This window comes from uncultured Marinobacter sp. (genome assembly GCF_947259545.1).
Lineage (GTDB): Bacteria > Pseudomonadota > Gammaproteobacteria > Pseudomonadales > Oleiphilaceae > Marinobacter.
On sequence record NZ_CAMYMK010000002.1, the window covers coordinates 515,582 to 571,902 of the forward strand.

Annotated in this window: 56 protein-coding genes (1 of these 56 cut by a window edge); 34 read left to right on the top strand and 22 right to left on the bottom strand. The window is 57.0% G+C overall.

Annotated features, from left to right (window positions below; genetic code table 11):
• Positions 1-14: 14 nt before the first annotated feature.
• Positions 15-1,022: a Tat pathway signal protein gene (locus tag Q0Y21_RS02500; RefSeq protein ID WP_297791215.1), complete on the top strand. Its 1,008-nt coding sequence runs from the start codon at positions 15-17 to the stop codon at positions 1,020-1,022.
• Positions 1,023-1,123: 101 nt separating this feature from the next.
• On the opposite strand, the gene Q0Y21_RS02505 is transcribed toward Q0Y21_RS02500, so the two are convergent.
• Positions 1,124-1,558, bottom strand: a complete 435-nt coding sequence (locus Q0Y21_RS02505; RefSeq protein ID WP_297792484.1) for a DUF3010 family protein — start codon at positions 1,556-1,558, stop codon at positions 1,124-1,126.
• A gap of 29 nt (positions 1,559-1,587) precedes the next feature.
• A complete protein-coding gene (locus tag Q0Y21_RS02510; RefSeq protein WP_297791217.1) occupies positions 1,588-1,932 on the bottom strand; it encodes a PBPRA1643 family SWIM/SEC-C metal-binding motif protein in 345 nt (114 codons plus the stop codon).
• Positions 1,933-2,416: 484 nt separating this feature from the next.
• Here Q0Y21_RS02510 and Q0Y21_RS02515 point away from each other — a divergent pair, with 484 nt between their 5' ends.
• Positions 2,417-2,743 carry a glycine zipper domain-containing protein gene (locus Q0Y21_RS02515; RefSeq protein ID WP_297791219.1) on the top strand — a complete coding sequence of 109 codons (327 nt, stop codon included), beginning with the start codon at positions 2,417-2,419 and terminating at the stop codon, positions 2,741-2,743.
• Between the two features lie 190 nt (positions 2,744-2,933).
• On the opposite strand, the gene Q0Y21_RS02520 is transcribed toward Q0Y21_RS02515, so the two are convergent.
• Entirely contained in the window at positions 2,934-3,260 is a 327-nt protein-coding gene (locus tag Q0Y21_RS02520) for a hypothetical protein (RefSeq protein ID WP_297791221.1), read from the bottom strand.
• Between the two features lie 231 nt (positions 3,261-3,491).
• Entirely contained in the window at positions 3,492-4,451 is a 960-nt protein-coding gene (gene rlmF / locus Q0Y21_RS02525; protein ID WP_297791223.1) for a 23S rRNA (adenine(1618)-N(6))-methyltransferase RlmF, read from the bottom strand.
• A 457-nt stretch (positions 4,452-4,908) separates the two neighbouring features.
• On the opposite strand from rlmF, the gene Q0Y21_RS02530 reads away from it, so the two are divergent.
• Positions 4,909-5,238, top strand: coding sequence for a thioredoxin family protein (locus tag Q0Y21_RS02530; protein ID WP_297791224.1), 330 nt, complete (start codon positions 4,909-4,911; stop codon positions 5,236-5,238).
• A 62-nt stretch (positions 5,239-5,300) separates the two neighbouring features.
• Here the strand turns inward: Q0Y21_RS02530 and Q0Y21_RS02535 are convergent, their stop codons facing one another.
• On the bottom strand, positions 5,301-10,115 hold the full coding sequence (locus Q0Y21_RS02535) for a M15 family metallopeptidase (protein ID WP_297791226.1): 4,815 nt from the start codon (positions 10,113-10,115) through the stop codon (positions 5,301-5,303).
• 392 nt (positions 10,116-10,507) lie between these two features.
• On the opposite strand from Q0Y21_RS02535, the gene Q0Y21_RS02540 reads away from it, so the two are divergent.
• Both Q0Y21_RS02540 and Q0Y21_RS02545 read left to right on the top strand, forming a co-directional pair.
• Positions 10,508-10,987, top strand: coding sequence for a peptidylprolyl isomerase (locus tag Q0Y21_RS02540; protein ID WP_297791227.1), 480 nt, complete (start codon positions 10,508-10,510; stop codon positions 10,985-10,987).
• Between the two features lie 107 nt (positions 10,988-11,094).
• Positions 11,095-11,997: a methylated-DNA--[protein]-cysteine S-methyltransferase gene (locus Q0Y21_RS02545; protein ID WP_297791229.1), complete on the top strand. Its 903-nt coding sequence runs from the start codon at positions 11,095-11,097 to the stop codon at positions 11,995-11,997.
• 83 nt (positions 11,998-12,080) lie between these two features.
• Here Q0Y21_RS02545 and Q0Y21_RS02550 read toward each other — a convergent pair whose 3' ends face one another.
• A complete protein-coding gene (locus Q0Y21_RS02550; RefSeq protein WP_012136625.1) occupies positions 12,081-12,287 on the bottom strand; it encodes a cold-shock protein in 207 nt (68 codons plus the stop codon).
• 436 nt (positions 12,288-12,723) lie between these two features.
• Between Q0Y21_RS02550 and Q0Y21_RS02555 the strand changes: the two genes are divergently transcribed.
• From Q0Y21_RS02555 to Q0Y21_RS02565, 3 genes are all read left to right on the top strand, one after another.
• Positions 12,724-13,710, top strand: a complete 987-nt coding sequence (locus Q0Y21_RS02555; protein WP_297791232.1) for a fatty acid desaturase — start codon at positions 12,724-12,726, stop codon at positions 13,708-13,710.
• Between the two features lie 77 nt (positions 13,711-13,787).
• Positions 13,788-14,276, top strand: a complete 489-nt coding sequence (locus Q0Y21_RS02560) for a DUF2141 domain-containing protein (RefSeq protein ID WP_297791234.1) — start codon at positions 13,788-13,790, stop codon at positions 14,274-14,276.
• Between the two features lie 88 nt (positions 14,277-14,364).
• Positions 14,365-16,134, top strand: a complete 1,770-nt coding sequence (locus Q0Y21_RS02565; RefSeq protein WP_297791236.1) for a DEAD/DEAH box helicase — start codon at positions 14,365-14,367, stop codon at positions 16,132-16,134.
• Between the two features lie 37 nt (positions 16,135-16,171).
• On the opposite strand, the gene Q0Y21_RS02570 is transcribed toward Q0Y21_RS02565, so the two are convergent.
• From Q0Y21_RS02570 to Q0Y21_RS02580, 3 genes are all read right to left on the bottom strand, one after another.
• Positions 16,172-17,053 carry a helix-turn-helix domain-containing protein gene (locus Q0Y21_RS02570; RefSeq protein ID WP_297791238.1) on the bottom strand — a complete coding sequence of 294 codons (882 nt, stop codon included), beginning with the start codon at positions 17,051-17,053 and terminating at the stop codon, positions 16,172-16,174.
• Positions 17,031-18,482, bottom strand: coding sequence for a hypothetical protein (locus Q0Y21_RS02575; RefSeq protein ID WP_297791240.1), 1,452 nt, complete (start codon positions 18,480-18,482; stop codon positions 17,031-17,033). Before Q0Y21_RS02575 ends, Q0Y21_RS02570 begins: the two co-directional genes overlap by 23 nt.
• An 87-nt stretch (positions 18,483-18,569) precedes the next feature.
• On the bottom strand, positions 18,570-20,867 hold the full coding sequence (locus Q0Y21_RS02580; RefSeq protein ID WP_297791242.1) for a hypothetical protein: 2,298 nt from the start codon (positions 20,865-20,867) through the stop codon (positions 18,570-18,572).
• A gap of 364 nt (positions 20,868-21,231) precedes the next feature.
• On the opposite strand from Q0Y21_RS02580, the gene Q0Y21_RS02585 reads away from it, so the two are divergent.
• Positions 21,232-22,125 carry a metal-dependent hydrolase gene (locus Q0Y21_RS02585; protein WP_297791244.1) on the top strand — a complete coding sequence of 298 codons (894 nt, stop codon included), beginning with the start codon at positions 21,232-21,234 and terminating at the stop codon, positions 22,123-22,125.
• A 140-nt stretch (positions 22,126-22,265) separates the two neighbouring features.
• Positions 22,266-22,934, top strand: coding sequence for an HAD family hydrolase (locus Q0Y21_RS02590; RefSeq protein ID WP_297791246.1), 669 nt, complete (start codon positions 22,266-22,268; stop codon positions 22,932-22,934).
• Positions 22,935-22,978: 44 nt separating this feature from the next.
• On the opposite strand, the gene Q0Y21_RS02595 is transcribed toward Q0Y21_RS02590, so the two are convergent.
• On the bottom strand, positions 22,979-25,690 hold the full coding sequence (locus tag Q0Y21_RS02595) for an HAD-IC family P-type ATPase (protein WP_297791247.1): 2,712 nt from the start codon (positions 25,688-25,690) through the stop codon (positions 22,979-22,981).
• A 217-nt stretch (positions 25,691-25,907) separates the two neighbouring features.
• On the opposite strand from Q0Y21_RS02595, the gene Q0Y21_RS02600 reads away from it, so the two are divergent.
• Positions 25,908-26,255, top strand: a complete 348-nt coding sequence (locus Q0Y21_RS02600) for a c-type cytochrome (RefSeq protein ID WP_297791249.1) — start codon at positions 25,908-25,910, stop codon at positions 26,253-26,255.
• Positions 26,256-26,361: 106 nt separating this feature from the next.
• Here Q0Y21_RS02600 and Q0Y21_RS02605 read toward each other — a convergent pair whose 3' ends face one another.
• Positions 26,362-26,652, bottom strand: coding sequence for a DUF3175 domain-containing protein (locus tag Q0Y21_RS02605; RefSeq protein ID WP_297791251.1), 291 nt, complete (start codon positions 26,650-26,652; stop codon positions 26,362-26,364).
• A 116-nt stretch (positions 26,653-26,768) separates the two neighbouring features.
• On the opposite strand from Q0Y21_RS02605, the gene Q0Y21_RS02610 reads away from it, so the two are divergent.
• The 4 genes from Q0Y21_RS02610 to Q0Y21_RS02625 all read left to right on the top strand — a co-directional run bounded on the left by Q0Y21_RS02610 (position 26,769) and on the right by Q0Y21_RS02625 (position 29,219).
• Positions 26,769-27,527 carry a TIGR01458 family HAD-type hydrolase gene (locus tag Q0Y21_RS02610; protein WP_297791253.1) on the top strand — a complete coding sequence of 253 codons (759 nt, stop codon included), beginning with the start codon at positions 26,769-26,771 and terminating at the stop codon, positions 27,525-27,527.
• A 53-nt stretch (positions 27,528-27,580) separates the two neighbouring features.
• A complete protein-coding gene (locus tag Q0Y21_RS02615; protein ID WP_297791255.1) occupies positions 27,581-28,036 on the top strand; it encodes a CopD family protein in 456 nt (151 codons plus the stop codon).
• Between the two features lie 49 nt (positions 28,037-28,085).
• Positions 28,086-28,943 carry an ion transporter gene (locus tag Q0Y21_RS02620; RefSeq protein WP_297791257.1) on the top strand — a complete coding sequence of 286 codons (858 nt, stop codon included), beginning with the start codon at positions 28,086-28,088 and terminating at the stop codon, positions 28,941-28,943.
• A gap of 114 nt (positions 28,944-29,057) precedes the next feature.
• Positions 29,058-29,219 carry a hypothetical protein gene (locus tag Q0Y21_RS02625; protein ID WP_297791259.1) on the top strand — a complete coding sequence of 54 codons (162 nt, stop codon included), beginning with the start codon at positions 29,058-29,060 and terminating at the stop codon, positions 29,217-29,219.
• A gap of 62 nt (positions 29,220-29,281) precedes the next feature.
• On the opposite strand, the gene Q0Y21_RS02630 is transcribed toward Q0Y21_RS02625, so the two are convergent.
• Together Q0Y21_RS02630 and Q0Y21_RS02635 are read right to left on the bottom strand one after the other, a co-directional pair.
• Positions 29,282-30,244: a DUF6635 family protein gene (locus Q0Y21_RS02630; RefSeq protein ID WP_297791260.1), complete on the bottom strand. Its 963-nt coding sequence runs from the start codon at positions 30,242-30,244 to the stop codon at positions 29,282-29,284.
• On the bottom strand, positions 30,241-30,732 hold the full coding sequence (locus Q0Y21_RS02635) for an MOSC domain-containing protein (RefSeq protein ID WP_297791262.1): 492 nt from the start codon (positions 30,730-30,732) through the stop codon (positions 30,241-30,243). The genes Q0Y21_RS02630 and Q0Y21_RS02635 overlap by 4 nt, the downstream gene beginning before the upstream one ends.
• A gap of 344 nt (positions 30,733-31,076) precedes the next feature.
• Between Q0Y21_RS02635 and Q0Y21_RS02640 the strand changes: the two genes are divergently transcribed.
• From Q0Y21_RS02640 to Q0Y21_RS02655, 4 genes are read left to right on the top strand one after another with little or no spacing between them, the layout of a single operon-like run.
• Positions 31,077-32,042, top strand: coding sequence for a CsgG/HfaB family protein (locus Q0Y21_RS02640; protein ID WP_297791264.1), 966 nt, complete (start codon positions 31,077-31,079; stop codon positions 32,040-32,042).
• Entirely contained in the window at positions 32,042-32,362 is a 321-nt protein-coding gene (locus Q0Y21_RS02645) for a hypothetical protein (protein WP_297791265.1), read from the top strand. The genes Q0Y21_RS02640 and Q0Y21_RS02645 overlap by 1 nt, the downstream gene beginning before the upstream one ends.
• Positions 32,355-32,702: a DUF4810 domain-containing protein gene (locus tag Q0Y21_RS02650; protein ID WP_297791266.1), complete on the top strand. Its 348-nt coding sequence runs from the start codon at positions 32,355-32,357 to the stop codon at positions 32,700-32,702. The genes Q0Y21_RS02645 and Q0Y21_RS02650 overlap by 8 nt, the downstream gene beginning before the upstream one ends.
• The gene (locus Q0Y21_RS02655; protein WP_297791267.1) at positions 32,699-33,367 is read left to right on the top strand and encodes a GNA1162 family protein; all 669 of its coding nucleotides are present in this window, start codon (positions 32,699-32,701) and stop codon (positions 33,365-33,367) included. Before Q0Y21_RS02650 ends, Q0Y21_RS02655 begins: the two co-directional genes overlap by 4 nt.
• A 95-nt stretch (positions 33,368-33,462) precedes the next feature.
• Here the strand turns inward: Q0Y21_RS02655 and tenA are convergent, their stop codons facing one another.
• Positions 33,463-34,131, bottom strand: a complete 669-nt coding sequence (tenA, locus tag Q0Y21_RS02660) for a thiaminase II (RefSeq protein ID WP_297791268.1) — start codon at positions 34,129-34,131, stop codon at positions 33,463-33,465.
• 169 nt (positions 34,132-34,300) lie between these two features.
• On the opposite strand from tenA, the gene Q0Y21_RS02665 reads away from it, so the two are divergent.
• Both Q0Y21_RS02665 and Q0Y21_RS02670 read left to right on the top strand, forming a co-directional pair.
• Positions 34,301-35,035, top strand: coding sequence for a divalent cation transporter (locus Q0Y21_RS02665; RefSeq protein WP_297791269.1), 735 nt, complete (start codon positions 34,301-34,303; stop codon positions 35,033-35,035).
• A 90-nt stretch (positions 35,036-35,125) separates the two neighbouring features.
• Positions 35,126-36,229: an enolase C-terminal domain-like protein gene (locus tag Q0Y21_RS02670; RefSeq protein ID WP_297791271.1), complete on the top strand. Its 1,104-nt coding sequence runs from the start codon at positions 35,126-35,128 to the stop codon at positions 36,227-36,229.
• A 25-nt stretch (positions 36,230-36,254) separates the two neighbouring features.
• Here Q0Y21_RS02670 and Q0Y21_RS02675 read toward each other — a convergent pair whose 3' ends face one another.
• Both Q0Y21_RS02675 and Q0Y21_RS02680 read right to left on the bottom strand, forming a co-directional pair.
• Positions 36,255-36,833 (bottom strand): CoA pyrophosphatase, encoded by a 579-nt coding sequence (locus tag Q0Y21_RS02675; protein ID WP_297791272.1) that lies wholly within the window; start codon positions 36,831-36,833, stop codon positions 36,255-36,257.
• A gap of 35 nt (positions 36,834-36,868) precedes the next feature.
• A complete protein-coding gene (locus Q0Y21_RS02680) occupies positions 36,869-37,537 on the bottom strand; it encodes a glutathione S-transferase (RefSeq protein ID WP_297791274.1) in 669 nt (222 codons plus the stop codon).
• 186 nt (positions 37,538-37,723) lie between these two features.
• Between Q0Y21_RS02680 and Q0Y21_RS02685 the strand changes: the two genes are divergently transcribed.
• Both Q0Y21_RS02685 and Q0Y21_RS02690 read left to right on the top strand, forming a co-directional pair.
• A complete protein-coding gene (locus Q0Y21_RS02685; RefSeq protein WP_297791276.1) occupies positions 37,724-38,179 on the top strand; it encodes a GatB/YqeY domain-containing protein in 456 nt (151 codons plus the stop codon).
• Between the two features lie 93 nt (positions 38,180-38,272).
• Entirely contained in the window at positions 38,273-38,911 is a 639-nt protein-coding gene (locus Q0Y21_RS02690) for an SDR family oxidoreductase (protein WP_297791278.1), read from the top strand.
• Between the two features lie 3 nt (positions 38,912-38,914).
• On the opposite strand, the gene Q0Y21_RS02695 is transcribed toward Q0Y21_RS02690, so the two are convergent.
• Complete coding sequence (locus Q0Y21_RS02695; RefSeq protein ID WP_297791280.1) at positions 38,915-39,739, bottom strand: hypothetical protein; 825 nt, start codon at positions 39,737-39,739, stop codon at positions 38,915-38,917.
• Positions 39,740-39,878: 139 nt separating this feature from the next.
• On the opposite strand from Q0Y21_RS02695, the gene Q0Y21_RS02700 reads away from it, so the two are divergent.
• Entirely contained in the window at positions 39,879-40,574 is a 696-nt protein-coding gene (locus Q0Y21_RS02700) for a VWA domain-containing protein (protein ID WP_297791282.1), read from the top strand.
• Positions 40,575-40,631: 57 nt separating this feature from the next.
• Positions 40,632-41,354 carry a DnaJ domain-containing protein gene (locus Q0Y21_RS02705; RefSeq protein WP_297791284.1) on the top strand — a complete coding sequence of 241 codons (723 nt, stop codon included), beginning with the start codon at positions 40,632-40,634 and terminating at the stop codon, positions 41,352-41,354.
• A gap of 21 nt (positions 41,355-41,375) precedes the next feature.
• On the opposite strand, the gene Q0Y21_RS02710 is transcribed toward Q0Y21_RS02705, so the two are convergent.
• From Q0Y21_RS02710 to Q0Y21_RS02730, 5 genes are all read right to left on the bottom strand, one after another.
• A complete protein-coding gene (locus Q0Y21_RS02710; RefSeq protein ID WP_297791286.1) occupies positions 41,376-41,753 on the bottom strand; it encodes a hypothetical protein in 378 nt (125 codons plus the stop codon).
• A 169-nt stretch (positions 41,754-41,922) separates the two neighbouring features.
• Positions 41,923-43,065, bottom strand: a complete 1,143-nt coding sequence (locus Q0Y21_RS02715) for a hypothetical protein (RefSeq protein ID WP_297791288.1) — start codon at positions 43,063-43,065, stop codon at positions 41,923-41,925.
• 157 nt (positions 43,066-43,222) lie between these two features.
• Complete coding sequence (locus Q0Y21_RS02720; RefSeq protein WP_297791289.1) at positions 43,223-45,817, bottom strand: EAL domain-containing protein; 2,595 nt, start codon at positions 45,815-45,817, stop codon at positions 43,223-43,225.
• Positions 45,818-45,828: 11 nt separating this feature from the next.
• Positions 45,829-47,157 carry a PilZ domain-containing protein gene (locus tag Q0Y21_RS02725; protein ID WP_297791292.1) on the bottom strand — a complete coding sequence of 443 codons (1,329 nt, stop codon included), beginning with the start codon at positions 47,155-47,157 and terminating at the stop codon, positions 45,829-45,831.
• A gap of 99 nt (positions 47,158-47,256) precedes the next feature.
• The gene (locus Q0Y21_RS02730) at positions 47,257-48,240 is read right to left on the bottom strand and encodes a ribonuclease Z (protein WP_297791294.1); all 984 of its coding nucleotides are present in this window, start codon (positions 48,238-48,240) and stop codon (positions 47,257-47,259) included.
• 105 nt (positions 48,241-48,345) lie between these two features.
• On the opposite strand from Q0Y21_RS02730, the gene Q0Y21_RS02735 reads away from it, so the two are divergent.
• The 9 genes from Q0Y21_RS02735 to hypF all read left to right on the top strand — a co-directional run.
• Positions 48,346-49,251: an alpha/beta hydrolase gene (locus Q0Y21_RS02735; protein WP_297791296.1), complete on the top strand. Its 906-nt coding sequence runs from the start codon at positions 48,346-48,348 to the stop codon at positions 49,249-49,251.
• Between the two features lie 132 nt (positions 49,252-49,383).
• Complete coding sequence (locus Q0Y21_RS02740) at positions 49,384-50,520, top strand: 4Fe-4S dicluster domain-containing protein (RefSeq protein ID WP_297791297.1); 1,137 nt, start codon at positions 49,384-49,386, stop codon at positions 50,518-50,520.
• Positions 50,517-50,987, top strand: a complete 471-nt coding sequence (locus tag Q0Y21_RS02745; RefSeq protein WP_297791299.1) for a cyclic nucleotide-binding domain-containing protein — start codon at positions 50,517-50,519, stop codon at positions 50,985-50,987. Before Q0Y21_RS02740 ends, Q0Y21_RS02745 begins: the two co-directional genes overlap by 4 nt.
• Positions 50,987-51,814: an FAD/NAD(P)-binding protein gene (locus Q0Y21_RS02750; protein ID WP_297792486.1), complete on the top strand. Its 828-nt coding sequence runs from the start codon at positions 50,987-50,989 to the stop codon at positions 51,812-51,814. Before Q0Y21_RS02745 ends, Q0Y21_RS02750 begins: the two co-directional genes overlap by 1 nt.
• Position 51,815: 1 nt before the next feature.
• The gene (locus Q0Y21_RS02755) at positions 51,816-52,598 is read left to right on the top strand and encodes an oxidoreductase (RefSeq protein WP_297791301.1); all 783 of its coding nucleotides are present in this window, start codon (positions 51,816-51,818) and stop codon (positions 52,596-52,598) included.
• Positions 52,588-53,877, top strand: coding sequence for a Ni/Fe hydrogenase subunit alpha (locus Q0Y21_RS02760; RefSeq protein WP_297791303.1), 1,290 nt, complete (start codon positions 52,588-52,590; stop codon positions 53,875-53,877). The genes Q0Y21_RS02755 and Q0Y21_RS02760 overlap by 11 nt, the downstream gene beginning before the upstream one ends.
• Positions 53,870-54,349 (top strand): hydrogenase maturation protease, encoded by a 480-nt coding sequence (locus Q0Y21_RS02765; RefSeq protein ID WP_297791305.1) that lies wholly within the window; start codon positions 53,870-53,872, stop codon positions 54,347-54,349. Before Q0Y21_RS02760 ends, Q0Y21_RS02765 begins: the two co-directional genes overlap by 8 nt.
• Positions 54,342-54,623, top strand: a complete 282-nt coding sequence (locus Q0Y21_RS02770; RefSeq protein WP_297791307.1) for a hydrogenase/urease maturation nickel metallochaperone HypA — start codon at positions 54,342-54,344, stop codon at positions 54,621-54,623. Before Q0Y21_RS02765 ends, Q0Y21_RS02770 begins: the two co-directional genes overlap by 8 nt.
• Positions 54,620-56,321 carry the 5' portion of a carbamoyltransferase HypF gene (hypF, locus tag Q0Y21_RS02775; protein WP_297791309.1) on the top strand. The gene runs 644 nt beyond the window's last position, so the window shows 1,702 of its 2,346 coding nt (coding positions 1-1,702); it begins with the start codon at positions 54,620-54,622; its stop codon lies beyond the right edge, outside the window. The genes Q0Y21_RS02770 and hypF overlap by 4 nt, the downstream gene beginning before the upstream one ends.

Sequence of the window (56,321 nt, forward strand, 5' to 3'; positions counted from 1 at the left end):
AGTCTGGAGGCACTATGAACTACTCGGACAGGGTCAGTGAAACCTGGCGCCATGGTGAACCAGGCGCCTCACCACACGATTACAGAGAACTGGTGCGGTACGCTACTCTGGCGGCGTCCAGTCATAATACGCAGCCCTGGATATTCAAGCTTGAATCCAACCGGATACAGGTTCTTCCAGATATGTCCAGGCGCTGCCCTGCCGTCGATCCGGATGATCACCACCTTTATGCCAGCCTGGGGTGTGCCACCGAGAATTTGTTGCTTGCAGCGCAGGCGTTCGGGCTGAAGAGCCACTGTCGATTCGATGCATCGACATCGGGGTTGATGATTGACTTTGAAGAGGCGGCGGCCGAGCGGTCTGCGCTTTTCGAGGCGATCCCCCTGCGCCAGTGCAGCCGTTCGGAGTATGACGGTGTGCCGCTCACCACAGAAGAACTGGACCTCTTTCAGGGGGCTGGCGTTGGTGACGGCGTGTCGGTGCTTCTGATGACCCGGGCCGATCAGAAAGATCTGGTTGCAGATTACGTTGCCAGGGGCAACGACGCCCAGTTTGCGGACGCTGCATGGGCTGGTGAACTCAAATCCTGGATTCGGTTCAACGGCAAAGAGGCGGTACGTTCCGGCGATGGCCTGTATGGGCCCGCCATGGGCAACCCGGCCGTGCCCCGTTGGCTGGGATTGCTGGCGATGAAGGGCTCGTTCTCTGCGAAAAACCAGAACAAGAAAGATCATCGGCATATCCACAGTTCATCCGCGATTGCCGTTATCTATTCAGAGGCAGACAACATTCCCCACTGGATTGAGGCTGGGCGGTGTTACCAGCGCCTGGCCCTTCAGGCTGCCGCCCTGGGCCTGCGCACGGCGTTTATTAACCAGCCGGTGGAGGTTGCGACACTGCGCTCGGAATTTGCCCGCGCCATTGGCATCGACGGCCGGCGCCCGGACCTTATTTTGCGGATTGGCCATGGCCCGCAGATGCCGCGCTCTCTCAGGCGGCCGATTGAGGACGTTATCCGGTGACTGTGATTGCCTTTGTGCTTGGCCTGCTTGTTTTGACCGGGGTGGCATTGCCGAGACGCGGGAGGCGCGTAATCTCTAATTGCCAGTGCACACTTTCAGGCTCAACGCCCTTGCAGCTGTCCCACATAGGCGGTGATAAAGGCCGCTTCCTGAAAGGCCTTCAAACCCGTGTCGGAAAACGCAATGGGCAGCGGGTTGGAGGCCAGGGTGGATTTGATCAGTGCCGGGGGCAGCAAGGTCACCGTCAACTCAACACTGGTGATCAGTTGAATGGCCGCTTCCATTTTAAAGCTGATGGCACCACCGGCAAATTTGCCTTTGGGCATCCGTTCTTTGATCGCGACACGGGTGACCCCGTACTCGGCCATTAACTCCGCAAAGGCCGCCTGGAACCGCTGAAGATCTTCACGGCTATGGTTTTTCGGCAGTGACAGTTTGCGGACCTTGCACTCCGGCAGGTTGAACTGCCCCCTGTCCATATTCAGCAAACACACCACCGCATCGCTGCCAGTCAGCTCAACTCCGCAAACAATCATAGCCATTGCCCTCTATGCCCCGGTTGCCGTCAGCCGCAGCACTTCTTGAATTTGATTCCACTACCGCAGGTGCAGACGTCGTTGCGGGAGGGCGATTTTACCGTGGTGACCGTCCCGCCTTTATTTAGGAGAGCAGTGAGCTCGTTGATGGATTCAACGGCGCCCTCGCGGGTATCAACCGTTATATTCGCGTGCAGTTTCGCGCTGGCCACCTGTGCCTCAACCTCCTGCTTGCGTGCTTCACTGGTCACCATCAGCGTTAGCGGATACTTCCTGCTGCCACTCTTCTGGCTGGCGTTGGTCTGAAAGCCGCCGTAAGCGGTGTGGTGCTGGCGTGCGTCCTGCCGGCCCTTGAAGAAAAATTTATCTGACATACTGAGATCCTGATGGAGAGAATACCCAAGCTTCCGCTGGGAGGAGTCTTTTAGCACGCTTGCGGGATTGGTGATATAGGGGAAACCGGGACAGATTGATTAATTGACCCGGATTTTCAGTAGCGGCGTGTTTATGGCGTTCCAAAAAAGGGCCATTACCCAGATTAGCAACAACGCGCTTTGCGATCAGATCGGATGTGGGTGCTTACCCTGGGCTTTCAGGTTCCGGATGATCCGGATAACGGTTGAGTCGGAGGTAGAGTGCGAGCGTCTTGTTCAGGTCCGATTCATAAGGAATGCGCATCTCTTAAACTTTTGTAAACTATTGAAATATAAATAAAAGGTAAGGGTGGTATCACGTGTACTTCTGATATTCTCGAATGGTTCACAAAACTGACACGTACCTGATGGGACGATGGAGAAAATGGTCTCCTTCCCGTCATACTGGGCAGATCAGACCACCTGAACAATGGGATTTACATCAATGAAAATGAAATCACTGCTCGTTTTTTTATCTCTGAGTGCCACCTCATTGGGTGCCGTTGCGGATGATACGGCCGACGCCGCGCTAGGTGGCGGTATTGGCGGAGCAATTGGGGCTGCCATCGGCAACGAGGTAGGTGGAAGAGACGGTGCTATTCTCGGCGGTGCCGTCGGTGCGGCAACCGGAACAGCCATTTCAACCAAAGATCATAGAGAATACGATCGCAACCATGATCGCCGTCGTCATGACTACGACGATCGCCGGTCTTACCGGAAGTCTGGTGGCCATTTCTGCCCACCGGGCCAGGCAAAAAAGGGCAACTGCTGAAACGCGACAAGCCTGTAATTTGATCTGTGCGCTTCAAAAAGCCTTTCTCCAGCGGAAAGGCTTTTTTCGACCCTGTGTCCCGTCCTGAAATACCCTCTTCTGGAAAATAGATCTGTCCCGGCTTTCCTGTAACGCTCTCGCCAAGGCCGGAGCCCTGGCGATTCGCTCCCAGGGGATTAAAAGTCGTGCCTTAGAATGTGCCGCGTTCCAGTTGCCTCCGACGGTTGGTCTCTACCTCCAACCAATCAACCCCCATGTCGCGGCTTTCCTGCGGTCCGGCGGCCGTAGGTGGCAGGCTATTGATATCAAATTCTGTTTCCTGATATTCACCTCGCTCAAGTTGCGTCCGACGGTTGGCTTTCACTTCTGACCAATCATAGCTGACGGTGCTTGCGGTGCCCGATACGTTCTGGGCTACCCCCTCGTAGTTCAGCTGCCGTTCCCACTGATCACCGTATGAAGGAGAAACGGCCAGCAGTAGTGACAGGGATGCGGAATAAATTAACGTATGTTTCATGGTTTGCCCTCCTATGACGTACCCGATGGCTTGCATCGGAGCTTTCGCAAGGAGATAGGCATGTTATTTTTGATAGAGCCCACCACCTCCGAGGTGCATACCCTGACGAGCGATAATCAAAGGTTAGAGGCTCAAAGCGCGTAAAAGTTACAAGGGATTTGTAACAAAATCAGGAAAACCAGGGCAGATCTGTTTTCTAGGCTCATACTCATGCGCCATCTCGGCAGCGGCTCAGATGAATGTCCAGGCCAATACCCTGGTAATCTTGTTTCCCTGCTTCATCTCTATTTCCCGACTATCAACGGCACCGAGCTTACGGATCAACTTCTTTGCAGGCTTAACATTGTCGGCTTTTGACACCAGGCTGGTAAACCAGCGGCATTGAGTGGAATACCTCTGGCTTTCTCTGATCAGCTTCTTCAGAAACAGCTGTTCACCCCCCTTACACCAGAGCTCTGCGCCCAGCCCGCCAAAGTTCAGAGTGGGGGAGTCGGTTTTTGCTTTCTGTTCACCGCGCTGTTCACCGCGGTTACGAGCAAGGTTATTGCGTTTAAGCTGGTTACCTTTAACAGCTTCGTCGAGCGAGGCGTGGAAGGGTGGGTTGCATACGCTGACGTCAAAGAACTCCCCGGCTTGAATAATCCCTTCAAAGATGTGGTTTCTATCGGGCTGCGTACGCAGCGTGAAGCGGTCTTTGAGAGTGGGGTTGTGGGCGATAATCGTGACTACGTTCTCGAGCGACTGGGTGTTAATGTCACTACCGACACACTGCCAGCCGTAAATCTGGCAGGCCAGTAGCGGGTAGATTCCGTTCGCTCCAGTGCCTATGTCGAGCAGCTTGATGTTGGGCTGTTCCGGACCGGGCCCACCAGACCCAAGCAGGTCCGCCATGTAATGGATATAGTCGGCTCTGCCGGGGATGGGAGGGCAAAGCGCGCCCTCCGGAATATCCCAATCGACAATGTTGTAGTATCGCTTTAATAACGCGGCGTTGAGCGTTTTTACCGCCAATGGGTCTGCGAAATCGATGGAAAGGTCGCCATGAGCGTTCGGTTTAACATGGGGGCGCAGTGCCGGGTGGCTTTTTACGAGAGCAGGGAAGTCATAGCCCTGGTTGTGTAGATTCCTCGGGTGCAGACCTTTGCGAACAGGCTTGGTTTGGCTTTTTTGACGTCGATGGAGGGTGCTCACAGAAATAGGCCCGAGGCTTGGAGTTCAAAAGTAGAGTGGGTCTGGCTTGGTCCGTGATTATAATCTTAATGTATGTGGTGCATGAAAACATGATGCGCTGTTGTTTTGCCCGGAGCCCGAAATGATTAAGCCAAGTTGTTACAGCTGTCGGAAAAGGTTTGAGCCATCAGCGCTCAGGGTTCATTACTCAAAGAACTACTGTGAGGACTGCGGCGTTGGGCTGTTTGGTGAGGATTACTTCAGTTTCGCTAGAAAGCCCGCCCCAACCACCCAGAAGAACCTGGCTATCCATGTTGCAGTGCTTCTTGGGGTTGCTGGCCTGTTGTTATGGTTTTGGACTGGCAGGTCGTGATGGCTCAGATAACCGAACCAGATAAATGGGACAGATCTATTTGCTTTCTGAGTTTGCCCGCCAGGCGCTGGAGATCAAACCGGTCATGCTTATCAGGATGTAACTGTGCAAACCATCTGCTCAGAAGAGGCCTTATCGGAATTGCTCCAGTCCAGCCCTGCGGTGCTGCTCCTGTATGGGGGCGCAAGTTGTGGCGTCTGCCAGGCCATCAGGCCCCGGCTGGAGAAGCTTGCCAGCGAGGAATTCCCCAAACTGGTCACCGCTTACATCGATTGCCAGGAAGCTGCCGGCCCGTTATGTGCGGCTCGCGGTATCTTTTCTCTGCCTGTTGTCCAGCTGTGGTTTGATGGGCAACGATTCGCGGAATTCGCCAGGGTGTTCTCCATCGGAGATGTACGTGCCGCGCTGGAGCGGCCTTATGGACTTTTGACTTAACGCTGGCTCCGACAGCCCAACACCCGCCGACCTTTCAGGTCAGCGGGTGTCAGTGCCTGGAATCAGGCTATCTCGAAGTGATGAAGGTCCGGCGTGCTTGAGAAAGTCACGCCCCATATCAGGTCCTGTTGCGCAAAAAGGACCACCAGGTCTTTAGGCAGATTGAAGAAGCCTCCATGAATTTCGGCCGCCCGCAGAAGTCTGCTGTGGCCGCTGAGAATGTCGCTCAGCTGCTCGCCGCCGTCAACGCGCTCTTCCAGCTTTGCTTTATAGGCGTCGTTGAGAGCTTTGACATCATCCCAAAGCTTGCCGGGCTCCCGAAGCCAACGAGCGCGTGAACGGTCAACCGTCTTCTGCGCAAGTGTTTCAATCAGGGTCCAGGAATCCGAGCGGATCTGCGGGTTGGCATCCTGTGGCGTGATATCCACAGCGGTGCCGGTTGCATGATTACTCAATGTTCCCAACCGGTATCGGCCGTGCTTTTTCTTGGGCCTGACAACCAGAACCTGTGACACCGAGAATGTCTCTGGCGCGTAGGCGTCACGAATTGCATCCAGCTTATCGCGCATGTCCTGAGTCAATCCGTTGCGGATGACGTCCAGTGGATCGCTGATGCCTTGGCGGTGAAAGGCTTCCCGCAGCCAACGGTAGAGAATCCTTCTGGACTCATTGTTGTCATTGGCAGTGCCGATGACCAGGCGTTCCCCGGAGGTAAGCTGATCGTATTCGGCATCCGCAAGTGTCTGCTTTTCCAGATAGGTATCAAGAGAGCCGAAGTAGTCGTTCCGATAGGCAATGTAATCGATGTAATCGCGGAAGGATTCGCTGTCTCGGTTGCTGACCCGATCCGCGATGGCGTCGAATTCCTGCTCATCGCCGTGACCAAGTTGCACAAGGTTACTGAACTTCGTCCACCCCAGAGAGCTGGCATCTTCCGGATCAACGGCTTCGACAACCCGGCCCACCTGCGCTATTTCCCTGTCACGGGCCAACAGAACCTCCCTTGCCCTGGGCAGAACCACATTCTCATTCGCGTCATTGAGGATAGGGTCGAAATCGTCTTCAGGATCCCGCAGATAGGCGTGATCGTCGGCCACGATAAATCGGTCGGAAAGCGGTTCATAGTCCCGCTCCTCTGCGGGAACGGCTGGGGCTGCCCCACCGCTGGCATCGGCAACACCGTATCGCATCAGCTGACTTGGTTCGCTGACATTGACTGAACGGACACCGTCCGGCGTTTGTTCTGTAACTGACACATTTCGATCGGATCCAAAGCGCTCGACCAGATCCTGTGATTCCCGGGAAAGTCCTGTTGATGGCTGGCGTCCCATCTCATTAGCCTGTGACCGCAACGCCCGTTCACCATCCTCCTGTGACATCGATCCTTTGGCGACGGCCCGGTCAATGGCCGCCCGGTTACGATCAAAGTTTTTGCCGGCATCCCGTTCTGCCTGGATGTCGGCCAGGCGGGCCTGAAGCGCAAAATTGCCGAACTGGCCGGCAAGATTCGAGGCCGACTGCATGGCACCCAGCGCGTTTTTCTGAGTGCCTGCCAGGCCAGCCATATCGCGGAACGCGTTGTTGCTGCCCAGCGTATTAAGAATATCGCTGAATCCCTGGGGGGCAGGCGCTGCGGGAGCGTTATGCAGGTTAATGATGGAATCCGGCATCTGCGATGGCGTCATGTTCTGAGGCTGGCTGCGGCGTGAATCAAAGAAGTCGCTGGGGAAATCCGCCAGTGCCGGATCTTTGTCATTCAGCACCCAGTCGGTGGAGCCTTCGTGCTCCTCGCAGGCCTCGCATTGATCCATGATGGCCTGGGCGTATAGCCCGTCAGTCGGCAGGCTTACACGCATGGGTGTCGCCGGCGCGCCTTCACCTTTGTAGTAGTCAAATGCCTCCTGATAGCTTTCATGGCCATTGATGCCCAGGAAGGCGCCAGCAGCCACTTTGAACACCAGTGAATTACCCAGTATGGCAATGGGCTCCCGCTCCACCACCGAGGCAATCGAGCGCCGGTCGCTGGAGGAGATGGCAAACCCGTCAAGGAGCATATAAAGCTCGTCTCGGTCCATCGTCCACCAGAGCACCTTGTGGTAATAGTGCAGATTATCGTTGATGTGCCCCAGAACCTTTTCGATGGCCTTCTCCGCGTCCTCTCTGGGGTTCTGTTTCTCCCAGTTTGTCGGCTTGAAAGACAGCGTTGCACTCTCAGAGGCCGCCGGGCGGGATGAGTCGTCGTCGTAGGCGGGCGGGGAGATCAGGTCATGGGTGCCCCGCGCGGCGCTGACACGGCGATGGTAATGTGCAGTATGGAATTCCACAGTGGCACTGGTCACATTGGCAACCGACCCCTTGGGCAGGTCCTCGGCTGCCGAGAAAATCAGTCTGGTAATGTCCTCCCTGGAAGTATCCTCCAGGGCATCAGCAGGAACCGTGAAGTCCACTCGAACCGTCCGGTTGAACCGGTATTCCCCAACCAGGGTAAAGTCGGCGCCTGCCAGCGCGCCGTTGTCACTCTCAATTTCCAGCCGGTCACACCAGCGCCGGGCCATGCCGGGCGCAATTTCCCGCTGGAAGTAGGCGTCACGTTGGGCGGCGCTGTAATCCCGGATGCGGGCGACGATCTGGCCCACGGGGAAGGGCAGAATGCCGGCATAGGCCTGCCAGACCTTTGTGGTCACTTTTTCACCGACGGCTCCTTCTTCTTTAAGCTGGTCATCAATATCTTCGGATACCACTTCGTCTCTTGGCCGCTCGATACCCAGTTTGATGTAGATCGATCCGGACAGGCTTTCCAGCTTCTGGGACATCCGGGAACCATCGGGCGGTTCGTCCACGCCGTTCCAGTTGTTGGCAATATCGTCGGCGTATTTCAGGGCCCAGCGAAGTTCCGGTTTTTTCAGGTAGTCTTCGAACACATCCCGCCACCGGGCAAGACGGTGCAGGGTGAATGGCCTGATCGAAAAAGGTACGAACAGGCATTCCCGAACCCCCGCCAGAACCGTATCGACCCGCATATGGCGAAGAATTTCGTGGTAGATCACCGTCAGGGAATGGCAGTAGTTAGGGTTGCGTACCACTTCTGATACACCCTCGACCGTTTCCTCCTGGCTGACCTCATTCACCACGGTGCTCTCGAACTGTCGAAGGGAATCCCCGTACTGGCGAACCGCATCCCGCAGGCTCTGTTCTTCCGCGGCGGCTACGCTGCGCCCGCCTTTCTGCCAACTGCCAGAGCTGGCACGACCATGTGCGGCGCCACCTCCTATCACCACTGGTCCCATGGCAAAGCCGATGCCCCCGGCCACGCCGGTGGCTTGCGACTTGCTGCCGCCTTTGCTCCATTCGTTCATGTTGGAGCGCACCGCGTCGCTGTAATCACGCTCCCGAAAGGTGCTTTGCGCGACCTCCTCACTGAACGCGCTGCGCTCGCGACGGCTGCTTTCCTCCCGACGGCGCCAGTCCATCTTGACGATACGGCGGGTTTGGCGGGGGGCAAGGGTCAGAGTGTGTGCCACATCTCCTAATGAATATCCGTTTGAACGCCACTGCACCCGCCATTCCATGATATGGCCGCCGGCGACCGACAGCGCCTGGTATTGGGTGGAGTCGCCGTCCCAGTCAATGGGGTTGTCTGGGCCCACCGGTTGACGGCGATTCAGCCAGGAGATCTTTGGCAGTGGCAGGAAGTCGATCGCTTTTACCGGCGGTATCAACGCTGCGCCGTTCTGAGGAAGGAAGCGACTGATGCTGCCGGCAAAGTTGCGGAGTCTCGGCAGGTCGGACTCCATATTGCGCGTTTCAGCGCCGGTTTCAGCCACCATGGCATTCATCAGCACCATTGGCTGACCGGCATCTTTGGGATGCATCAGCCCTTTATAATCCGGTTTTGTGTTGGAGGTAGATTCAATTTCGGGCTGCTCGACCCGGAAAACCGTATGAAAACGCCGTTCCCCCAGAATTCGGGCCGGATTGCTGAACGGTTTGCAGAAAGAGCCGGGGTCATCACTGAACATGTCCGGCTCATTCAGAAGGCTGTCCTCATCCACGTCAAGGGGAGGATTCTTGTCGCCTTTTGCCGGGTCAGGTCCGCTGCCTTCCGCACCGTCTTTTTTCGTCTCACTCCACGGTAGTATTAGCCGAAGGTCGCTTTGTGGCTGGCGAAGGGAACTGTCTTCTCTGTAGCCAATGATCAGTTCAGGGCCATTCAGCATCCAGGCCCAACCCGCTGCCTCGCTGCCGGGACTGAACGGGCGTTTGATATGAAAGCTACCGTCGAACTTCAGGTCTGCGGCAGTTAAAGACAGCGCACCGAGCTGGTCTGCCGTCTCCGGCACCAGGGCAAGCTGGCTGGCGTTGGTTTGCAGGGGTTCATCTTCGGATTGCTGAAGCAGTGCCTTGAGCGCGTTATGCTTTGCCGGGGTGTCTATCAGATCAACGCTGAGCGTGTAGTTGTCGAAGCGCTGGTCTGGCTGTCCCAGGCGGACAAACCGGCCGGAACGCGTCAGTACCGGTTGCTCATCCGGGGTCAGGCGCGCCAGGGCCTGTTTGAGAACAGCTGCCGTAATCACCAGTTTTGCGGTAAACGAGTCAGCTTCGGTGTCCGGTGATATAGTCCCGAGATCTGAAATCTCCAGCCCTTGTCGATTTTCGAGAATGGCGTTGATGGGCCTGTTAACGGCAATCGGCTGAATCGTTGTTTCGCCACGAGCATGCCTGTCCAGCCGAACGATTTCACTGGCAGGGTGGCCGGTGCTTTGCTCTTCTTCGGCTTTGTCGGGCGTTTGGTAGGTAATGCGTACCTGAAGAGATTCTGCTTCCTGGGTGTCGATGCTTTCTTTGGGTTCAATGTGTAACCGCAGTTGTTTTGACATCGTGGGTCCTTTTTTGTTGTATCTGCAGCATCCGTGTCATCGTTACCCACCAGGGTAGACTCGTCAGACAATACAACCGGGCCCGTGTATGACCACGTCACAGAGGGCAAGACAACCTTGTCAATCAGGACTTCACTACGCCCTTAGTGGGGGATAAGAAGACTGGTCTGCATCCATGTTTACAAAACTTGCCAGCAGGATGTGTCTGCTTCAGCGACGTACCTGCCTTGGCTTCCAGCGAGTTCAGCTTTATCGAGGATTATCAATTTGTAAAGTCTGAATCTGTATTTTTCTAGCCGCTCAAAAAACCGGGGCAGACCTATGTTCCAGTCTCACAATCAAACGCCACCACTGGTTATAATGGCCTACCTTTAAACGTCGCAGAGAACCCTATGCCAATCGAAAAGAATCAAGTGGTCTTGTTCCACTACAGCGTCAGTGATGAACAGGGCAACGTCGTTGAAAACTCCCGTGGCGGCGAGCCGAACGCCTACCTGCATGGCCACGGCGGCATTATCCGGGGGCTGGAAGAAGCCCTGGAAGGTCGCGAGGCTGGCGATACGTTCAGCGTCACCGTCGCGCCGGAAAAAGCCTACGGTCCGCGCAAGGCCGATGCCGTGCAGCGCGTGCCGATCAAGCATTTGATGGGTGCCAAACGCTGGAAGGCCGGCATGATTGCCCAGGTGCAAACCGAGCAGGGCCCGCGCCATGTGGTTGTCGCCAAGGTCGGCCACAAGTTTGCCGATGTCGACACCAACCATCCGATGGCGGGTAAAACCCTGACCTTCGATATCGAAGTCATTGAAGTACGCGATGCCGATGCGGAAGAGATAGCACACGGCCATGCCCATGGGCCGGGTGGGCATCATTGAAGGATTACCTTCAAGCTTTACAACAGGGGCAATAATCGGATGGAAACAGTGGCGGGGATCCGTTTTACTGGCGTTGTCCACGTTGAATAAAGGGTTCGGTGAAGTCGATGCCATCGGAGCAACAAATACAGGCGGCGATTAGGGCCAGGAATACGTCTTATGAGGGGCATCCACGGATTGCCCGGCTGGTGGAGGTGGCACGCCATATTGAAGCCCATGCAGATGAGCCACTGCCTTTGGCCGGTCTGGCGGAGATAGCCGGACTGTCTTCCTCCAGGCTGCAGAAACAATTCAAGGAAGTTTTTGGCATCTCGCCCAAAGCCTATCAGGATGCCGTGCGTATGCGGTGCTTCAGGCAGTCTCTCAAAGATGGAGACAAGGTGACGGATGCCATTTTTGCGTCCGGATTTGGTTCGGTCAGCCGTGTCTACGGGGAATCATCCCGCAATCTGGGTATGGCGCCCAAAGCCTATCGGGCCGGTGGAGCAGATGAAGTCATCGCCTATGCATCCCGAAGAACCTCCCTGGGGCTGGTGGTTATGGCGGCCACGGATAGGGGCGTTTGTTATGTCCAGTTCGGTGATGATGAAGAATCACTGATTGCCGGCCTCAAAGCCGAATTCCCCAGGGCAGAGCTGGTTGCCTCACCTGCCCAGAATGCCCCGGAGCTCGATGCCTGGATGGAGGCATTGGATCAACACATCAGCAAAGGTGCGCCCAGGCCGGATCTGCCGCTGGATATGCGCGGCACGGCCTTTCAGATGAAGGTTTGGCAGTTCCTGTTAAGTATCCGCGAGGGCGATGTTCTGAGTTACAGCGAGCTGGCTGCGAGAATTGACAAGCCCAAAGCGGTACGGGCCGTCGCCTCCGCCTGTGGCAAAAACCGCATCGGCGTGCTGATTCCCTGCCACCGGGTGTTGCGGGGCGATGGCGGCCTTGGTGGATACCGCTGGGGGTTGGCGCGAAAACGCGCATTGCTGAATGCGGAGAGGGAGCGGCGGGGTGACTAGCACTGCCAGGAAGGGGGCTTATCGGCTTTCCAATAAAAAAGGCAGCCTGAGGCTGCCTTTTTTCATCACGTATTGGCTGTTACTTACAGGCCAATAACGTTCTCTGCCTGCGGGCCTTTCTGGCCCTCGGTCACGGAGAACTCAACTTCCTGGCCTTCGGCCAGAGTTTTGAAACCGCTACCCTGAATAGAGCTGTAGTGAACAAAGACGTCTGCGCCGCCTTCACGAGTGATAAAACCGAAACCTTTTGCTTCGTTGAAGAACTTAACGTTGCCAGTAATTGTAGACATAAATAGCTATCCTGAAATTAATCAATATGGTGCCGCCAAATGATCGTTGTGATCTTTGATCAGCGATATGCGGGAAACAAAAAAACGTGCAGGATCAAAAACAGGACAAAAGGTGTGACAACACTAGAGGTCTTATTCGTGAAATGCTTTGCTAAATCTTTCCAACGAGAACGACGGTACGCTAATTAAGAGGCCCTGCATAGTAAAGTTTCGGGTATTGGGAAAATAACTTTGCCCCGTGTCTTCCTGAATATCCGAGGAGTGGGAAAGCCTGTACCGGCACGCGATTGTCTGACGGGGTCAAAGGGCATATCATGGTTGATAAGTAATCAAAACTGAGTTCCAAGGATTAAACGCATTTTGATCGGCGTTTGCTTGCGCTGAACGCGAAGGGTCTCAATGGCCCGATTATCGTGATAAATCGAATGGAGGCGATATGCAAGCCAACTCCTCATGGCCGGATGCGCGTCCGGAGCTGCAGCCGTATCGCATCCCCAGCCGTGGCAAGGCGATTTGGCAGCTTATCAATACACTGGTTCCTTACGCCGGCTTGTGGTACCTGATGATCCTCTCTGTCCGGCATGATTTTTCCTATTTGTGGACACTGGCACTCTCGGTGGTGGCGGCCGCGTTCTTGGTCCGCCTTTTCATTTTGTTCCACGATTGTGTCCATGGTTCGTTCCTGCCATCAACGCGTACCAATACCTGGGTAGGGCGCGTGTTGGGGGTCCTCGTCTTTACGCCATTCGACGACTGGCGCCTCAGCCATCTTCGTCACCACGTTAGCTACGCCAATCTCGATACCCGAGGCTTTGGTGATATCTGGACGCTCACCCTGCGCGAATACAACCAGTCGCCGAGGCTTAAGCGCTGGCTTTACAGGCTCTACCGTAATCCGGTGGTGCTCTTGGGCTTCGGCGCCATTTTCAATTTCCTGCTCAGCAACCGGCTGCCGAGCAAGAAAGTTCAGCGCAAAGAGCGAAAGAGTGTCGTGTTCACGAACCTTGCTATCGTTGGTGTATTCCTGATCGCCGCCCAAACGATCGGTTGGCAGACTTATTTATTAATTCAGCTACCTGTGCTGTGGTTGGCGGGTATGGGCGGCATCTGGCTGTTCTACGTTCAGCATCAGTTCGAAGGCGGTTACTGGGCCCGAAAAGGTGACTGGGACCCGTTGCGGGCCGCCATGGAAGGGAGCTCCTTCTATCAATTGCCGAATATTTTGCGCTGGTTTTCGGCGAACATCGGGTATCACCATATACACCATCTCAATGCCCGAATTCCCAATTATCGTTTGCCCGAGTGTTACAACGAGGTCTCCGCTGTGCGCGCCAGGGAGCCTTTGACCTTGCGGCAGAGCCTGCACAGCTTCCGGCTCAAACTTTGGGACGAAAGCCAGCAAAAGATGGTCTCCTTCCCCTAGCGAAAGTGGAGGCCCAAGCCAGGTAGATCAGAGCTATGAGCATACTGAGGAGTAAGTCAAATAATCGGAAATCCGCATTGACCTTCACCGCGATGCTTGCCGTGATTCGTTACTCCATAGGGGTTAGGAATGTAGCATTGGGATCTGTGCTGGTGTTTACGGGTCTTCCCGCCACTGTCTTCGCCCAGCCATCATGCCCGGGAATTCATGTGGAAATTGCGAACATTGAAAACAGCACAGGGACTGTAGCTTGCGCACTTTTCGAATCGCCAGAGGGCTTCCCTGCTGAGTTTCTGCACTCCGCGACCCATATAATGATGATGAAAATTCTAGATACGAAGGCACGTTGTAGCTTCCTCGATATTCCTCCAGGAACGTATGCGTTGGCCGTCATCCATGATGAGAATATGGATGGCAAGCTCAACACTAACTTTCTAGGGGTCCCCTCGGAAGGTTATGGTTTTTCAAGCGGCGCAGAGGCCGGGATGAGTGCGCCTTCATTCGAGGCCGCCAGCTTTTCGTACGGTGGGGAAAATCTGGATCTGACTATTAAATTGACTTATTGAAGGTCTCTATCGCATTACTCAAGGGCGCGGGGTTTCCTGCTTCCTCCAATGGCCGCCTTTTCACCTGAAAACGATTAAGCCCTGCAAAATGAATGCTCCTTTCAAACTCCGGCCTTACCAGGAGGAAGCGGTTGAGGCCACGCTGAACCATTTCCGTAAATCTGACGAGTCTGCCGTTATCGTGCTGCCAACCGGTGCCGGCAAGAGCCTGGTCATTGCCGAGTTGGCCCGTCTTGCCCGGCGTAAGATTCTGATGCTGACCCACGTAAAGGAGCTGGTGGAGCAGAACCACGCCAAATACCAGAGCTATGGATTAACGGGCGGCATTTTCTCCGCCGGGCTGAAGCGCAAGGAGAACCGGCATCAGGTGACCTTTGCCAGTGTGCAGTCGGTGTCGGCGAGTCTGGATCAGTTCCGGGATGAATACTCGTTGGTCATCATCGATGAGTGCCATCGGGTCAGCGGTGAGGAAACCAGTCAGTATCAAAGAATCATCGAGCTGCTGCGGCAACAGAATGATGCCCTGAAAGTGCTCGGGCTAACCGCCACCCCCTATCGTCTGGCCATGGGCTGGATCTATCGCTATCACTACCGGGGCTTTGTCCGTAGTGAAGAGGATAAGCCCTTTGCGCACTGCATTTACGAACTGCCGTTGCGCTTTATGATCAATCGAGGGTATCTAACCCGGCCTGAGTTGGTGAATGCGGCGGTGGCGCAATACGATTTCTCCGCATTGTCTCAGGATCGCTTTGGCGAATACGCCGAGAAAGACGTTAACCAACTGCTGAGCAAGCATCGGCGTGTGACTCGCGCCATCATTGAGCAGGTGATGGAGCTGGCGGCTGAGCGTAAAGGGGTGATGATCTTCGCGGCAACGGTGGATCATGCGCGGGAGATCACCGGCTATCTGCCGGAGCACCAGACTGCCCTGGTGACCGGCGCGACCGAATGGAAGGATCGGGATCTGCTGATCCAGCGCTTCAAGCAGCGGCAATTGAAGTATCTGGTGAACGTATCCGTGCTCACCACGGGCTTCGATGCGCCCCATGTGGACTTCATCGCCATTCTTCGTCCTACCCAGTCGGTCAGCCTGTATCAGCAGATTGTGGGCCGCGGTCTGCGTCTGGACGAGGGCAAGCAGGACTGCCTGGTGATTGATTACGCTGGCAACAGTGTGAATCTGCATCACCCGGAGGTGGGAGAGGCGAAACCGAACCCGGACAGCGAACCGGTGCAGGTGTTCTGCCCGGGCTGTGGTTTTGCCAATATCTTCTGGGGTAAAACAGACAGCGAAGGCCGAGTGATCGAGCACTACGGGCGCCGCTGTCAGGGGCTGCTGGAGCCTGCAGAAGGGGATGAACCTGCCGTGCAGGGCAGGCGCCCGCAACAGTGCGATTACCGTTTTCGTTTCAAGGAGTGCCCACACTGCGGTGGCGAGAATGATATTGCGGCCCGACACTGTCAGCAGTGTCGGAAGGCCATTATCGATCCTGATGATCAGCTGAGAGATGCGCTGACACTCAAGGATGCCATGGTGATCCGCTGCGCCGGGATCACGTTAAGTGTTGGTGAGAGCAGACTGAAGATCACCTATCACAGTGAAGATGGGGAGGAGCTCAACGAGTCGTTTGATTTCAGCAGGCCGGCCCAGCGTACCGTGTTTAACAGGCTGTTCGGGCGTCGTTTCGCCAATGGCCAGGCCCCGAAAGCGTTCAGCAGGGCGGATGAGGTGCTGGAGATGAAGGCCTTGTTGCCGGCACCGGATTTCGTCATTGCCCGGAAGCAGAAGCACTACTGGCAGGTGCAGGAACGGATTTTTGATTATCGGGGTAGCTTTCGTAAGGCGAATGAGGCGTAAGGTGAATCAAGAGCAAGGCCTTTAAACGCGGGTCCTGCTAACGTTCGCAAATTTGCATGTGAGTGCCTTCTGCCAGGGACAGCGCTGTGGGGGACTGGCCAAAAATATCCATGACGGTCCGGTTCAGGTGAGCCAGGTCATAAAAGCCTGCTTGTTGCGCTGCTTCGGTGAACGTCATCGGTGCGCGCCAGCACTGGATTGCACGCCACAGTTTGACCCATCGAATGTAACTGGCGGGGGAGCAGTTAAAATCACTTTGAAACAGCGCCCTCAGACGAGACTCGGATATTGCGCCCATCCTGGCCAGTTCTTTTACGGACAGCTCTTCCGGTGATCGCTGTTCTACCAGTTTCAAGATGTTTTTGACGCGGGGACTGATGGTCGTTTGCTCCGTCGGGGCGGTTGTCAGTGTGTCTATCACTTGATCAAACGCATTGTCCGCGCTGGCACGATCTAACGGCGAGTCGATTAATCTGACATTGGAGCGTAGCCGTTCCAGTTCGCCCGCACTTAGTAGTCGATAGCTGTCGTTGGGCACTTTATCGAGCAGCCGGAAATAGGCCGGCGTGTTAATACCTGCATCAATAATAGTTAAGCCGGAGTCCACTGCTTCAAAAGCAAAGCGGGGAGAGCCGGAGGCAAAAATAATACCTTCGCAGTTGAATGGGGCTGCACCAAGCCCCGAGAGCTGGAATGGGCCGTCATGGGAAAACATCACGGAAATCGAGAGGCGACGGCCCAGCGAAATGGTGCGATTCCGGATGTGAGAACGCGCCTGGTGTAAAAACCGTTGTTTCCATATAAACACTTGCTGGCTCAAATGCCCTGAATCTGTATGGTGCACTTCCTGCGGGTATATCGGCGGGCTGAACAGGGAATTCTGGCGCATCTTGTCATTATCCTTGTAGTGGCTGCGCAAGAATCCATAACCCAGCGCCGGTAAAAAGTACCATGAGGCCAAGCATGGGTAATTGACTTAAGGTCGCTTGTCGGGGTGAGCGAAAGACAGTCAGTGCTTCAACGTGGGCGAGGTAGACGCTGGCAACGTGGCCCAGCAGAATGAGCACCGTCTGGCTGTTCCATACAAAACCCATGTCGGGAAGTAGCGGAATACGCGCGGTATAGGTTGTTCCGAAGAGGTCCCAGCCCCATCCGAAGGGATCGGATATCAGCGCGCGTATCTTAACGCCCTGATTGAGGAGCAGGGTGTAGTAGTGGGTAACGTGGTAAACAATCGCGATGGGCAACAAGCTGAAGCCGAATCGCAGGGACAATTCCTTTAAGGTGTGCCTGCTTCGTGTTAATCGTTTGCCAAGCCAGAGAAATGCCCAGAATAGCAACAGGTACAGGAACGGCGACAGAACCAGGCAGAGTGATTCAAAGGCAACATACCAGGGGCGCAGCCACACATAGGCGCGGATTGGCGGTTCGCCCAGAAGAGGGGTGAGCAGGTTGAACGGGTCCTGCCAGAAGATCTGGAACCAGACCTTGGTTTCCCGAAGCCCATCGTAGGCGGTTGACGACAACATAAACAGCAGGAATACCAGCAGGCTGATGTGTTCGATGCGCTGGCCGATCAATCCGGTGAAGGGCAGCCGGAACACCACGCGGATTCGGTTGTCTTCATGCCGCTCCCAGGCCACCGGCGCGCATTTGGCCCAGAGGCGGAACATGACCGAGAACAGTTCGCCATAGCGGAACCAGGCGTTGGCACCGATGAGCCAGACTGCAACAAGGTTGATCGCTGTGTAAGCCACCAGCAAAACGGAAAGTGAAAAAGGTCGGATATGCCCAAACAGTTCAAGGCCGATAAGAGCAACATAGAGCAACACCGCCGGCCAGTACGACAACCCGGCGGGGTAGGACAAACGCCCGGTGTCAAAGCCTTTGATGACCCGGTTGATCAGTTGGGTCAGGGTAGCCCACGGGTTGACCTGGCTGTACCAGTTGCCAATCAATAAGGTGAGGTAGGGCGCGCCTAAACCGAAGATCACCCAGAAGAACGTCATATTGAAATTGCGGTAGGGGTCGATTGACCCCAAAAAGCCGGTGATCACAGATAATACGAAACAGAGAAAGAACACGGCGGCACAGAGGGTTTTCAGCCGGCGTGTCCAGCCCCTCGGTTTAAGCAGAGGAGCTGGCCAGCGGCGAGGTCCGCGTTTGGCATGGTCGTTTCCGATAACAAACGCCAGCACAATAAAGGACAACACCAACGCCGCTACCGCAGCGAAGATGTACATCCAATAGGGCATCGGCAGCTGGTATGGTTCGCCAAAGGAGTGAGCAAAACTGCCACCTGGCAATGCAGCCGATACCGTGAAAACAAATAACTGCTTTGAGTTCACGGTTTTGGGTAGACCTCTAACGTGCCCCGATGGTGCCACCACAGCCCTGCCAATCGCAGGGCTGTGGTGGCACTCAGAATGAACTGCTTAGTTCGCACTGTTGGGCGCTCCGCGGTTATACACACGCTCCCACATCTGGACGTAAGATTCGGCCGAGTTGTACAGCGCTTCCAGCGCTTCCTGACCGCCTTCAAGGCGAACTTCTTCGACGAAGTCTGCCACCATGCCGTAGTGGGCCATACCCACTTCATCGATGGACCAGAATTTGCCGCTCTCGGGGATATACATCAACTCAACGGTGACCGGTTTGATCGGCGCGAATTCAGGGCCCCAATCCTCACCGTTAAACAGCGTAAACGGATAGTTTACCGGTTCGGCGCCGTTGCCCCTTGGGCCTGGGTGGCCACCAAAACCGTTACCGTCGGCACCGTAGCCCAGACCCAGAATGCGATCGTTATCGTTGATGCCTGCAGCCGCCCGCAATTCTTTCAAGGTTTGCAGGAAGTCGGTGTGGCTGCGACCGTGGCCCTTATAGGGATAAATGATACCGCCGTTCTGGAGCAGTTTGACGGCCTGGTCACCGGTCAGACCACCGTGGGCGCCGTGGGATGAGACGAGGGGGTAGGCCGGATCCCGCTGTTCTGTCAGCTCCAGCATCATGTCTTTGCTGTGGTAGGCGGCGTGGTCAATATCGATGATCATGCGGCGATCCATCAAAGCATTCAACACATAGGTGCCCAGGTCGGTGACCGTACGTTCGTTGCAGCGTTTGCCGTCCGGGTAGACGGGTGCAATACCGCCATTGATCTCCATGATCGTACTGGAAAGCGGATCATCGCCGTAAAACGGAACCCCCGTCGCCATGTCGGCGCCGGGAGTTCTGATCGCCGGTAGGTCGGTTGGGTAGTCGCGGCATTCGGTGGTTTCCCAGAACTTGCCGGTATCCAGGAAGTTCAGGTAATTCATCACATCACCATTGAAGATACCTGCGCCGCCCAGAGCGCTATCAATATCGTGATAGGGGTAGATGTGGCGAACACCGAGATCCCACAGGCGTTGAATTTCGGCATCAACACTGGCTGTGTCGCAGTTAGGTGTTTCGGTGCCGTCAGGATTGAAGGTGACGCCACAGTCCAGTGCCTGAGCGACCTCAACGCCCAGGATAACCGCCAGCTTGCCATCGTTGATCACTTCTCGCGCCTGCTTCGGGCTGGTGACAATGCGATACCAGCCTTTGCCGGGGCCTCCATGCTGGGCGTCGATGTAATCCTGCAGTTCGTAGAGGTAGTTGATCTGCTTGGTGGCAATGCTCATGTCATCGCAATCGGCATCCGGTTTGGCAGCGTACAGCTGGCCTATGCGGCACAGAGCGGCGATGTTGGTACCGTGATTGACCATCAGCCGCAGCCCTGCCAGCCAGGCGCGCTCAACCCAGCGGTAATACATCACCTGGTGGGTCAGGTAGTTGTTGCGAGGCCAGTCAACAAACGTTGGCCAGCCCTGGGTTTCATGAGTCTCTGTCGGGGTGGCGTTAAGCACGTTGTTGCCATCACGAATACCTTGCGGGCCGTGAAATTCTTCGCAGTCTTCCAGTGCATGGGGAACGCCGAAGCGGTGGAATACTTCGCCGTACAGTACGCCGCCAGCAGAGGGACCGACATCTCCGGCCCAGGACAGCTCGCTGGACATGCCGCCATGGGTGTGGATGTCGGCAAAGCCGATAATGGGCTTGTCGACGCCTCGACCTTTATAGGTGTCGCCAACGACCGAAGTGGGCATTTCCGGGTAGGACGCACAGCTGTTGCTGGACTCGACAAAAGAAAACTGGGCCAGGTTAGCGGAATCCACCGGTCCCAGGGCGAGGGTGCCATCGTTGGCGATAGTCAACGCCTGCCCGGCCGATTCGACAACCAGACTGAATGCGCCGCTGGCTGCATCCTTGTCGATAGTCCAGATGGCGTTATCCGAAGGCGTCGCAGCCGCGATCACGCTACTTTGATCGCCAGTACTCGTTAGCTCGATGCTTTCGGGGCTGTCCGTTACAGCGGTCAGCAGATGCTCATCTGCGGTGTAGAGCAAGTACTTGCCCAGTGTCGCTGGCTGCATGTAAAAGGCTTCAGCTGCGCCCGTGTCGCTGGCTGCCATGCGGTAGCCGCTGTCATCGGCTGCTGCGTATTGCTCTGAGTCTGTGGACTGCAGTGCATAACAGCCTTTGGCCAGAGAGTAGCGGTCCAGTTCTTTCGAAAGTGCCTGAGAATTCGGCTTATCTGGTGTTGTGCTGTTGACGGAATCTGTCGGCTGAGAAGTGCCGGGGTCTGAATCTGAACCACAGGCACTTAGAAGTGCTATGGAGCCCATAAGCAACAGAGAGCGCGGTAATGTCATGGCAGTGTCCTGATTTATAGTTTGTTATTTTCACCAAGCCCTGGAAATTTCTGGCGAATGGAGCGAGCTGGCCACCGGTTTCCGTAACGGAGTAAACACCACAAAAAACGATGAACAAAAACAGGAGAAACTGTATGTATTTTCACCACCTTGAGGCTTGTATAAATCGCTTGTTTCGAGCAGGCATTACAAAAATTTAAGGTAATCCTGTTCCTTGAGTCTCTACCAACCCCACCCGTATGTTTCGATGAATTCGCTCAATTGGCCACCAATGACAAGTACATTGTCCCCTTATCCTCTTACGGCAGTGGACTCCCCGCCAGTATGATCAATTCATCGCCAACTCCCTTCCCGAGGGCTCGCAATGATTGCCAATAAAACAAAAGCCAACGTTCACCCGATTTCAGCGCGCAAACCAGCTCGAACTACCACGCCCAAGGGGATAATCCCCGAAGTCCGGAAGCCGAATTTTGATCTGGCCGAGGACGTGCCCAAGTACTGGTGGGACAACGATCCGGCCAAAACGCTTCTGCTGGCCGCTCTGTCTGCCAGTTTCCCGCCTGGTGAGCGCTTCTTTATCGACTCGGTACGCCACTACCAGAAACAGATCACAGACCCCGATCTGAAAGAGGCGGTGCGTGGCTTTATTGGCCAGGAGGCTCACCACTCGAAGGAACACAAGGCCCTCAACGGCTATATGCAGGAGCGCGGTATCAATCTCGATCGCCTGGAGCGGGAGATTCAGGGACTGATGAACTGGATGCGCAGCCAATTCAGCCCCGAGCGCCAGCTGGCCCACACTGTGGCAGTGGAACATTTCACCGCCTTGATGGCCGAGGAATTTCTCCTGAAGTACGACGCTTTGGAGGACATGGACCCGCGTATGGCACCCATTTGGGCCTGGCACGCGATTGAGGAATCCGAGCACAAGGCCGTGGCTTTCGATGTCTACAAGAGCATTGGCGGCAGCGAGTTTGTTCGGGTGACAGAAATGATGGCAGTGAGTGTGATGTTCCCGCTGTTCGCCGGGATTCACCTGGTTCAGCTTATGAAAGAAGACGGCCAACTCTTCAACCTGAAGTCCTGGGCGGGCGGACTCAATTACATGTGGGGCAAGCCTGGCGTTTTACGCAAGCTGTTGCCGTCCTACTTCAAGTACTACAGCCCCAGTTTCCATCCCTGGAATCACGATGCTCGAGATCTGGTGGAGAAGGCCAAGCGCAAATGGTTGGCACCGGTTATGAAAAAGGCCTCCTGATGGCGCGCGCGCTCCGCTAGTTCCGCGAGAACCGGGGCAGATTGATGTTCACAGCTGCCTCCTCTGCCCCGGGTCAGCATACAGCGATAACCTGAACTACACTTCCTATGAACCTACACCGGCATAGGGAGGCTCTCGACATGGCTGACCGACCGAACGTAGTTCTATTCGATGTCCTTGAGACATTGATTGATCTGGATCCGCTGGCGGCTCGGCTGGAAGAGGTTGGCCAGCCAGCGACCATCCTGCAGCCCTGGTTCCTGCGTTTTCAACGCGATGCCATGGCTCTGACCCTTGCCGGTGACACGGCACCCTTCGAAGCTGTTGCACGGGAATCACTCCGCACGGAAACAAAATACACGCTCAGTGAACGTGATATTGAGTATGTGGTCGAAGGGTTCTCCACGCTGCCCACTTTTGACGATGCTGTGCCGGCTCTGAAAAAACTCTCTGAGGCGGGTGTGTCCGTTGGATGTCTTACCGTCAACAGTCCTGAAAAAACACGCTGTTTCCTCGAAGGTGCAGGGCTTTCGGAGTTTGTTGACCACGTGGTCACCGCACAGGAGGCGGGTGTCTGGAAGCCTCATCCGGATATCTACCGTTTCGCAGCAAAACGTTTGGGTACGCCCATTGAGCGCCTGGCTTTGGTTGCCGTGCATGCCTGGGATTGCCATGGTGCGAAACGGGCCGGTGCGCTTGCGGGCTGGTGTGCGCGCCTTGAAGTCGAGCCTGGCGATGTCTTTCTGCCCCCTGACGTCACTGGCGATAATCTTGTTGAGGTTGCAGACAAACTGATGTCGCTGCACTGAACGTTGGTTGCACCGTCAGCCTTCGAAAACCGGGACAGTCAGATCTATAGCGGTCTGGGAGGTGAGGCGGGGTACGCGTACCCCGCCGAGCTGGCACGGGCTCGCCGCCTCCTGATGACGATCTTATGCAGCTCCTCCACGACGAGAAGGCTCATGGCGAATGCGAGCAACTGCAACCATTCCTGCATTGAAATCGGCTGAATCTGCAGGACATCGGAGAGTCCCGGGGCATACATGGCACCAATATGGGCCAGTTGCGCGAGGGGAACCGCCAGCATCAGGAAAGGGTTGCCAAGCAGGGGAATGCTGAAAAGGGAGCGGAACTCCGAGCGGCTGTTCAGCGCGTGGATGTTGCCGAAGAGTACCATCAGCATCAGCGTCAGGTTACGGGCTTGCTCAATGCTTTGGCCCTGTTCAAGCGTCCACTGGAAATTGAGGAACGCGACGAGCCCCATCCATGATCCCACCACCAGGACATGCTCAATGATCGGTTTATCGAACACGGGCTCGTGAGGCGAGCGCGGTTTAACTGACAATTCGCCGCCTTCCTTCGGTTCGAATGCCAGGGCCACGTCCTGGAAGCCGTTGGCAACCAGGTTAAGCCAGAGTAGTTGTACCGCGATCATGGGCATTGGCAGACCGGCCAGTACACAAAAGAAGAAAAGCAGGATCGCCGAGAAACCGGTGGCGACCAGCAGTCCGATCACCTTGCGGATATTGTTGTAAACCACCCGCCCCTGCTCGATGCCGGCGACAATGGAGGAAAAATTGTCATCGGTAACGATCAGGTCCGCCGTTTCCTTGGCCACATCCGTGCCGCGCTTGCCCATGGCGATGCCCGCATGGGCCTGCCGCATGGCCGGTGCATCATTGACGCCATCCCCGGTGACCGCGACAAAATGACCGTCCCGCATGAAGCTGTCCACAATCTGGGCTTTCCTGGCGGGTTCTATGCGGGCGAAAACCCGGGCCTGACGGATGAGCTGGTCGACGGCCAATTGGCCCTCGGCACTGGCTTCATCAAGCATGGGACCCGTGACAACCGTTGCGTCTCCGTCACACAGGCCCAGTTCCAGGGCAATCGATTTCGCGGTAGCGGGATGGTCGCCCGTGACCATGGCCACCTCAATACCGCCGGTGCGGCACTTTTCGATGGCGTCAAAGGCTTCATGGCGAAGCGGGTCGATCATGGCGACCATGCCGAGAAAGATCATATCGACCATCTCATGGTCGCCGGATGAAGAGGTTTTCTTCGCCAGAGCTATAATCCGATAGCCCCGGGAAGCGAGCTCGGTGAACTGGCTTTCGAGAGCTGGTTTGTCGATTACCTTAGAGCCGTCAGTGGTTGCCATCTCGTTGCACATGGCCAGCATCTTTTCAGGGCTGCCTTTGGCGTATATGACGGTTTGATCGCCAATCCGGTTGACCACCCCGCTGTAGGCCTTTTCCGACTCATAGGGGATCAGGGCCACCTGTTCCTGCCGGGTTCGCAGGTCAGTGATGGACATACCCAGCTTCTTGGCCATGACGAGGAACGCGATGTCCACGATATCACCCTGGGAAACCCACTCACCGCCGCTATAGTCCAGGTAGCTTTCATTGGCGAGGACACCTGCGACACAGAGCTCTCTGAGGGTATCCTGGCCTGCCGCATCCACCTCGGCCCCGGCATAGCCTGTGATCTCCCCGCCCGGGGCTACGCCCTCGCCAGTGACATCGAACTGGCGTCCATCAGGCAGCATCACCTTGCGAATAGTGAGTTCGTTGACGGTCAGGGTGCCGGTCTTGTCGGAGCAGATAAGGGTGCAGGATCCCAGGGCCTCCACAGCCACCAGCTTGCGGATGATCACATTGCGCTTTGCCATCCGGCTCATGCCGATAGCGAGAGCAACGGTCAGTGCGGCAGGCAGACCTTCGGGAATCACCGAAACCGCCAGGCCGATGGTCATCAGAACCATTTCTTCGATGGAATAACCGCCATCCAGGATCATCAGGCCTGCCAGGGCGGCAATGGCCACCAGAATGCCGAAGGCCATCTGGTAGGTGAACTTGCGGATGCGAATCATCAGAGGCGGTTCGGCAGACGTCTTGCCGGTGACTCCCTGGGCAATCTTGCCAAGCTGGGTACTCGAAGCAGTGGCGATCACCCGGCCGCGTCCGCGCCCATGGGTGATGATGCTGCCCGCAAAGCACTGGTCAACGCGCTCTGTGAGCGGCGTGCTGTCGTCGCTTGTCCCATCGGCATTCTTGGCAACCGCCAGGGATTCTCCCGTCAGCATGGACTCGTCCACCGCCAGGCTGCTGGCGCTGAGCAACTGAATATCGGCCGGCACCTTGTCGCCTGAGGAAAGCAAAACGACATCGCCTGGAACGATCTCTTCCACTTCAACGGTTAGAATCTGGCCATCCCGCAGTACATGGGCTGTGCCTTTCATCATTTGCTTAAGCGCGGCTGCCGCCTTCTGGGCCGAAAATTCCTGGACCGTGCCGATAACCGCATTGATCAGCAGGACAATCAGGATGAACACCCCGCTGGGGGTCTGACCGAGTGCAAATGACACCGCGGAAGCGATCAGGAGGATGTAGATGAAAGGGCTGAGGAATTGCCGGGCAAACAGCTCAACCACGCCTGGCATCGGAGGGGCGGGCAGTTGGTTGTAACCATATTTCTCCAGGCGTGCACTGGCTTCCAGGCCGGAAAGTCCGTTGTCAGCGGGATCCGGTGTGATAGGAGACTCTGGGGATGCGCTGTTCATGTTTTTTGTCGGGCCATGGAGGATAGTGAATGCCGTGTCTAGGAAGCGTAAACCCCGTTCTTACCCCGGTCCAAAAAAACGCGACAGATTTATTTTTCCGAGCACTTTGTGTGGCTTTCTGTCCTGGTCTAAGTTTTCTATTGAGGTGTCGGAATTTGCCAAAACCGGTTGCAGTCATCTCGCCTGAATCAATCAAGGTGATCAGAGAGGGATTGCTATGAAATCTAAAATTGTATCCGCCATGCTGGCAAGTGTCCTCTGCCTGGGAACTGGATCAGCATTAGCCGACTCCCATGGCATGACCATTATGCAGCTGGCTGAGGAAAAGAAGTGCACGGCTTGCCACGCTATAAACGAAAGCGAAGCCGAATCGATAGTGCCATCTTTCCTAAGTATCGCGCAGAGATACTCAATGGATGAATCTGATCGGCTGGTTCAGGTTGTCTTGACTGGCGGAGAGGATCACTGGGGAAACGCAGAAATGCCGGACATGGGGGTTCGCACTGACGTCAGCCGAGGAGAGGCTGAGAAGCTCGTGAAGTGGATTTTAGAGATGGAAGAGTAAAAGACTGGACTGAAACCCGGAATTCCGACTCACTCAAGCCCTGTCTCTCGAGCGCCAGCCGCAGAGCGTTGTGTCAGGGGGCAATGGATGAGTCCTTCGTTTAAAGTTACTGATTGCTACGAGGCTTGCCGAAAAGGACTCGCAATTCATCCTTTGCAGCCTCAAGACGGTCTCTTTGCTCCGGGGGAAGTTGTTTGCCCGCCCGGTTGATGTAGAAGGTTAGCATCGACATGGCAGACCGGTAAGGATCCGATTTGCGACGCTTGCTCTCTTCGGCGGACTTCTTCAGAGAGCGGGCGATTTCCTTGGGATCTTCAAGGGCAAACACGCCGCGCTCGAGGTCCAGGGCATTGCTGGAATCGGTCACCTTCTGCGACCAGCGTTCAGAGTTATCCAAAATTACCCCCAGTCGTGTTTCGGGTCGTCCCAACAGGTTGCATCTCACGGGTGATTGGTCAGTGCTAGACTGACAGAAAGTACAAATCTCAGCCAACCGGAGGAGGTCAGAGCACCATGCCACAGCCTCAGGGACTCTGTATCGATATTTCCGGTGTGCTCCATGAAGAGGGTGAAATAGTCGCTGGCTCGCGGGATGCCATTGCCCGACTCCGCAGGGCCGGCGTGCCCTTGCGCTTTCTCACCAACACGTCCCGCAAGCCCTCCCGCGCTGTGCTGGACCAGCTCCGGGATCTGGGGGTCGGGGCCACTGAGGAGGAGGTGCTCACGGCACCGGCCGCTGTTGCACGCTTCCTGGAAGCCCGGAATCTGAAACCCTGGCTGCTGGTGCACCCTGACATCGAGGAGGAGTTCGAACCGGCGCCGTACTCGGATGCCGATGCGGTGGTGGTCTGTGACGCCGGTGATCGTTTCGATTATCGCCGGCTGGATCAGGCCTTCCGTCTGCTGATGGCGGGCACCCCTCTGCTGGCGGTGGGCATGAACCGTTACTTCAAGCAATCCGACGGCCTGCATCTGGATGCCGGCCCCTTTATTCGCGCCCTGGAGTATGCGGCCGGGGTAGAGGCCACCATCATTGGCAAGCCTGGCGAGGCCATGTTCCATGAGGCCTGTGACAGTATGGGGTTGGCGCCGGGTGATTGTCTGATGATCGGCGACGATGTAGAAGCGGATATTGGCGGCGCCCGGAGGGCCGGGCTTGAGGCCGCGCTGGTGACAACCGGCAAGTATCGGGAATCCGACCATGACCGGGCCACGGAGCTCGGTGCCGGCGTTTTCGACGATATCGCCGCTGTGGTGTCACACTGGTTCTAAGGCGGGATGAGGCTTATGCTCGTCACAGACATTTTTCATCCGGGAATCGATTTATGAGTCTGGCTATAGCACTGCATGTTCTCTCTGCCGTGATCTGGGTTGGCGGTATGTTTTTCGCCTATATGGCGATGCGACCGGCGGTGGTCGAGGTGATTGATGCGTCCCAGCGGGGCGTGCTCTGGTGTCACACCCTGTCCCGGTTTTTCCGGTGGGTATGGGCGGCGGTGATCCTGTTGCTGGTGACCGGTTACTGGATGATCTTCAGCGTGTTCGGTGGCATGGCGGGTGCCGGCTGGCATATCCACGTCATGCAGGGACTGGGGATTGTGATGATGCTGATCTATTTTCATGTCTATTTTGTCCCCTTCCGGCGGCTGCAGCTGGCGGTCGCCAACCAGGACCCCCAGGAAGGCGGGCGCCAGGTGGGGCAGATCCGCAAGCTGGTGGGCATCAATCTGATTTTTGGGTTGATCGTGGTGGTGGTTGGTGCCGGCGGCCGGTATCTGTAAGCCCAGCGGAATCCCTGCGTGTTCAATGACAGGTAAAGAGGCAGCTTAGATGGCGACAGAAAAACCGGGCGGCCTGGGGCTCAAGATGCGTCTGTTTCAAATCATTTTTGAATCAGACACCCGTTTGGCCAAAGGCTTCGATGTGTTTTTGGCTTTGCTGATATTTCTCAGCGTCGGGATTATTCTTCTGGACAGTGTTCCGGAATATCATGCCCGCTTCGGTGAGCTGTTTTATGTGCTGGAATGGAGTGTAACGCTGCTGTTCACGCTTGAACTCGGCCTGCGTATTTATTGCCTGGAGAAGCCGCAGCTCTATCTGAAAAGCTTTTACGGGGTTATTGACGTCCTGGCTGTCCTGCCGACCTGGCTGGCACTTTTGCTCCCGGGCGCGCAGACCCTTGTCGTATTGCGCTTGCTGCGTACCTTGCGTCTGTTCCGGGTACTGGAAATGATGACGGTAGTGGGTGAGGGCCGCCTGCTGATGGGCGCGCTGCTTCGCAGCCGGCATCAGATCCTGCTTTTTCTGTTCACAGTAATGATACTCGTGACCATCTTCTCTTCTTTGCTCTATCTTATTGAGCCAGCCGAAGCGGGCTTTAGCAGCATTCCCACAGCTATTTACTGGGGCATCGTGACACTGACGACGGTGGGGTATGGGGACATAACGCCGGTTACACCCTGGGGGCAGTTCATTTCCATGATGATCATGTTGACGGGCTACTCGATTATTGCGCTACCCGTTGGTGTTTTTTCCGCGGAAGTTATTCGCGCCCTGCGTGCGGAACGTTACTCAGATGAAGCCTGCCCGGGATGCGGTAAACATCGACATGAAATCGATGCCAACTACTGTAAATACTGCGGTACCTGGCTTGATGAAGAGAAGCCTGAGCCTGGCGGCTCCGAGTGAAGCATACGCTCATCCCTCAACGCGCGCCTTTTGCTTCAAACAATTATTTTCTGTTTCGGATATGATGGAGGTTTGCAGTTGGTGAATAAACCAACCGTTAACCTGGAGATTATAATGAGCAAGAAACCCGTAAAAGCTACGCTAACGACCGCCATGATTGAGGAGCAGACGGCTGCTTTTTTAAAAGCCGGCGGAACCGTCGAGTATGTGGGCAAGGGAAAAAGTGGGCAATTCGCCTCTTCGGGTTCCAAGCAGGTTAACGTGAAAGCTGGCTGAAAAGATTAGCTATACAGCTTCGCGGCGCAACTGCCGGCGGCCGTTATCTGTACGCCTGTAAACTACATTAAACCCGTTCTGATCATGTCGAACGTGTCCAGAATCCGTGCCACAAACTGGTCTTTCGGGCGAAAGCTGCTTTTGGTGCTGAGTGATACGTCCCTCTGCAGGTGGTCCAGTAGTTTGAGCAGGCGCCGGCGGTGCAAACCGACCGCCGCCTGAACGGGATCGAAGATAACACCGGACAAGGCCGCAAACGCCGCCAATGCGGCCATGACAGCGACCATAACGCTGGCTGTCGTCGCCAGCGAAGGTTCTGGTGGAAATACGCTGTAGTACCACCCGCCGATGGTTTCTCCCAGGATAAAGTCCCTCGCGGCCAGGGTCTTCGCGAGCATGGACGCGAGCACCACCCCGAGCCCGATACCACCCGGGGTAAACTTCTGGAAGGCAAACGCGCCCAACACCGTGCATGAAATGCTGTTGGTGATATCTGCGGACGCGGTCCGGGTCACCCGGTACTGACTGAGAGCGTCCGCGACCAGTGGCTCAATCAGCCTGCTAAACCGCTGGTGATCGACCGCCGCACAGGTATGGCGCTCATAAACCGCCTCCAGCGCTTCAATCAGATAGCTCTCCAGCAGTGGGCCGTCCTGACGGTTGTTCAGCAGGTCCACCAGGATCAGGTGTGAGATGTGTTGTTGTACCCGGGTGGTGAAACCGGCGGGTACACGGTTGGCTAATCCGTGCAGCCACATCAGGCCTGTTCGCTTGGGGACCAGAATTTTTAGCAGGCAGGCCAGGGCATATACCGGCGCCCAGAGTAGATTGAGAGGGGCCCGCAACATGTCCCATCCCAGCGCCATCCGGTTGGTCGCGACGGCACCGGGGTAATGGAAATGACGGTCAATAAACGCCGGTACCCGCGCCCGGCAGTCGTCAAAGTAGCGTTCTATGCCTGAGCGGATTGCCTGGTCTATTTCAGCTTCGGAGACGTGTTGCTCGGGCGACTCAAACCGACTCACGTGCATACCTGAACGTTGTCGCCGATTGCCACTTCGCCCCCTTCCACTACTCGCGTAGTGATCCCGCCATGCCCGCGCATGGCGTTGTAACCGCCCGGCCCAAGCATGGCCTCCATCTTACTACAGGGGTGGCACAGGCCTGTGTACTCCAGCACCACACCACCGATCCGGAAGGTTTTGCCTTTCAGGGCCAGCAGGTTCAGGCCGGAAACCACAATGTTGCGTCGGAACACTTCGGGACCAATGGCCTCCCGCCCCAGGCAGGAGGCGATGGCATGCAGGTGTTCTTTCTGGATCAGGGTCACCTGACGTTTGCTGGTCTCGCGGCCCTTGAAGCGATCGCCTTCCAGGCCTTTGCCCGGGGTGACCGTCACGCTTTCGAGCGTTTGCATTGGCTCACCGCGGCTGGGGCGGATACCGATCCATTCCACTTGGCCGCATTGGGGGAGGGTGTCGAGCAGGGTTTGCAGTGGTGTTGGTTCAGGCATAGGCGATCGTTTGAGTAGGGATGGTCGGTAGAATGTCACCTGCCAGAGCGGGACGCAATGTCCACTACCTGGCAGGATATAATGCTACGCCCGAAAGTGTGGAGTGGACTCAGCAGGCGGCCAGAATCAAAAATATTGTAAAGATATATAGCTTTTTGATATTGAGGTATTTATTCGATTCATCCATGCTGTAAAGTATCTGCCCATGACAACATGTAAGGGACGACATCAGGTTCAGAGATGAACCATCCCCGCGTCTTGGTGCGGAATCCCTTCCGGCTGTCCCGTCACTGTTATTACTTGTCCGTTAAATTATTGTTCCTGGCAGGTTAAGGAGCCAATTGATGAAAAAGATCCTTCCCTGGCTGGTGTTGGGAATTCTTTCAGGCTGTGCGACACAAGCGCCTCAAATGAAGGAAGTCGAACCGGCCATCTCTGCTGAACAGCAAAGAGCTGCTCAGCAATCCGCATTAGAAGAAAGCAAGTCCAAGCGATTAACTCTAAAGAGAAAAATTGCGGTTGGTCGAATTTCCAATGAAACGAATTATGGTCGCAGCCTGCTTCGGTCCAATGCTGAAGATCAGTTGGGGTCAAAGGTAACGGACATGTTCTTGCAGGCTTTGGCCAACAGCCAAAGTTATCTGGTTTTTGAGCGACCGGATATTGAGCTGTTGAGCAAGGAAGCGGAACTGTCGGGCCAGGAAATTTCTATCACCGGTGTCGACACCCTTGTCATTGGTTCGCTGACCCAATTTGGTCGCGCCACGACAGGCGAACGCGGCTTTTTGTCCTCTTCCAAGAAACAGGAAGCCACGGCGACCGTGGATCTTCGGTTGGTGGACGTGACGACCGGCCGGGTATTCGCCTCAGTTACAGGGTCCGGTTCTTCATCGACTGAACAGGCCCGCACCATGGGGTTTGGCTCTGCGGCAGGATACGACGGTAGTCTGAATGATCAGGCGATTGCCGCGGCTGTTACAGCGGCCGTGGACAAGATGACAGGGCTGTTCCTTGAAAAACCATGGACGGCCGATGTTCTTGCCCAGGAAGACGGCCTCGTTTATATCAGCGGAGGTAAAAGCCAGGGGGTCCGCGAAGGGATGGTTTTTGCCGTCGAGACACGAGGCAAGAAAGTGAAATCTCAAACGACGGGTACGGTGATCTCCCTGCCAGGTAAGGAAGTTGCCGAGCTGACAGTCGTCGGACTGTTTGGCGACGATCCTCTGGATCAGGGGGCAATTGGTGAAATCTCTGAAGGTTCGTTGAAAGGCCATGATCTGAGTGAACTGCGCGTCAAGGAGAAGAAGTAATGAAGATTCTGCTCGCGTTACTCATCTGTTTCACCCTGACGGCTTGTGTCCAGACGCCCACCCGAAATACCGAGGTTGTTGATGATCGCCCGGGTATTGCCTTCGAGTTGCCATCAGTGGCTTCGGAATACTACAAGCTCCGGATCGATGGAGTGTCCTATGGTTATGTCGGTCAATACCAGGCCGGTGAGAATCTGCTGAAAATCATTGATGGCACCCATCAGGTTGAACTTCTGTCCGACGGTGAGGTGGTTTATCACGAGGAGATTTATCTCGGTGCCGGGGTTAACAGGATTCTTAAGGTAGGGCCGCATGAATAAACGTTTTCTTCTCACATTGTCGATGTTTGTTTTGTTGGCCGGATGTGCCAGTAATCAGGGGTTGTACGAGTGGGGGCAGTACCAGGAAACGCTGTTTGTCGTTTATCAGGAGCCAGAGTTGAAAGAGGAAGCTCTGAAAAATTACATGGAGTTTGTCGAAACCGGGGGTACGCCTGAACACCCCATTGCACCGGGCCTTTTTGCAGAGGCGGGCACTTTCATGCTGGAGCAGGGTGACGTGGATTCCGCAATCAAATTCTACAAGCTGGAATACGATGCGTGGCCTGAAAGCCGGCCGATGCTCAGCATGCTCATCAAAAACCTGGAGGCCCGGCAATGAAAACGTTGAAGCTGTGCCTCGTGTTGTTCATGGTCGCGTTAGTCACTGGCTGCGCCACGACAGCTAATACAAACCGTCTCGATGCATTCCACAATGCGGCGCCCAAGTCGATTCTGGTGGTGCCTCCCGTCAATATGTCGACCGATGTGCAGGGCACAACCTCGCTATTGGCAACGTTACCTTACTATCTTGCGGAGAAGGGCTATTATGTTTTCCCCGTAAACACAGTAAAAACTTTGCTGGAATACGAGGGGTATTACGAGCCTGCCGAAACCCATGCTGCCCCGCCTGAACAGCTGGCAAATCTGTTCAAAGCAGATTCGATACTGTATGTGACTATTCACGAGTGGACGTCCAAATACATGGTGTTGGCGACCACAACAGAAGTGGATTTCGAGTATCGGATTGTCAATGCAGACGGAGCTGAGCTCTGGTCCGCCCGTCAACGAATGACTTACACCCCTGACAACAACAGCACGGGTAACCCGCTGGTCGATCTTATCTCGATGGCTTTAACAGCGGCGGCTGAGAGGGCGGCACCGAATTATCTCCCACTAACGCGGCAGGCCAATGCGGCTGCATTTTACGGCGTGAATGGGCTGCCACCGGGGCCTTATAGTCCGACCCACGACCAATATTATCAGGGGTTAAACGCCGCACAGTAGTGACACGCTCGGCCACGATGGTCTGGTGTTCCCCGGCCGGGAAGAACACTTAGGGGCCGGCGAGTTAGACTCGTTTGGGCTGTGTCACAGGCTGCTCAGTCGCTCAGGTTCAAGCCCATGTCCCAGAAGTCGATCTCCAGCCGGGTGGCGTCCCTGAATATTCGGGTCAGTTGCTCGAAGCGGGCAGGGGACACGTCGGCCAGTCGTTCATCCAGCCAGCAAATCTCCGCCTGCATGGCGTCCTGGAATTCGTCGCTTTCATACATGGCGATCCAGGCATCGTAGGGATTGGCGTCGCCCCGGACGGTGTCCGCGCGGCGGTTCAGCCAGTTGGCAATCTCGCCATAGCCCACCATGCAGGGGGACAAGGCCACATGCAGGTCCAGCAGATCGCCGCGGTTGCCGGTGTCGAGCACATAGCGGGTGTAGGCGAGGGTGGCGCGGGCTTCCGGCAGGTTGGTCAGTTCGTCCTCTGAAATCCCCCACTCGTTGCAGTATTGGATGTGCAGGTCCAGCTCGGTGTCCAGAATGGCCTGCAGCCCGTCTTTGGCTTGCCGCAGGTCCGACAGGGTCGGGCTTTTGTAGGCAGCCAGGGCAAAGGCGCGGGCAAACTGGATCAGGAACAGGTAGTCCTGTTTGAGGTAATGCTGGAATGCCTCCGCAGCCAGTGAGGCATCTCCCAATTGCCGAACAAAGCTGTGTTCAATGTAGTCACGCCATTCGGTCGCGCAGGTCTTTTTGAGGTCTTCAAACTGATAGGGCATGGAGTTGCTCTTGTGAAGGATTTAGCCGCATTGTTGCAGAAATCAGGGGCTTTGTTCGAGCCACACTCGGTCTGTTGCTGGTGTTGCCAGAGGCTGAGTTTGCCGGCGGGGCTTGAGTATGGAATCGTTGTTTAATATACGGCGATAAAGCTTAAGGCAGGTAGTGTGCATGGTTCCAATGCTGGAAACGAACGGTCTGCTACAGATTCTTCTGCTGACACTCATGGCGGGGCTGGCAATGCCCCTGGGAGCGGTCATTGCCTCGGTTGAGCGGATCCACCCGCGTTGGCTGGAAACCGAAGTTCGTCACAGTGTGATCGCCTTCGGCGGAGGCGCGTTGCTGGCAGCCGTGGCGTTGGTTCTGGTGCCTGAGGGCACCCGTAATCTGCCGTTGCCGGCGATTGTTGCGTGCTTTTCCGCTGGCGGAATCGCGTTCATGGGGATGGATATGTGGTTATCGGCCAACGATACCCCGGCAAGCCAACTGGTGGCGATGCTCTCCGATTTTGTGCCCGAGGCCCTGGCGTTGGGTGCAACGTTCTCGGTCTCCAGTGAGGGCGGCGTTTTGCTGGCAGGCATCATTGCCCTTCAGAACGTTCCGGAGGGGTTCAATTCCTATCGCGAGCTGAAGAGAGTGACCCATTACCGCAACCGGCAAATCGTTGGGGGGGTTGCCCTTATGGCGCTGTTAGGGCCGGCAGCGGGTGCTGGCGGGTACTTTCTGCTGTCGGATGCCCCACAGGTTGTGTCCGGTATTATGCTGTTTGCAGCGGGGGGAATCCTGTATCTCATCTTTCAGGATATTGCGCCACAGGCAAAGCTCAAGAAGCATTGGGCGCCAGCATTGGGAGCGCTGGCGGGGTTTCTGCTTGGCGTTGTGGGCAAAGTTGCGGTGTCCGGATAAAGGTGGTCAATGGCGAATACGCCGCGCCCGGGAGCCAGGTGCCGACTATGATGATAAGAGGCCCAATCTGCCTGGATCGGGAGGCTTATCATGCGTATCACGAGTGTGGAAGTGTATACCGCAGACCTGGAATACGCCGGCAAGGCGTATGCTTTTGCGGGTGGGCGATCACATAAAAGGTTTACCAGTACCGTGGTCGTGTTGACCACGGATATGGGCGTTACTGGTTATGGCGAGGTTTGTCCCTGCGGCCCCAATTACATGGCCGCTTTTGCCGAGGGGCTCCCTTCGTGCCTGTCTTTGCTGGCACCCGTTGTCATCGGAGAAGATCCACGCCAGACCTCTTTCATCTATGAGCGCATGGATCAGGCGCTGACCGGGCACGCTGTTGCCAAGGCTGCCATTGATATCGCCTGCTGGGACATACTGGGCAAAGCGGCCGGACTGCCTGTCTACACGTTACTGGGGGGACTCCAGGTGCCCTCCATGCCCTTGCACAGGATTGTTCCCCTGGATGAGCCGGACGAGATGGAAGCGTCTTTGCAACGCTATCGTTCTGAAGGATTCCGGCACATTCAGATCAAACTGGGGCATCGGGTTGAGGAGGACATCGACCTGATCCGGGCTCTGAGCAAGTTCAAACACCCGGATGAACTCTGGGTTGGAGATATCAATGCAGCCTGGCGGCGGGATCAGGCTGTGCGCTTTGCGCAGGCGATCGGCGGGGTGGACCTTTATCTGGAGCAGCCCTGCCGAGGCTATGAGGAATGCCTGTCGGTCCGACGGCGGATCGGGCATCCCGTCAAGCTGGATGAGAGCCTCAACTCCCTGGCCGATGTACAAAGGGCCCTCTGCGACGATGCCATGGATGCGATGGCCCTGAAGGTCAGCAAGTTCGGTGGCCTGACCCCCTCCAGAATCATACGGGATGTGTGCGTGGATGCCGGAATACCCATGACAATCGAAGATGCGTGGGGCAGCGGCATAGCCACGGCAGCCTATGCCCATCTGGCAGCGAGTACACCGGCCAGGGCTTTGCTGAACACAACGGATCTTCACAATTACAACACGACTCAGCTTGCCACCGGTGCCCCCGAAGTGTCCGGTGGCCGAATGACGCTGAGTGATCGCCCTGGGCTGGGCGTGGTTCCGGATTTCAGTATGCTGACACTGCGCGACGTCTACGAGGCATAAACAAAACCAGGAGCGGGCATCCTGGTTATTGGCCGATCATGTCCAGCGCCAGCAGCTCTTGCAACATGCTATAACTCAGCCCCCAGATGCAGTAATCCTGATATCGGCAACAGGGGAATTTCAAGGTGCCGATGGGCGTGCGCCAGGGCAGTCTGCTCTGGTTTTCCCTGGCTGCGAGGTAGTCGAGGGGAACCCACACCACTCGCTCGACTTCATGGTTCAGCGTGACAGGCTGTGTTCCCTGCCATTCGTATACGTAGGGCGTGACGACCATCGGTCGCCAGCGGCTGTGATGGCGGGTAATCAGGTCAGAGAGCCGGGCCTGGAAGCGGCCATGGCGTATCAGATCGACACCGGTTTCCTCGAGGGTTTCCCGTTCGGCGGCCGCTCGGGGAGTGGCATCCTCCGGTTGCATGCGGCCGCCGGGAAAGGCCATGTCCCCGGACCAGGGATCGCCTTCCCGACGGGCCCGCTGGATGAACAGCAACTCCACGCCACCCTCTTTTGTCCGCCGGTAGATTAAAGCGACGGAGGCCCGGGTCAGGCGACGCCGGAAAGGCAGCTTCTGGGGGCGCAACGATGGCGCCCAGCGGTTTGGTGTCACAGAGTTCTGTCCTTTGTTATCCGCTGACCGTCTACTCAGGCAAAGTCATATTCTCCGCCCTTTTCGAGCGCCCTCTGGTAGGCCGGTCGTGCGTGTACCCGTTCCACCCAGGCGGTGATATGAGGGCGGTTTTTACCAACGATACCCCTTGCGACTGAGGCTTCCAACGGAAAGCTCATCTGGATATCCGCCGCGCTGAGCTCATCCCCCAGAAACCAGGTGTTTTTCGCCAGGTGGGATTCGACAAAATCCAGATGCGTTTTGATCATCGGACCGATGAATGTTTCAGTGGTTTTGTCGGCAATGCCTTTGGCCACCGGTTTGATAAAAAACGGCATCGGGCTGGTTTTAACCTTTTGAAATACCAGGCGCATCACCAGCGGCGGCATCAACGAGCCTTCGGCGTAATGCAGCCAGTACGTGTAATCAAGCCACGCCTGGCCGCCAGTCTCCGGCAGCAGGGTGTCTTTACCGTAGGTGTGGGCAAGGTATTCGATAATGGCGCCGGATTCGGCCACCACCAGATCGCCGTCGGTGATCACCGGTGATTTACCCAATGGGTGTATTTTTTTGAGGCTTGCGGGCGCCAGCATGGTTTGGGGATCACGCTCGTAACGCTGAATCTCGTAGGGCACGCCCAGCTCTTCCAGCATCCAGAGAACGCGTTGTGAGCGGGAATTATTGAGGTGGTGAACTGTAATCATGCAGAAACTCCGTTCGCATCAAAAGAATGGACAGATTAGCAGACTACTCTGTTAATGGCTTTTTGGTTCACCGCCCGTGTGCTTTGTGTCGCTTTCCGGGAAAGTTTAGTCACTCTGCCCCCCTTTGTATTTTGCGGCGGCCGTCCCCATAAACCATACAGTAACCCATAGAACAGGAGGTCGGTAATGGCGGAAACATCCCTCAAGGAACAGCTGAACAGCGCGGTGAAAAACGCGATGCGGGAGAAGGACAAGACGCGGCTTGTCACCCTGCGAATGGCCCAGGCCGCGGTCAAACAGATCGAGATTGATGAACGCCGCGACCTGTCTGACGAGGATGTTCTGAAGGTGCTGGACAAGATGCTCAAGCAACGCCGCGATGCCGCCAGTCAATACGATGAGGCCGGTCGCGAGGAGCTGGGCGACAAGGAACGGGCGGAAATGGTGATTATCGAGGAATTCATGCCCGCCGCGCTGACCGAGGATGATCTGGACGGCCTGATTCGCATGTCCATCAGCTCAACCGACGCCCAGGGAATGCAGGATATGGGGCGCGTTATGAACCACCTGCGGCCCCAGGTACTTGGTAGGGTCGATATGGGCCATCTGAGCAAGAAAGTGCGGGCAGCGTTGGCGGGCTGACGGCCGCCTCGGCTTTCGCTGCCTGTTAACGTCAGTGCAGTACACTCAGCGATAAAAGATACCAATACCAATCGGCTAACCAGGAGATCCCCCATGCATGTGTTTATAGCGGGCGCCAACGGGCAAATCGGGCAATACCTGTTGCAGGAAATGGCCAACAGTGATCATGAGGCACGGGCCCTGATACGGCACCCGGAGCAGGGCCCGGAGTTGCAAAAGCTGGGCGCCACGGAAACGGTGCTGGGCGATCTGGAGCAGGACTGCAGCGAGGCCATGAGAGGCTGCGATGTGGTCATATTTACCGCAGGCTCAGGGCCTCACACCGGGCCGGATAAAACCATTGATGTGGATCAGGAGGGTGCTATCCGGCTGGTGGATACAGCCAGGGCCATGGGCATAGAGCGTTTTATCATGGTCAGCAGTATGCGGGCCGAGGAGCCGGAAAAGGGGCCGGAGAAACTCCGTCATTACCTTCGGGCCAAACGTAACGCCGATGAGCATCTGAAAAGCAGTGGTCTGAATTACACCATTGTTCGGCCAGGCCGGCTGACCAATGATGATGGTTCGGGCAAGGTTGCGTTGAGCTCGAAGCTGGAGGCGTTCGGCGAGATCCCACGCCAGGATGTTGCCCGCGTGCTGCTGGCGGTGCTCGATTCGGACAACACTGATAATCGTGTCTTCGATGTGGTTTCCGGTGACACGCCGGTGGTTGAGGCACTGGCGAAGCTGTAACAGCTACCAGACGAGCCTTATCGTCCCAAAAAGGGCATCGCCCAGACGTAGATCCAGGGTTCCCGCGTCCAGATCCCGATACCGGACGCGGGTATCCACGCTCGCACCAATTCCCAGAACCACCGACGGCCACCATTGTCGACCTGAGCCGATCCGATACGTCAGCTCCGTTCGCCACTCGCGCAGATAAAGCGCACTTTCGACCTCCCGGGCTTTATCAAGCGTGGCCCAACGATCCCCCTTACGTTCCAGACGTAGCTCCCAGCGTTCGCCGGGGCTTTGCCATCGCAGCATGACAGGCAGATCGATCAGCCATTGGCCGTTCTCACTTGCGTGCTGCCAACGTACCCTGGGAAGCCAGCGGAAGGAGCCGAAGCGATGATCGCCGCCGACGCCCAGACTCAGGGGCGAGTCTTCACTCACGGCCCGGAACATGGCCACACGGCCATTCACCACGTCACTATGAAATTCCTGATGTTTGAACATGTTGGATGTACCGGCAAGGCCTGCCCGTGCTTCCACGCGGTAAAGCCGGAGCTGCCATTGGCCACCGAAGGTCAACCGGTGCAGATGGCCGTTGTGTGCGGGGGCGCCGCTGCGTATGCGCAGAGGCTGATAGTCGTAATCAACGCCGAACTTGATTGCATTGCCCTGGTGACGCCAGCCCAGTCCGCGTTGAGAGCGGCTCACTTCGGTCGCCGACGGCACGTCTTCCGGCCAGTCGTAAGGTTGCCAGTGGCGGTACTGCAGATAGAAGTTGTCTGAGGCCTGAGCAGAGTGTGGCAGAGCAAGGGCGGCTACCAGAAGAACCGCCAGAGGGAAAATCAACGATGGCGCACGAGCTATAGTTTGAAAGCAACGCCTATTGAACACGATGCTGCCCCCACTTTTGGGCCTGTGAATTGCGATGTCTTTGCCCTACGATTGTAGTGTTAGTTTGGCCAGCCCAGGTGGTTTTTAGAAGCTTATGTCCGACAAAGAGCTACGCACCAAATCCGATAAACAGTCTATCGACCAGTTTATCCACCAGGTCCGCACGTTGCCCAAGCAGGGTGGAGGGCTGGGCCGGCTGATTTTCGCCCTGGACGCGACCGCGAGCCGGGAGGCGACCTGGGATCAGGCCTGCCACTTGCAGAGTGAGCTGTTCCTGGAGACCCGAGATCTGGGTGGTCTGGCCATTCAGCTTTGTTACTACCGTGGCTTTGGCGAGTTTAAGGCCACGAAGTTTGTCACCGAGACCAGTCAGTTACTGAATCTGATGAACGGCGTTTCCTGCCTGGGTGGCCGTACCCAGATCAGCCGGGTGTTGGCCCACGCTGTGAAAGAAACCCGCGCAGAGCCCGTCAAGGCCGTGGTGTTTATCGGGGACTGTTGCGAGGAGTCGGTGGACGAGCTGTGCCATACCGCCGGCGAATTGGGTATGCTGCGAACGCCGGTGTTCATGTTTCATGAGGGGGACGATGCCCATGCCAGGGCGGTGTTCCAGCAGGTGAGCAAGTTGTCCGGAGGCGCCTACGCCCCCTTTGATCGCAACAGCCCGCAGGTTCTCAAGGATCTTATGGCTGCTGTTGCGGTCTATGCTTCCGGGGGCACCCGGGCCCTGCAGGACTTTTCCAGCCGCAGCTCCCCGGAGGTCAGGCGCCTGACCCGGCAGATCAGATAGCGCTTTTTCCAATTCGTCTTCAATCCATCGATGGGCCGGTGAGCCTGGGGTATCCGAGTGCCATTAGTAACATTGCTGGTTATCTTATTGTCGGTTGTCGCGTGGGTCTGGTTGCGTAACCAGCCGCCCAGCCAACGCAAACCGGCCATTATCAAGCTGGCGTTGATTGCCGGAATCGGGATGGTGGTTCTGCTGGCCGTTACCGGCCGATTGCACTTTGTGTTTGCGTTGTTGGCGTTTCTTTACCCGCTGCTGCGCCGGGTGCTGCCATCCTTATTGACGGGAGGCATGGCTGGGGGAGCAAAGGCCAAACCGGGCAATCAATCCCATGTGTCCAGCGACATTCTCGAAATGAGTCTGGACCATGACTCCGGAACCATGAGCGGCAAGATCCTGAAGGGCCCCATGGCCGGGCGGGAACTGGCGGATCTGGGCGAGAGCGAATTTATCGAGCTGTTACGATATTGTCGGGAACATGACGAGGACTCTGCCCGGCTGCTGGAAACCTACCTCGACCGCCGGTTCGGCGACTCATGGCGAGCTGACGACCCGACTGGCGCTGACGATGGGGAATCCGGCGATCGTGGCAGGGCCGGCAACGCCAGCGGTCCTCTGACCGAAAGCGAGGCCCTGGACATCCTCGGGCTGGAGCCCGGGGCCAGTCGGGAAGAGATCATTCAGGCTCACCGCCGGATGATGCAGAAGGTTCACCCGGACCATGGAGGAAGTAACTATCTGGCAGCCCGTATTAATGAGGCCAAAGAGTATCTTCTGAGCTGATGTCCTGGGATTGGGTGCGCTCTACTCGTTTCCTTCCCATGAAATGGTGACGGTGCGTTTACCCCATTCCCTGGCCGCTTTCACATCCACTCCCATGTAAATATCGATCTTGTCTTTCCATCGCTTGTTCATTTTGTCCCGAACGATGTAGGTGCCTGGCAGACCGTCGATAGTGACTTCCGTGCCGTGCGTCAGGCCGTCTTCAATCAGGTCTCGTGATACCGCAATGGCTTTCATTCCGGGCTTCAGCGTGTCGCCCCAGGCGGTCAGGGTTGGGTCCCCGGCTTTGGTTTGGCTGTTGACAGAGTTGTAGGCGGTTGCGGTGACTTCTTTGGTGTTGCCGCCGGTGCAGGCGGTGAGAGTGGTGGCTGCTACAAGAGCAATCAACAGCGTGCGCATAACTGATTCATCCGTTTCGAGTTTATAACTGTACTCTCAGGTTACGTAAAAAAACCGGTATGGATTAGTTTGTTGAAAAATATGGCCATTTCTTGTGGCCTTAGCGCACTTTCGGAGGGCGGTGGGGAGGGGGCGAAACCGCGGGAATGCCCCGCGGTTTCCAGGGGGGTCAGTGGTTTTTTATTTCGAACTGATCGTCTTCCGGATCAGCGGTGTAACGACCTTCCACCTGATCCCAATAGTTCGTGTCGCTCATCATTTCAAGCACACGGCTGTCCTCGGTACTGGCGCTCGCCGCGTCCTTACCGGTTGGTTCGCGCTGGCCCCACCAGTTGATGGTTACTTCTTCCGGGGGCGCAGAGGCTATTGAGCGGAAGTAGTTCGGCACAACGTGATTGTGCTTGTTTACTTCATCCGACAGGTACCAGTAACGGTGCCACATCTCAGTCACCATTTCGCGTAACGGCTGGTTCTTGTCACCGATCCACAGGTCGTTGATGTTGGATGAGATGTACGCGCTCACGGGTAGGTTGTGACGATCCATCAGCTTCTGGACAGTCCAGCGAGTGCGTTCGCCATTCCAATCCAGGTTGCCATCACCATTGGCATCGCCCAGGTACTCCTTGCCATCCTTCGACCAGAACGGTTCCAGCAGCTCCAGACGATCAACGATGACGTTCGCGCCAGCGTCACCGGCATAGACCGCATCGCTGATTTTGCCTGCGACGATGGTTGCCAATTGGTTGCCCAGTGAGTGTCCGGACAAGCGCACGTAATAGGAGGTGTTGCCGGCCAGGGCCGCCGTCACCTGCTCAAAGGCGATCTGGCCCACGGATTTGGTGGGTGAGTGCAGGGTGCTGTAGGAGCCGTCACTCAGCCGATACCGCATGCCGCGAGGACCGTTGGCGGTCCACATCTTGGCTTCGGCATCTTTTACTTCACTTTCGTCAGCAAACTGGTCCCAGTAGAAGTAGGCAATGTTCCAGCCCTTGTTTTTCCAGGAGGTCGACGTGATGACGTCTTCATTACCCCAGACGAAGCGGAAGTCTTCCCGATCGTAGCCGTCACCGCGGGTGGCCGATCCTGGCTGCCAGCCGTGAAAGTGAATGATTGTCGGTTTTGACGGATCGTAGAATTTGCGTGGTACGTTGTTGACAGTACCGTCAGCTTCAACGGCTTTGACAGAATTGTTGTTGCCGTCAAACCAGTACAGACCGTAGTCGAGTGTGTCTTCTACCGCGTGGGCGGACAGAGGCAGAAACAGAATGGATGCCAATAGCATCAGGAAGGTGCATTGGAGTGTTCTGAACATAGTTGATTAAACCTTGTTTTGTTTTTGTATTTGATCGGGTTGCTAACCCGAATTGAAACGTAGCAGACACTCAGTGAAATGGAAATGAACGAGGCGTCACTTTCGTGATCGGTGTTTCATTTTCGCAGCATATTAGTAGTAAATCGGAACAGTTGTTTCAGGAGGGGCGGCGATTTCTCGTCCTGATGGCCTCTCGGTTTAATGTTCGAGCCTTTGCCCATTCGCAGAATTTCTCCAGCGGCATTGGCCTGGCGAACAGGTAGCCCTGCTGCCGGTGGCAGCCCAGCTGGGTGAGAAGCTCCCGGGTTTGATTGTCCTCCACGCCTTCAGCAACGGCTTCCAGGTTGAGGGTATGCGCCAGTTTCAGGGTGCTCTGGACGATTCCCAGGTCATTCTGGCTGGAGCACATCTGGCTTATGAAGCAACGATCGATCTTCAGCTCGTGGATGGGCAGGCGGCTCAGGTAGGCCAGGGAGGAGTAGCCCGTACCGAAATCATCCAGGGCTACCTTGCAGCCGCTATTGGCAATCTGAAGCAGTGACCCGATGACGGCGTCCATGCTGTGCATCATCGAGGTCTCCGTCACTTCGAAGATCACGCGATTCATTGGAATGCCGTGTTCCCTGATGCCCGCCAGTGCAAAGGATACAAAGTGGCTGTTAGTGAGATTCTGAACCGAAAGGTTGATGCTGCAGGTAATGTCCAGCTCTCGTTCCTGCAGCGTCTGCATGGTCCTCCAGGCCAGGGTGACGATGTGGCGTGAGAGCAGATCCATCAAGCCGGCATTTTCGGCGATCTCGATCACTTCCCCGGTGGGCACTGCCCCGAACCGCGGGCTGTGCCACCGCATCAGTATCTCCGCGCCCACCAGCTCCTCGCCAGTGCGGTCCATTTGCGGTTGCAGGTAAAGTTCTAGCTCGCCGGCCTCGATCGCCGGCGGCAAGGCCGTCACCAGGTCCAGGCGGCGCCGCGCGAAATCGGAGATCTCGTCATTGTAGACCTGCACGGGAACCTTGCTTGATTCGCTGCGATCCCGTGCCGCCGAAGCGTGTTGATACAGGATTTCCGCGCTGTCGCCATGCTCCGGGGAAACCGCCACACCACAGTAAAGGTTCATGAATACTGGCACCCTGACGGCATGGATGGAGATGTCATGATTACCCACCATCTGATTGATGAAGGGCTCCAGCGGGCCCTCCATCTGCTTGAGATCAACCAAGAACGCTGCTGAACCGAATTCGGGAATCGCAATATAGGCGGGCTGCCGGCTTTCCAGGCAGACCACACCGTCCAGCCCGGCCAGCGTATTGTTGAGCTTCTTGATCAACTGGCAAAACATTTCCTCAGCCAGCCTGTGACCCATGCTGGATGCAATGTCCTTGATCTGCGGGTAGTGGACCAGCGTGAGTGCGACCCGCTTGTTCTGGCTCATCATTATTTGTAACTGCTGATTGAGCAGTGAGGCATTGGGCATCCTGGTGGTGGAATCGTGCATGGCCTGTTCAAGGGATTGCATCTCCAGATCCCGGACCTGTCGCTCAGCCGTTTGCTGTCTTTTCAGTGCAGCCAACTTGCGTGCCCGTTCGTCCTTGATGCGATGTGCGAGGGCAAAGGAAAGCAGCAGGACCTCGGCGGCGGAGCCAAATTGCATGGCATGGTTGGTGACGAAGTTCACCGGGATAAAGTTGAAGACGTTCAGTAAATACAGGCCGGCGCCCAGGGCAAAGGTAGTCCAGGCCAACACAAAATAACGGGCAATGGCGACCCCAGCCTTCAAACCGGCCACCCCCACGGAGATCAGCAGCACAATCACCAGGGCGCCCAGCAGTCCGGCGAACAGCGCTCCGTTTATGGGAGAGACCCAGGTGTAGATGATCAGTACCCCGGCCAGTCCGGCCGCGATCTTCATGGCGCGATCCCAGCGGGAAGAAATGTCCTGCCATTTCATAAAGCTGCGCGCGAACGTGAGCGCGAAAAAAGACACAAGTGCGGTGCTGATGGGCAAGGCATAACGAGTTAGCAATGGTTGGCCACCCCAGATCCAGGCACTGCCGACCCCCGAGATGCAGAGCATCAGCAGGCTGATCGAGCCGATGTACAGCACGTAATAGCCGTAGGCCAGATCCCTGAGGGAGAGAAACAGGAACAGGTTGTAGATCACCAGAGCACACAATATGCCGAAGTAGGCGCCCCAATAGAGGCTTTCCAGTGAAAATTGGTTGAGCAGGTGGTCCTCGCGCCAAAGCTCGAGCGGCACTTGCAGTGATGATGCCGACTTCGCCCGCAGAAACATTTCCACCTCGCCGTTCAGGTCGCGGGGCAACGGCAGGGCCACCTGGTAGCTGTGGACCTGTTCCCGCTGGTTTTCGGTCTCCTGTCGACTGGTGTGGTAAAGCGCTGGCCGCTGTTTGTCACGCAATATATAGAGATCCACTTCCTCCAGGAGGGGGTATGGAATCACCAGGTACCACTGGCGGGTCAAAGGTTCCGGGATGGTCAGGGAGGTCCTGAGCCAGACTGATTGGCCGGTGAAACCCAGGTTCAGTACGCCGTCGTTAGGTTTTTTTTGCCACTGTTCCCGCTGCAGAACCTGATCAAGGGTTGAGGCATCGTCCAGAAAGTACTCGATGTGGTGGTTCAAGCTGTAATGGATCGCCTCGTCCTGGATCGTCAGTTCCCTGGCACTGGCGGTGAGGGCAAATAAAAGGGATATCGCCACGAATCCCGCTGCCCACTGGTTGCGTTGATGCATTCCTGTTCATCCTATTCATTCCGAGGACTGACAAGGCGGCCGGCAAAGCCGAGAAACTCGGCTTCCTGGCAAAACGCGGCAAAATCGCTTTTCCCGATGCCCGGCTGGCGAAGCAGGACCAGGGCTTCGACTAAACATCCTGGAATATCCCGGTTGTTCCAGGCCGGCATGCGTGGCCACATCAGGAATTCCTCGTGTGAAAGGACCACCTTTTCCACTGCGATTTGCTTTTCCTGCAGGCGTTCCCGGGCCGTCAGACTGATACAGGGGTGGGTATCATCCGCGATCAACGCACCTGGCGTGATATGTTGCTGAAGCTCCAGTACGGCATCGCCATGGTGGGTCAGGCTAATGTAAAGCTTTTCGTCCTGTAGATGGGGTGGTGAGGAGGTCTGTAATACCGTGCCCTGGTCAGTGGCGATTTCCCTGTCTTCCTCATAGCGGGGATCAAACCCAATCACCTTGTCATACAAGCCGGTGAGATCCTGACACACGGCATTGCCGATGCGCCCGGCGCCTCCCAGCACGACAATGCTGGTTTGCTGGCTGTATTGGGGGCGCTCACGCATTTGCCGCGCCACGTCCCAGATCATGTATCGCGTTCCCAGGCTCCCTTCCACCAGCGGTTCGGTGATCTCCATGCCTGCTTTCATAACGAAGTTAGGGAGCCGTCCGACCAGGGCGATTCGTTGAACGTTGGGGTAGTCCCGCTGTAATCGGTCCAGGTAAAGTCGGACTTTTTCGGGATCCTCCTGTAACTCATGTTCCAGGAATTGCGACGCCACCATCAGCCCACGCATGTCCGCATTGCGAATGAAGCCAAGCACCACATTGGACGGCATACGCTTCGCCATACCCGGCGTAAAATAGGATCCGACCTGCTGCTTGTTACCGTACACCGCAAACAGAAATTGCGGCCTGGCCAGGGCATGAACGAGAGACCGAAGGTAGGTGTTGGCCAGGAAAACCGCAAACCGGCGGCTGCTCTTCCAGAGTGCGCGCTTGCTTCTGGCTGTCAGTCGTTGCCAGGTGGGAGCAGCGCCATAGAGCTCGTTTAGTTCGTACTCGGAAAAGCGTCTGCGATAGAACTGCAGACCAATGTGGGACTTGCCGGTATACGCCACCGTTGCCGCTACCTTCATATCGGCATTGTCGGGAAAATTGACGTCAATGACCTCGCCGGGGCGGATATACACCCGCTCCGGCCTTTTCAGGCGTAACCCGCCGGCCGATATATCCAGTGAAATGGTTTTAATGATGTGATTGGCGTACTTCAGAACGACCGGAACTCTGATCCCGGATCGCAAATGCCGGCGGTACTCTCCATGCATCCTTATCATGACTGGCCCTTGACACCCTGTCGGAGCTTAACTTCGTATTTAACCCTAGTCTGGACCAAACGACTGAAAGCTGCCATTTTCCTGCGATTTTATGACCTTTTATGAGGTCGTTGAGTTGGTGGTCAGGCAATTCAGTGACAGGTCTTTCTCCAACCGGTAGGTATCGAAATCCCGGGCCAGAAACAGCTGGCCCTGGTAGTGCTGCATGGCTTCAGCCGCCAGTTGGCTGATATGGGGCGCGCCGCCGGGTCCGGCCTGGTAGCGGGAGCTGAAGTGCGTCAGCACCAGGTTGGGTAGCTGGACCTGCTGGGCAAACCGGGCCACCTGTTCGGCGGAGCTGTGTTGGGGCCAGGGACCGACCCGGTCGGCCACATCCTGGGTATAGGTGGCCTCATGAATGAGCACATGGCTGCCGTTGCAGGCATCGCTCAGCAGCTCCGGGCTATCGTTGTCGCCGGCAACGATCAGGCGGCGAGCCGTGCGGGGAACGTGTGTGTATTCTTCACTCCTGAGCAGGCGGCCATCCTCCAGCAGTACGTCCTGTCCTTTCTGCAATTCCCCCCAGCCGGGCCCGGGTTCCACGCCATCCGCCCGGAGCTTGTCCTGCAGCAACTGTCGCTCCAGGTTACGCTCAGTGAACACATAGGCGCGGCAGGGTATGCGATGGGACAGCGCCACGTTGGTAACCTCGAAGTGTTCATCCTGCCAGTGGAAGCCCGCGGCTTCGGAATCGATGAAGTTCAGCGGATAGCTGAGGCTGGAGTCGCTGTTTTCGATCACCGCATTGATGAAACGTTGCCCCTGGACCGGTGCAATGACATCCAGCGGTTCCGTGCGGCCAAGCATGGAGGCACTGGTGAGTAGGCCCGGCAGGCCAAAGGTGTGGTCGCCGTGGATATGCGTAATGAATATGGCCCGTAACTGCATGACGGAGTAGCGGGTACGCAGCAGCTGGTGCTGGGTGCCTTCACCGCAGTCCACCAGGTACCAGGGTTTGGGGCCGGAGTGGCACAGGGCCAGGCCGGTCACGTTGCGTGATCGTGTCGGTGTTCCGGCGGATGTGCCGAGAAAGGTGAATTCCATTGTGCCTCAATTTCGTATCAGGAGTGTCATTGGCCCTGCAACCCATGGCGGGCACCATCCCCATGTGGACAATAGCGCCTTCATTCAGGCGGAGTCCACACAGACATGGCACGAGTAACAGCACACGATGGCGCCAGGCTGAAGGTGCGGGAAATCGGGCGCGGCCCGGTGGTTATCCTGCTTCACGGTTTTGGCATGGACAGCCGCCACTGGTTGCCGATCATCTTGCCCCTGGCCCACCGGTTCCGTTTCGTGCTGCCCGACCTGCGAGGGTTTGGTGGGTCCTCCCGTCTGACCTGCAGTGAACCCTGTGTGCTGACCAGTCATGCCAGGGATCTTGACGCGGTGGTTCGCGAATACAGCGTTGGTGAGCCGGTCGGGTTGGGCGGAATTTCCATGGGCGCGAGCACGTCACTCCGCTATTTGGAGCTGTTCGGCTCACGCGCGGTCCGTCACTATGTCAACATTGACCAGTCACCGCGGATTGCTCACGGCCCAGGCTGGCCCTGGGGCATTTTTGGCGAGCAGGGGCCTCAGCGAATCCGTTCCTGGTGGCCGTTGCTGGAGCAACTGGAGCGGTTTGATCCCGAGACGCCATTTGCCGAATTGCCAAAGGCCCTGCGTAAGCAGTTCCATGAGGATCTGGCAGACTTCATGGAAATTGCCCTCAGCCGTCGCTGGATGAAATGGGCAGCGGGGCGGTTGATGCGAATCCCCGGAGTAGCCCAACAGCTGGTGCCGGTCGAGAACTGGTACACCCTGTACCAGCACATGCGGGCCTACGCCGAACGGGAATACGATTTCCGTTCGTTCCTGCCTGAGCTGCTCGTGCCCACTACCGTGCTGGCTGGCCGCCGCTCGGAAATGTACCCCTGGCCAGGTCAGGCTGTCATGGCGGACCTGATTCCCGACGTCAGGCTGGTGACGCTTGAGAACAGCGGCCATGTACCGTTAATCGATCAACCGATGTCCTGTATCCGGGCGCTTGGTCAGGCGTTTCAGCCCGCCTGATCACTTTGCGGGCGCCAGAATGGCGCCTGTCACCCTCCCCATCTTTGACAAAACCCCCCGCCTTGCCAAAGCTTGTAGAGGGCAATTAGCGGGTTCGTGATTGTCTGATTGCCAATCATGGAAGGTCTCCTCATGGACAATGTCGACGATGGCTCTGTTATTACGCGGCAAGGCTTGCAGTGCTTGCTGGATGCATTGGCACAGCGCGGGTATACGGTTGTAGGGCCGACCGTTCGGGACCAGGCTATCGTGTACGAGGAATTAGCCCGTACCGACGAGCTTCCTGCGGGCTGGACGGATGAACAGGATGGCGGCCACTATCGACTGAAACGGCGTTCGGACGAGGCGTTGTTCGGATACGCCGTGGGGCCCCACAGCTGGAAACGTTTTCTTCACCCACCCAAAGTGTCCCTTTGGCAGGCGACCCGCAACGGGGATGAACTGCGCTTTGTTCCCGCGCGGGATGAACCGCCCCGATACGCCTTCATCGGAGTGCGCGCCTGCGAACTGGCGGCCATCAGCATTCAGGATCGCGTGCTGATGGGGGACGAGTATGCCGACCCCCATTATCGCTCACGTCGTGAGCAGGCTTTCCTGGTGGCGCTCAACTGCTCCGAGGCGGGCGGCACCTGCTTTTGCGATTCCATGAATACCGGGCCTGACGTCAAAGAAGGCTACGACCTGGTCCTCACTGAGCTTCTTGATGGTGACAACCACCTGTTCCTGATTCGGTCAGGCTCAGAGGAGGGGGCGGAAATTCTGGCCGAATTGCCCCGGGAGCCTGCGACAGAGGCCCATCAGGCGGCGGCCACTGCGGTGGTGGAGAAAACCCGCAGCCAGATGGGCCGGAGCATGCCGCAAACCGCCATCCCTGCCTTGCTGATGGATAACCTCGAGCATCCGCGCTGGGATGAGGTTGCCGACCGGTGTCTGAGCTGCTCTAACTGCACCATGGTTTGTCCCACGTGCTTCTGCACCACCGTGGAAGATACCTCGGATCTGGAGGGCGTTACCGCGGAGCGCAGCCGGCGTTGGGATTCCTGCTTTACGTCGGACTTTTCCTATATCCATGGCGGCAGTGTGCGTAGTTCAACCCGGTCCCGCTATCGTCAGTGGATGACCCATAAACTGGCCACCTGGGTGGATCAGTTCGGTACTTCGGGATGTGTCGGTTGCGGCCGCTGCATTACCTGGTGCCCGGTGGGTATTGATATCACGGAGGAAGTTCGCGCCATTCACGATGATGTGTCATCGAGGGACAAGGAATGAAAAACATTGCCCAGATCGTCTGCGAGCATCCGTTTTTTCACGGTCTGGACGGCGAGTTCTGTGATCTGGTCTGCGGCTGCGCCCGCAATGTCCGGTTCAACCCGGGGGAATACCTGTTTCACGAAGGCGGAGATGCCGATTACCTGTATCTGATCCGTTATGGCCAGGTGGCCCTGGAAATCGCAGTGCCGGGGAAACCGTCGGTTCGTTTTCAGACTCTCCATGACGGTGATCTGGTGGGAGTATCCTGGGTTCTGCCACCCTATCATTGGGCCTACGATGCCCGCGCCATCACGCTGACTCGTGCCATTGCTATGGATGCCCACTGTCTGCGGAAAAAGTGTGATGACGACCCGGTTCTGGGCTACGACGTCCTGAAACGCCTGCTGCCGATTCTGACCAGCCGGCTGCACGCGACACAGATGCAGATTCTCGATGTTTATGGCGCTCCGGAGCAGCCTGAGTGATGGCAGACGACCTGATGGTACCGGAGCCGGTGCGGGTCCTGCGCCGACAGCAGGAACTGGCGACTACCTGGACGTTGGAGCTGGAGTCTGGCCAGGCTGGCCACCGACCATTTCTGCCAGGGCAGTTCAACATGCTCTATATCTTTGGTGTGGGGGAGGTGCCCATCAGCCTGAGCGGTGACGCCGGACAGACAGAGACCCTGGTTCACACGGTGCGGGCGGTGGGGCCGGTCTCCAACAAGCTGGCGGCTTTGAAACCGATGGATACGGTTGGCCTGCGTGGTCCGTTTGGTGTCGGCTGGCCGATGACGGCAGGCGAGGGCGCGGATCTGCTGATCGTGGCTGGAGGGTTAGGGCTGGCCCCCTTGCGACCGGCGATCTATCACGTATTGCGCCATCGGGAGAGGTACGGCCGGGTGATCCTGCTTTACGGCACACGCAGTCCCGACGACATCCTCTATGCCGGGCAACTGGAGGAATGGAACAAACGTCCGGACATTGAAGTTCATATTACGGTGGACCATGCCAGTGGTGACTGGCCGGGCAAGATTGGCGTGGTTCCTTCGCTGGTGCCAACGCTGGATTTCGACCCTGAAGACACCGTGGCCATGGTGTGCGGGCCGGAAATCATGATGCGTTTCACGGTCAATGCATTGCGGGATGCCGGTGTTGAAGACGAGTCCATTTACCTTTCGATGGAACGAAATATGAAATGTGCGCTCGGACATTGTGGCCATTGCCAGTTCGGATCGACCTTTGTCTGTAAGGACGGTCCGGTGCTGTCGTTTGAACGGGTCCGCGGATTACTGAGCCTCAAGGAGTTCTGATATGGCGCGCTCGGATCAAAAGCCACGCCTTGGTGTCTGGAAGTTTGCTTCGTGCGATGGCTGCCAGCTGACGTTGCTGGATTGTGAGGATGAACTGTTGCAGGTCGCCGGGGCGGTCGATATTGCCTATTTTCCGGAAGCCACCCGTGGCAGTGTCCGTGGCACCTACGATCTGTCCCTGGTGGAAGGCTCCATCACCACGCTCCACGATGCCGAGCGCATTCAGGATGTGCGCCGGCGCTCGCGAACGCTGGTGACCATCGGAGCCTGCGCCACCGCCGGCGGTATTCAGGCGTTGCGTAATTTCGCCGATATTGATGATTTCATGGCGGCTGTCTATGCGCACCCCGAGTACATTGAGACATTGTCCACCTCCACCCCCATTGCTGACCATGTGCCGGTGGATTTTGAATTGCGTGGCTGCCCCATCAGCAAACAGCAGTTACTGGAGGTGCTGTCGGCATACCTGTGCGGACGGCGACCGGTCACGCCGGCCCATAGCGTCTGTCTGGATTGTAAGCTCAGGGGCAACGTCTGCGTCATGGTGGCTCATGGAACGCCCTGCCTGGGGCCGATGACCCACAGCGGCTGCAACGCCCTGTGTCCGTCCTATAATCGGGGGTGCTACGGTTGTTACGGACCCAAGGAAAACCCCAATGCGCCGGCACTGAGTGAACGCCTGGATCAACTGGGCATGGGCCGGGCGGAACGGTTGCGCTTTTACCGGACGTTCAACGCCTGGGCCGGGCCGTTCCGTGAGGAGAGCGAGCGTCATGAGCCGTAAGACCATCAAAGTGGATTACCTGGCGCGGGTCGAGGGCGAGGGCGCTTTGAATGTGACGATCCGGGACGGCCAGGTCAGCAAGGCGGAGTTGCGTATTTTTGAGCCGCCGCGCTTTTTCGAGGCCTTTCTGCGTGGGCGCGACTATGCGGAGGCGCCCGATGTGACTGCCCGCATCTGCGGTATCTGTCCGGTGGCCTACCAGATGAGCGCTGTTCATGCGATGGAGAACGCGCTCGACATTGAGGTGGAAGGCCAACTGCGGGCATTGCGGCGATTGTTGTACTGTGGCGAATGGATTGAAAGCCACGCCCTGCACATATACATGCTGCATGCGCCCGACTTCCTGGGGTACGCCGGGGCGGTGGATATGGCCAGGGATTATCCCGACATCGTCAAACGGGGGCTGTCCCTGAAAAAAGCGGGTAATGCCATCATGACGCTGTTGGGCGGTCGGGAAATCCATCCCATCAATGTGCGAGTGGGGGGATTCTACCGAACGCCGACTCGCAAGGAACTGGAACCGCTGGCTGAAACCCTGAAACAGGCCCGTGAGGGCGCGCTGGCAACTGTGCGCTGGACCGCCGGGCTGGACATGCCGGAAGCCGAGCGGGACTACCATCTGGTAGCACTGCATCATCCGGACGAGTACGCCATGAATACCGGGCGCATTATTTCCAATCGAGGTTTGGATATTGCCGTAGCGGACTACAACCGTCACTTTGTGGAGTCCCACGTGCAACGCTCCACGGCTCTGCATTCGCACCTGCGCGAACACGATTGCTATCTGGTCGGGCCCCTGGCGCGCTACAGCCTCAATCACGGCCAGCTTTCATCCCTGGCCCGGGAGGCGGCCAAGGAAGCCGGCCTGGGTGTGACCTGCACCAACCCGTTTCAGAGCATTGTGGTGCGCAGCGTCGAGGTGGTGTATGCCTGCGATGAGGCCCTGCGCATCATCGACGATTACCTTGAACCTGAGCAGCCGTTCGAGACGGCCGAGCCGAAGGCCTCGGAGGGGTTCGGGTGCACCGAGGCCCCGCGGGGACTGCTGTTCCATCGTTACCGGCTGGATGAGAACGGTGGCATCCTTGAGGCCCAGATTGTTCCGCCCACGGCACAGAATCAGCCGAGCATCGAGGCCGACCTGAAAGATCTGGTGGGTGGCTGGCTCGATTTGCCGGCCGATACCCTCCGCGAACGTTGTGAGCAGACCATTCGCAACTACGATCCCTGCATCTCCTGTGCAACGCACTTTCTCAAGCTGGATGTCCGCCATGAGTGATGTCTCCGGTCCCATCAGGGTTATCGGTATCGGCAACCGGGACCGGGGAGACGATGCTCTTGGCCCACTGGTGGTGGACGCCCTTCGTGGTCGATTGCCGGCAACCGTCAGCGCGGTTGAGCACAGTGGAGAAGTGGCCGGGCTCGTAGACCTGATCAGTGGTGCCGGAGCGGTGTACCTGGTCGACGCCGCAGTCATGGGGCTTGAGCCGGGCACTGCCCGGGAATTCGATGCCAGCACTTCGCCGTTGCCAGCTTTGGGGGGCGCGTTTTCGTCCCATGCGCTGGGGCTATCGGAAGCGATTGAGTTGGCCCGTGCGCTTGATGCGCTGCCTTCGGTCTGCCGGGTGTTTGCAGTGGAGGCGACCAGCTTCGAAGCCGGTGAAGGGCTGTCACAACCAGTGGCGGACACTCTGCCCCGGGTGACTCAGGCGATGATTGATAGCATCAGACAGGAGAGTGGTCATGCATGAAACGGCGCTGGTCAAAAATCTGATTCATCGGGTCGAGACGCTGTGCGCGGACGAGAAGGCTGAACGGGTGGTGGAAGTGGCGGTATGGCTGGGCGCGCTGTGCCATATGTCCCCGGAGCATTTCACCGACCACTTCCGTCAGGAGGCTGCCGGAACCCGCGCTGAGCGGGCCCAACTCAGAATTGAAACGTCTGACGACATCAACCATCCCCAGGCCCAGGATGTCCTGTTGCAGAGTCTGGAACTGGAGACGGAGGATGAGGCCGGCCCATGACTGACGGCTGCCGGGTCGAAGCCGCGCCAGTCCGTTGGCGTATCCATGTTCATGGCCTGGTACAGGGTGTGGGGTTTCGACCGTTTGTCTATCGACTGGCGACGGGGCTGGGGCTGTCCGGATGGGTTAGTAACACCCCGGAGGGCGTGGTTGTAGAGGCTGAGGGGCACCTGGAGGCGCTGCAGAATCTGGCGTCCGGGCTGAAACAGCAGGCCCCGGTAAATGCTCGCGTGGAGGCAGTGTGCGCGGAACCCATAGCCCGGTCCACGGGGTTGGGAGCGGATAGAGAGTTCCGCGTGCGCGAGAGTCAGGAGCAGGGCGCTGCTGCCACAAGCTTACCTGCAGATCTCGCTCCCTGTCGTCAGTGCACCGAGGAACTGCACGATCCCGGTAACCGGCGTTACCGATATCCCTTTATCAATTGCACGGATTGCGGGCCCCGGTACAGTCTGATCGAGGGGTTGCCTTATGACCGTGCCCGCACGGCAATGAGGCATTTTCAAATGTGCCCCCATTGCTTGGCGGAGTACCACGATCCGGCCAGCCGGCGCTTTCATGCCGAGCCCAACGCCTGCCCGGACTGCGGTCCCCGAGTCGCCTTTTGCCAGCCTGATGGCACTGTGTTGGCGAAAGACGAGGCCGCCGTTTCCGAAGCGGTCAGCCGTCTGGCGGCCGGTGACATCATCGCGCTCAAGGGGCTCGGCGGGTTCCAGCTGCTTGCGGATGCCCGCAGCGCTCGCGCGGTGCAGACCCTGCGCGAACGAAAGCACCGGCCACGAAAGCCCCTGGCGGTCATGTTCGACTCGCTGGCGTCGGTGCAGCAGGTATGTCCGGTCTCTGCGTCGGAAAGCCAGCTGCTCACTGGTCCGGAGCGTCCCATAGTATTGCTTCATGCGCCTGATCACGATCTGGCTGCCAACCTGGCGCCAGGCAGGGCGGACCTGGGTGTGATGGTGCCTTGCACGCCTTTACACGAGCTACTGCTCGGCGATCTGGGATTTCCCGTGGTCGCCACCAGTGGCAACCTGAGTGGTGAACCGATTGCCATCGATAACCAGGAAGCCTATGTGCGGCTGGGCGGGATTGCCGATGGATTTCTGGTACACGACCGCCCGATTGTGCGACCACTGGATGATTCCGTGACTCGCGTGGTGGCAGGGCAGCCCCAGTTACTCCGGCGGGCCCGCGGCTATTCGCCGAATCTGACCCTGCCCCAGACCGTGCCATCCGGGTGGGCGGCGACCGGTGGCCACCTGAAAACCACAGTGGCCCTGAGTACCGGCTCCGGGGTGGTACTGAGCCAGCATCTGGGTGATATGGACAGTGCCCTGGGGCGTGAAGGTTTCGTCCGCACGGTGGACAACCTGCAGACACTGTTCGCGACTGAGCCCCAGTGCTGGGTTCACGATGGCCATCCGGACTACTTCACTACGCGCTACGCACAGGCCCGTGGTAATGCGCCGCGTGCGGTCCAGCACCATGTTGCGCACATTGCCGCGGTGATTGCTGAACATGGGATCGGTGAGCCGGTGCTTGGGGTCGCGTGGGACGGCAGCGGGCTTGGCGACGATGACACCCTATGGGGCGGGGAGTTCCTGCGCCTGGACTCACAGGGATACGAGCGCGTGGCACATCTGCGGCAGTTCCGCCTGCCAGGTGGCGAGGCGGCCATGGGAGAACCCCGGCGTTCGGCTCTGG

Coding starts and splice junctions, on each gene's coding strand:
- Q0Y21_RS02620 (WP_297791257.1), top strand. CDS start 28,086: ATGGCGACAGAAAAACCGGGCGGCCTGGGGCTCAAGATGCGTCTGTTT.
- Q0Y21_RS02700 (WP_297791282.1), top strand. CDS start 39,879: ATGTCCGACAAAGAGCTACGCACCAAATCCGATAAACAGTCTATCGAC.
- Q0Y21_RS02535 (WP_297791226.1), bottom strand. CDS start 10,115: ATGTCAAAACAACTGCGGTTACACATTGAACCCAAAGAAAGCATCGAC.
- Q0Y21_RS02520 (WP_297791221.1), bottom strand. CDS start 3,260: ATGAAACATACGTTAATTTATTCCGCATCCCTGTCACTACTGCTGGCC.
- Q0Y21_RS02650 (WP_297791266.1), top strand. CDS start 32,355: ATGAATAAACGTTTTCTTCTCACATTGTCGATGTTTGTTTTGTTGGCC.
- Q0Y21_RS02680 (WP_297791274.1), bottom strand. CDS start 37,537: ATGATTACAGTTCACCACCTCAATAATTCCCGCTCACAACGCGTTCTC.
- Q0Y21_RS02565 (WP_297791236.1), top strand. CDS start 14,365: ATGAATGCTCCTTTCAAACTCCGGCCTTACCAGGAGGAAGCGGTTGAG.
- Q0Y21_RS02665 (WP_297791269.1), top strand. CDS start 34,301: ATGGTTCCAATGCTGGAAACGAACGGTCTGCTACAGATTCTTCTGCTG.
- tenA (WP_297791268.1), bottom strand. CDS start 34,131: ATGCCCTATCAGTTTGAAGACCTCAAAAAGACCTGCGCGACCGAATGG.
- Q0Y21_RS02670 (WP_297791271.1), top strand. CDS start 35,126: ATGCGTATCACGAGTGTGGAAGTGTATACCGCAGACCTGGAATACGCC.
- Q0Y21_RS02750 (WP_297792486.1), top strand. CDS start 50,987: ATGGCAGACGACCTGATGGTACCGGAGCCGGTGCGGGTCCTGCGCCGA.
- Q0Y21_RS02745 (WP_297791299.1), top strand. CDS start 50,517: ATGAAAAACATTGCCCAGATCGTCTGCGAGCATCCGTTTTTTCACGGT.
- Q0Y21_RS02610 (WP_297791253.1), top strand. CDS start 26,769: ATGCCACAGCCTCAGGGACTCTGTATCGATATTTCCGGTGTGCTCCAT.
- Q0Y21_RS02505 (WP_297792484.1), bottom strand. CDS start 1,558: ATGATTGTTTGCGGAGTTGAGCTGACTGGCAGCGATGCGGTGGTGTGT.
- Q0Y21_RS02645 (WP_297791265.1), top strand. CDS start 32,042: ATGAAGATTCTGCTCGCGTTACTCATCTGTTTCACCCTGACGGCTTGT.
- Q0Y21_RS02625 (WP_297791259.1), top strand. CDS start 29,058: ATGAGCAAGAAACCCGTAAAAGCTACGCTAACGACCGCCATGATTGAG.
- Q0Y21_RS02545 (WP_297791229.1), top strand. CDS start 11,095: ATGCCATCGGAGCAACAAATACAGGCGGCGATTAGGGCCAGGAATACG.
- Q0Y21_RS02655 (WP_297791267.1), top strand. CDS start 32,699: ATGAAAACGTTGAAGCTGTGCCTCGTGTTGTTCATGGTCGCGTTAGTC.
- Q0Y21_RS02715 (WP_297791288.1), bottom strand. CDS start 43,065: ATGTTCAGAACACTCCAATGCACCTTCCTGATGCTATTGGCATCCATT.
- Q0Y21_RS02590 (WP_297791246.1), top strand. CDS start 22,266: ATGGCTGACCGACCGAACGTAGTTCTATTCGATGTCCTTGAGACATTG.
- Q0Y21_RS02615 (WP_297791255.1), top strand. CDS start 27,581: ATGAGTCTGGCTATAGCACTGCATGTTCTCTCTGCCGTGATCTGGGTT.
- Q0Y21_RS02510 (WP_297791217.1), bottom strand. CDS start 1,932: ATGTCAGATAAATTTTTCTTCAAGGGCCGGCAGGACGCACGCCAGCAC.
- Q0Y21_RS02725 (WP_297791292.1), bottom strand. CDS start 47,157: ATGATAAGGATGCATGGAGAGTACCGCCGGCATTTGCGATCCGGGATC.
- Q0Y21_RS02755 (WP_297791301.1), top strand. CDS start 51,816: ATGGCGCGCTCGGATCAAAAGCCACGCCTTGGTGTCTGGAAGTTTGCT.
- Q0Y21_RS02735 (WP_297791296.1), top strand. CDS start 48,346: ATGGCACGAGTAACAGCACACGATGGCGCCAGGCTGAAGGTGCGGGAA.
- Q0Y21_RS02730 (WP_297791294.1), bottom strand. CDS start 48,240: ATGGAATTCACCTTTCTCGGCACATCCGCCGGAACACCGACACGATCA.
- Q0Y21_RS02635 (WP_297791262.1), bottom strand. CDS start 30,732: ATGCCTGAACCAACACCACTGCAAACCCTGCTCGACACCCTCCCCCAA.
- Q0Y21_RS02685 (WP_297791276.1), top strand. CDS start 37,724: ATGGCGGAAACATCCCTCAAGGAACAGCTGAACAGCGCGGTGAAAAAC.
- Q0Y21_RS02760 (WP_297791303.1), top strand. CDS start 52,588: ATGAGCCGTAAGACCATCAAAGTGGATTACCTGGCGCGGGTCGAGGGC.
- Q0Y21_RS02500 (WP_297791215.1), top strand. CDS start 15: ATGAACTACTCGGACAGGGTCAGTGAAACCTGGCGCCATGGTGAACCA.
- Q0Y21_RS02580 (WP_297791242.1), bottom strand. CDS start 20,867: ATGACATTACCGCGCTCTCTGTTGCTTATGGGCTCCATAGCACTTCTA.
- Q0Y21_RS02600 (WP_297791249.1), top strand. CDS start 25,908: ATGAAATCTAAAATTGTATCCGCCATGCTGGCAAGTGTCCTCTGCCTG.
- Q0Y21_RS02765 (WP_297791305.1), top strand. CDS start 53,870: ATGAGTGATGTCTCCGGTCCCATCAGGGTTATCGGTATCGGCAACCGG.
- Q0Y21_RS02550 (WP_012136625.1), bottom strand. CDS start 12,287: ATGTCTACAATTACTGGCAACGTTAAGTTCTTCAACGAAGCAAAAGGT.
- Q0Y21_RS02740 (WP_297791297.1), top strand. CDS start 49,384: ATGGACAATGTCGACGATGGCTCTGTTATTACGCGGCAAGGCTTGCAG.
- Q0Y21_RS02710 (WP_297791286.1), bottom strand. CDS start 41,753: ATGCGCACGCTGTTGATTGCTCTTGTAGCAGCCACCACTCTCACCGCC.
- Q0Y21_RS02515 (WP_297791219.1), top strand. CDS start 2,417: ATGAAAATGAAATCACTGCTCGTTTTTTTATCTCTGAGTGCCACCTCA.
- Q0Y21_RS02585 (WP_297791244.1), top strand. CDS start 21,232: ATGATTGCCAATAAAACAAAAGCCAACGTTCACCCGATTTCAGCGCGC.
- Q0Y21_RS02720 (WP_297791289.1), bottom strand. CDS start 45,817: ATGCATCAACGCAACCAGTGGGCAGCGGGATTCGTGGCGATATCCCTT.
- Q0Y21_RS02540 (WP_297791227.1), top strand. CDS start 10,508: ATGCCAATCGAAAAGAATCAAGTGGTCTTGTTCCACTACAGCGTCAGT.
- Q0Y21_RS02640 (WP_297791264.1), top strand. CDS start 31,077: ATGAAAAAGATCCTTCCCTGGCTGGTGTTGGGAATTCTTTCAGGCTGT.
- Q0Y21_RS02770 (WP_297791307.1), top strand. CDS start 54,342: ATGCATGAAACGGCGCTGGTCAAAAATCTGATTCATCGGGTCGAGACG.
- Q0Y21_RS02555 (WP_297791232.1), top strand. CDS start 12,724: ATGCAAGCCAACTCCTCATGGCCGGATGCGCGTCCGGAGCTGCAGCCG.
- Q0Y21_RS02690 (WP_297791278.1), top strand. CDS start 38,273: ATGCATGTGTTTATAGCGGGCGCCAACGGGCAAATCGGGCAATACCTG.
- Q0Y21_RS02595 (WP_297791247.1), bottom strand. CDS start 25,690: ATGAACAGCGCATCCCCAGAGTCTCCTATCACACCGGATCCCGCTGAC.